The organism is Thiospirillum jenense (assembly GCF_014145225.1).
Lineage (GTDB): Bacteria > Pseudomonadota > Gammaproteobacteria > Chromatiales > Chromatiaceae > Thiospirillum > Thiospirillum jenense.
Genome location: NZ_JABVCQ010000004.1, coordinates 1 through 57,671, shown reverse-complemented (window position 1 = coordinate 57,671; position 57,671 = coordinate 1). Strand labels below are relative to the sequence as shown.

The window sequence follows — 57,671 nt, the reverse complement described above, 5'->3', positions numbered from 1 at the left end:
TGTGTCATCCGCTAGAGAAGTAAACGCATAGGCAAAATTGACAACGAAAAAAATTACAATTACAGCAATCAGTTTTAATAAAGTGTTTGTTATCATTTTTTAATCTTTGATTGTCTAACAAAAATCGTAGAAAATTTAGTTGATCTGTAAAACTGATGTCAAGGTACGGATGATCGCTCACATATCAGAAGTTATTCAGGGTTTAGACGCCATTTCGCAAGCAATACAAAAGCCCAACTCATTAAATCAAGTGCATAATGAGTTGCACACCGCCCCGATTCAAATTAAACAACGCCTAAATAGTGAAAACCCGCGCCAGGTAATTCCCAAACGCGGGTTCAATTTCATTCAATACTCAACCAGTCAACTGCATCGCATCATTTAGCCATCGGCTTGGCTGCTGCACCAACCAATACGATCTGCAATTGATCGGGATGAATGCGTTTTTGAAATGCCGTTTTAATATCCTGCGCCGTCACTGCCCGAATACGATCTGTGAAGCGATCCAGATAATCCAATGGCAAGTCATAAAACCCAATCACGGCGAGATATTGCACAATATGTTTATTACTTGCAATACGCAACGGAAAACCGCCGGTCAAGTTTTTAATTGCCGCATCCAATTGGGCCGGCGTCGGGCCATCATTAATAAAACGGCGCAGCGTGTCTAATAAAACCGTCTGCGCTTCATCGGCTTGTGCATTCTGGGTCTGCAATCCTAATAAAAATGGCCCCGGCTGCGCCAGCGGTAATAAATGACTATAGACACTATAAGACAAACCGCGCTGTTCCCGCACCGCATCGGTTAATAAAGAAACCAATCCACCGCCGCCCAAAATATGATTACCAACATACAGCGTGAAATAATCCGGATCACCGCGTTTCATTCCCACTTGACCCGCAAATAAATGCGTTTGACTGGATGGAAAGTTTATTCGGTTCATTGATCCGGCGGTCGCCTGCGGCACCGCTGGCAATGGCGCCGCCGCCTCGCCACGCGGCAAATGCGCGGTCATTTGCGTCGCCAATTGCTCGGCTTGCGCCCGATCCAGCGCCCCGACAATCGCCACGACTGCATTTTCTGCAACATAATAACGGCGATAAAACGCCTGCACATCCGCCTGCTGCACCGCCGTCAAGGTCGCCGCCGTGCCATCAGGATCGTGCGCGTAGGGATGCTCGCCAAAAATTGCCTTAAAAATCAACTTGCTACCAACGGTCGCGGGATCCTGCTCGGCTTGCCGCAACGCCACCAACCGATTGTGGCGCACCCGTTCCAAATCGGCGGCAGCAAAATGCGGCGCGCCCAACACCTGTGCTACTGTATCAGTCACGGTCGCCAGCGCCGCCGTTTCAATTAAACTGCGCACATTCACCCACGCCATATCCCGATCAATCCCGCTATTCAATTCACCGCCCACCATTTCTATTCGTTCGGCAATTACATCGGCATTCCACGGCCCCGCGCCTTCGGCTAATAAACCTGACGTTAATGCCGCTAATCCGAATTGCGCACCATCCCGCGCACTGCCGGCGGCGAATACAACGCGAATATCCACCATTGGCAAATTCGGCGCTGCAACAAATAAAACTTTGGCACCATTAGCGGTCTGCCAAGTTTGAATAGATGGCGTTGCATGAGCAGATAAAGTGGGCGTCAAGGTTAAAGCAGCGGCGGTAGCGAGCGTCATGCAAATCCTCTGAATTGAATTAAAAAACCGATGGCGGTGAACCATCATCACTGAATAGATTGACCAATGATTAACGCACATAACCATGCCCTCTAGCAGCGGCCGGCGCGGCGTGATCGCTATCATCATCATTATTTAATGGCAATGGATGTAGAATAGCAACGGTGCGCTGGTCGGGAATGAGATATTTTTTAGCAACCGCTTGAATTTGCGCCGGTGTAATGGCGGTTAATTGCGCTAAATACTGGTCAGCTAATTGCCAACCCAAGCCAACTGTTTCTAATTGCCCCAATTGCATTGCTTGATAAAACACCGAGTCTTGTTCATAGACTTTGGCCGCAATCAATTGATTCCGCGCTCGGGTTAGTTCTTCAGGCGTAACCGCTTGACGCTGCACCCGTTCAATTTGTTTAATCATGGCCGCTTCCAGCGTCGTTAAATCATGCCCCTGCGCCGGCATTCCTTCAAATAAAAATAAATCCGGCAGACGGGAAAAGGCGCTATAACTTGCGGATGCCGCCGCTGCTAATTGCTGACCACGAATCAATTCCCGACTAAAGCGCGCACTTTCACCGCCATCAAGAATAGCCGCCAGCATTTCCAATGCGTAAGGTTCCCACGCGGCGTCCTGATTTGCATTTAATAACACCGGCGTTTTATAACCGAATAATAGATACGGTTCATTCGCCGGCGCCTTCACCACAATGCGTTTTTCACCGAATTGCGGCGGTTCAGTACGCGACTTCGGCGGCGTGATTTGCTCTGCTTGCAATCCACCAAAATACTGCTCGGCTAATGAAAAAACCTGCGGCGGCGTAACATCGCCCACCACAATTAATGTCGCATTATTCGGTGCATACCAACGCCGATACCAATTGCGCAAATCATCAACCGCAATGGTGTCTAAATCACTTGCCCAGCCAATAATGGGAATACGATAGGGCGCAGCGACAAAAGCTGTTGCATTAAAATGTTCATACGCTAATGACTCGGGATCATCGTCCGTCCGCAGGCGGCGCTCTTCTTTTACCACCTCTAATTCTTTCAAAAACTCGGCCTCGGGTAATGCTAATTGTCGCATTCGATCCGCTTCTAATTCAAACGCAATTGCTAAACGATCCGTTGCAATGGTTTGAAAATAAGCGGTGTAATCGCGGGAGGTGAACGCATTTTCATCGCCACCATTCTCTGCAATAATGCGTGAAAATTCACCTGGACCAACCTTCTCTGTTCCTTTAAACATCATGTGTTCTAATAAATGAGAAATGCCGGTCACGCCATCATGTTCATAACTCGACCCGACGCGATACCACACTTGCATGGTGGCAATCGGAGCGCGGTGATCTTGTTTCACCAGCACGCGCAGGCCATTTTTCAAAACCTTTTCAGTCACTTGCGACACGGCGGCCGGTTGCGTGGCGGTCAGCGGCGGTGGCACACCGGGCGCGGGCGGGGCGGTTGCGGCGATGGTATTCATACCCAACGCGACGGTGGATGATAGCAACAGCGCGGCGGCGCTGGGATGCGATGTGGTGGTCATAATAGTCTCTGCGAATAAATAAAGCGGGTTAAAAGTGTACTAAAGAATGTCATGGCGCAATGCGCATTTTTCAATAGCTAGACGACGTTAAAAGGTTAAAAATTTGAAGTTCATAAAATTCATGATCTCCTCCACTTCGCGGGAAACGTCTTCCATAATTGCCGCTGTTTCACCACTAAATAACTTGCCCATGACCATGCCGTTATTCATCGCAATCAATACCTCACCCCGACTATTTTCATACACCGCAATGCCTTTGGGCATCATCGCCGCTAATGATTTGCGGGCGTCATCTTTTAACATCGCCGACGCATAGTGACCGCTGCAATACTTAATAATTGCCATCCGCCCAATTGGTTGGCCACCGTGTGCAATGGCTTCAGCATTCTGGTCATAGACTTCAACCACATGCCAACGTGGGCTGGCGGCAATGCGTTCTTGAATTATTCGTACCGTCTTATCAAAATCATACGGGCTGTGTACTTCTTTAATTAACAATTGTGGCACTGCCAGATTAATTGTAATACCGGTGAATAAAATACCCAGCAAAAAACCACCGACTAACAATAACGCTTTTTTGGGTGCGTTCATCTTCTAACCTTCCTGTACGCAAATGGTGCGCCGCCGCACCTGTTGGAGTGTTTCAACAAAAACTAGACTAATAACTGTAATGGTGATGCTCAATAATCCAATAGAAACGACCGCGTAAAATGGCTCGCGGGTGATTTGATAGGCGACCAAAGAGGCAATGGTGATGGCATCAAGTGGAAAAGTAAATGCCCACCATGACACAAAAAATTTCAACCGCCAAAAACTGTTGACCATAAATAACAATAGAATGGTGAAAAAATACCCAATGAATAATAAAAAGTGCGCCATCAAATCAAAATTATGCGCAATGCGCAGGTAAGAAATAAACCCAACGGCGGGCGGTGCGATAAAAATAAACAGCGTTGGAATAAACTTATCAGCCAGTTGGTGATGAAAAACAATGCGATATAATACGATAGTCAGCAGAATGATCCAAAAGAAAATGCCAACGACAAAGAAAAAGGTGGCAATGGTGCTGCCAACTAAATCAACGCCCACAATGGGAATAATCACATTCCCAACAATGGGAATAAACCAGGCGGGATTGGCGTGTTGGATTTCAAAGTTGCGTTTAATCCAATAGCTGAAAATATAAAAGGTGAACAGAGCATGGAGCGTTGCACCAATAAACCACAACGGGATGGCTAACATCGGCAAATAACTATAATAGCCAATGCTCAGTAGTAGTAGTGAAATTGATACGGTGGGAAAAAAGTGCATTCGGATTGGATGAAAAAAGTCAGAGACGACCACATCAGGATGATGCCACCATTTCAACCCGTATAAAACCGTTAAAGTGATAAATAACAGTGTGGTTGCTACTAAAAGGCTTTGAAAAAATAGCGGTGATCCACCAAACAAATGGTAAACCTTTTCTAATGCAATTGCTAAACCAGTTAAACCCATGACCATTGCAAATAATGTAATTGGAAAGTGCGGCAGACGCATTGATGCAACATCTTCAGTCAGCATTGTTTGAGCTGGCTGCCGATCATGAGTTTCTATAGTCGTGGACATGTCAGGATACCTAAAAGTTAACACATGTTTTGCAATAGCATAGGGCGCTTTTATCATTCGCGCATTGATAAATCGCTATTTGGCCAGCGGTGCAAGCTGACCCATTGTTGTTACTTGTCATTAAAATGCCGCACTGTGAATGCGCTATTAATGATAATTTCTCACAGCGCTTACAAGGAGAATACGAGAATAAAAACGCGCTCAATTTATTTGAACCACACGCTGCACCTTTAATAACCCATCATAATCACCATTCACCGCCACTTGATAACCGCGCACCGTGTGACGCATCACCGCGACCTGATCTTCATACCACAATGGAATCACGGGTAAGTCAGTTAATAATTGTTTTTGCAACGCACGGTAGTGCGCTGCCTGCGCGGTTTCATTCAATTCCAATTGCCCTTTTTCAATTAAAGCATCGGCGGTGTTATTATGGTAATGACCACGATTAGCGCCCGCCGGTGGCACGGCGGCGCTGTGAAACGCATACCGAAAAATGTCTGGAGTTCGGACTCCCACCCACGTTAATCCATATAATTGAAACCGCCCCGCTTTAATATCCCCAAAGAACGTTCCCCAATCATAACTTTGAATCGTTAATTCAACATTGACTGCCGCTAATTGCGCTTGAATCACTGTCGCCATGCGCAATCGCTGTGGATCACTTGACGTTTTATAACTCAATTTTAATGGATGTGTCGCATCATACCCGGCGGTTGTTAATAATGCCCGCGCCCGCGCTGGATCGTATTGATAACCAATTAACTCCGGCGCGCCCGCCCAATGAGTCGGCGTTAATAATGCCTGCGCTAATTGCGCGTGACCATGCAATAAAAATTGCACCAAAGCAGTGCGATCAACGGCATAAGCGAGTGCTTGGCGTACTTCAAGTGATTTGAGGTGCGGATCGGCTAAGTTCATGCCCAGGTAGGAAAAATTTGCGCCGTGCTCGGTGTGGACGGTCACACCCGGCTGGCGCTTCAGCCATGCCAGCAATTCGGGCGGCAAGTCGTTTTGTAGCAAATCAACCTCACCGCGCAGTAGCTTCATCACCCGCACGTTTGGGTCTTTAACTGTAATAAATTCAAATACTTGCCCATCGCTGCGCCGCTGCAATATTAACCGCCCAGCCGTCGGCCATGCACCAAATTGGAGCGGACCACTGCCAATCGGTTGGTGCGCGAAATCGTGATTTGTCGCCAATTGCACAGCCGGCAAAATCCCAATGCCAAGCAGCGCAGGGAATAGGCGGTCGGGGCGGTGCAAATGGAATATAATTTGCTTATCGTTCAAAACGGCAATGGCGGCAATGTTCGCCAGCGCCGCCCGCTGCGGTGACACGGTCGCCGGATCAAGCACCGAGCGATAAGTTGCAGCGACATCATGCGCGGTCAGGCGCTCACCGTTGCTGAATTGATGCGCGTGCTGCCCGAGGTCAAAACGGTATTGCGTCGGCGTTAATTGCGCCCAAGTGGCGATGCCCGGGACGGGTTGCGAGGCGGCATCGAACTCAATTAATCGTTGATAAATCAAGCGGTTAAGGCGTTCAGAGATGGCGTCGGTGGCGAAGCGCGGATCGAGCAGACGCGGTGTGTCGGCAATACCAAAACGAATAGTGGTGTTATTGACTTGGCTATTGCAACCGAATAAACATCCGCTAATAACGAGCCAATAAACCAGAATAAAACGGCGCCTGCTGGGTGCTTTACCAGTGGTGATACGGATGACGCGCCAAATTAACGTTGTAATAGCGCGAATCATGCGAGACCTCGTTGCCCAGCCAGGGCGGTAAATCAACCACTTGATCGGCAGTTTCTAATTCAATTTCCGCCATTATTAATCCCGCATTTGCACCGCTGAATACGTCAAGGTCCCATAAATCACTGCGATAACGCACCTGATAACGGGTTTTTTCAATCGGTGGTGACACGGTTAAATCACGCAATAATACCTCAGCGTCGGCCACTGGAATGGGGTATTCAAACTCGGCTCGGCTAATGCCGTGCGTAGCGCCTTTAATAGTCAAAAACGCCTGTTGTCCTTTAATACGCACTCGCACCGTTGCATTTTGATGATTGGCTAAATAACCCTGCACCAAGCGCACTTGGGATTCAATCCCACTGCGCCACTCGTCGGTTTCAACTAAGAATTTACGCTCAATTTCAATTGCCATTGTGGTCACATCTTTATGATAAATCCCGCGTGGGATGGTGGATTAAACCAATTGAGTCACGCCCGGCGGGACGGCAGGATTTATTGGTACTGCTGTCCAGCTTATTCGCCAAACAGTTCATCTGACAATGAGAATTAACACAAATACCAAACCAACCACCGCTGCAATCGGTAATAATACCGCTTGCCAATCACCCGCTTGGGCTTTCGGCCCGTGTTGTTGCCAATTTTTCGCTGCCGGCCATAACATAAAGACAAACATTGCCATGACAATCGCCGCAATAATGTTTAATGCTTCACTCATTCCAATGACTCCTAACCATTCTCAACATGAAAAAAAGCGTTATCATCCTATACTACTAAAACGATAAATACCATGCCAACCCGACCATCACCACCGGAGACGTTCATGCGCTCACAATTCGCGTCAACTCAATTGCCAATTTTGTCATTCACTGAGGCAGACCATGCGCAATTTGAACAATTACTTACCGCTCCAGTGCCACAGGCAATCATTCAATTGCGCACGATGATAACGCATTCGACGCAACAATTATCTACCGCATTCGATCAGGGCGTCGCTATTGATGAATTGGTACGGACGCGCAGTCAATTGATTGACGCAATATTAACCGTTGTTTGGCAACGCTTTATTCCACATTTTCCACCTGCTGCGTTAATTGCCGTTGGTGGGTATGGGCGCGCTGAGTTATTACCCTCGGCTGATATTGATTTACTCATTCTCATCGCCCCTGACAGCCTTGATAGTTTAGCTGATCCAATTAGTTCGTTGCTGACATTTTTATGGGACACCAAATTAGATATAGGTCATGCTGTGCGCACACCGGCTGAATGTCAAGTTCATGCCCGCGATGATGTCACCATTATGACTAATTTAATTGAAGCACGGTTAATTATCGGTCATCAAGCGTTACTTGACCAAATGCGCACCGCTATTGATCCAACGCAATTATGGCCGAGTGATGTATTCTTCGCCGCTAAATGTCGAGAGCAATTAAATCGCTGGCATAAATATGGCGATACGGCGTATAACCTTGAACCAAATATTAAAGAAAATCCGGGCGGACTGCGTGATATTCAAATGATTGGTTGGGTAACTAAACGCCATTTTAATGCAGCGGGCTTGGCTGATTTGGTACAATTGGGTTTTCTCACCACGGCTGAATATCACACATTAAGCGATGGTCAAGCGTTATTATGGCGTATTCGTTTTGCATTACATCGCCTCGCCGGGCGCCGTGAAGATCGTTTATTATTTGATTATCAACGGACATTGGCAACGCAATTTGGGTTTGCGGATGGACCAAATAATCTTGCCGTCGAACAATTCATGCAGCAGTATTACCGCACCGTGATTGAACTGAATCGCCTCAATGAAATGCTGCTACAATTCTTTCAAGAAGCCATTTTGCTCCACGCCGATATTGGTGCCCCGCAACCCATTAACAAACGCTTTCAAATTTGCAGTGGTTATTTGGAAGTCAGTCACGAACGAGTCTTTGCACAATTCCCCTTTGCTTTATTGGAGTTATTTCATTTATTACAATTGCATCCTGAGTTAATTGGTGTGCGTGCCAGCACCATTCGGTTAATTCGGGAAAATTGCCACCGTATTGATGATGAGTTCCGTGAAGATATTCGCGCCCGCAGTTTGTTTATGGAAATTTTACGCTCGCCCAATGGGTTAACCCGAGTATTAACGCGCATGAATCGCTATGGAGTGCTTGCCAAGTATATTCCCGCATTTGCCAATATTGTTGGGCGAATGCAATACGATTTATTTCATGTCTATACGGTGGATGAACATACGCTGCGCGTGGTGCGCAATTTACGGCGCTTTAGCGTTCCCGATTGTGACCATGAATTCCCATTATGCAGCGCCATTACGCGGCGCATTCCCAAACGGGAATTACTCTATCTATCTGGTTTATTTCATGACATTGCCAAAGGCCGCGGTGGCGATCATTCGCAATTAGGCGCCCGAGATGCGTGGGAGTTTTGTCAATTGCATCATTTAAGTGAATATGATAGCCACCTGGTCATGTGGTTAATTGAAAGTCATTTAATCATGTCATTAACGGCCCAGCACAAAGATATTCGTGATCCTGAAGTGATTCAACAATTCGCTGCGCTGGTGGGAGATGTCAATCGTTTAGATTATTTATATTTGCTCACGGTAGCCGATGCCCGCGCCACCAATCCCAAACGCTGGAATTCGTGGAATGATGCACTCTTGCGTGAATTATATTTGAATACCCGCCAAGCCTTAGAGCGTGGCTTAGATAATCCGCAAGCGCAAGATGAATTGATTGAAGAAAAACAAGCAGAAGCTATGCGGATTTTGGGGCGTCAGGGGATTGAAGCTGAACAATGCCGGTCGCTGTGGCGGCAATTAAATATTGAATTCTTTGCATCCAGTTCACCCGAAGATATTGCCTGGCAAACGCAACAAGTTTTATACGGACAACAGCATGGTTTACCATTGGTCGCTATTCGTCCCTTGCCCGAACGGAGTTGTAGCGAAATCTTTACTTATGCTGCCAGTGATCGCAATTTATTTGCATGTACAACCGCACTATTAGATCGGCGCCATTTTAATATCATGGATGCGCGGATTATTACCACCGCCGATCAGATGGCAATTAACAGTTTTCAGATTTTGACAATGGATGGCGAACCACTGGCAGTTGGTCAAGAGAGTGATAACCTAAGCGCATCTTTATACCGCGAATTATGTGATTTGAATGACGGTTGCATTGAAGTTGCACGCCGTCTGCCGCGAGAACATCGCCATTTTTCCATTGCAACACGCATGAGTTTTACAGCCGATCCAATTAAAAACCGTACCATTATGCGGTTAGTGACGCTCGACCGCCCCGGTCTATTAGCACAATTGGGAATGATCTTTGCCCACTGTGATATTCGCTTGCAAGGTGCTAAAATTGCCACCATTGGCGCTGAAGTAGATGATGTCTTTTTTATCACGACGCCCACTGCCGCGCCAATTGAATCCGATCAGATTTTAACGTGTTTGCAACAAGAAATTTATCGTCAGTTAGAGCAATCTGCGCATTAACAATCATTAGGTTGAAAGCATTATGCGTATTGTCAACGTATTGAAATTAAATAGACTCCAGTGGTGTATTCATATCAATTGGCTGGTGTTCATGTTGGTTATGAGCAACGCCGTCGCTTCTGAACAACAGTCGGTCACTATTCCCGCCGCCCTGCCGCCGCCGGCAGCGCCTGTACCTTCCCCCCCACCGAGCAATGCACCGCTGGAATTCCCCGATCACTGGCTAGATGAGGTGCGTATCCAACGTGATGCGTTAGCGCAACAGCGGCAAGCATTGCACGATGAGCGGCGAAGACGGCGTGAACAGTGGAATCAGGCGCAGGCACAGCGGTTGCAATCGGCGCATGCGCAGCGCCGGCAGCAATTGCACGAGCGACTTGATGAGGATTATTTGCTTAGAAACCACCCGTTGTATGGCGGCTACATACCCTGGTTACGCGAGACTCCATCGGGGTTGAGCGCTCCGCTATCTGAGGCTACGGCACCCTTTGATGGTAAAAATACAACACTGTCGCCTGCTGCTGACAGTGCCTTGACAGCGCCAGTTCCTTACCCACCGGCGCCGCCTGGCTGGGACAAGGGTTGGTATTATCGCGGCTGGTAGTGCCACTACTTTGTCAAAATAACTCTATGAATCAATATCTTAAACAACTGCAACCCTATCCGTTCGCTAAACTCGCCGCGCTCCAGCAGGGCGTAACGCCACCGCCAAACTTAACACCAATTGTACTATCCATCGGTGAACCGACGCAGCCAACGCCTGCTGTGGTAACAGAAACACTCTGTGCGAATTTACAACACTTGTCCACTTATCCCAACACACGCGGTTTGTTGGCGTTGCGCGAGGCAATTGCGGCGTGGCTGTGCTGGCGGTTTGCATTACCGACCAGCGTATTAAATCCTAATCAACATATTTTGCCAGTGAATGGCACTCGTGAAGCATTATTTGCTATTGCACAAACAATTATTAACCCGCAGCATTCTCATCGCCCACCGCGTGTCATAATGCCCAATCCGTTTTATCAAATTTATGAGGGTGCGGCATTACTAGCTGGTGCGCAACCGTATTATTTGAATTGCACAGCGCAATCGGGTTTTATTCCAGATTTCGCTGCTGTGCCAGAAGAAGTTTGGCGGGATTGTCAATTATTATATCTATGTTCACCGGGCAATCCCACCGGTGCCGTATTCAGTTTAGATCAGTTAAAAATGCTCATTACATTAGCCCAGCAATACGATTTTGTTATTGCAGCTGATGAGTGTTATTCTGAGTTATATCCACATGAAGATCAACCGCCATCGGGGTTATTACAAGCGGCAATGGCATTGGGATTAGATGACTTCCGCCGTTGTTTAGTATTTCACAGTTTATCTAAACGCTCGAATGCCCCGGGATTGCGGTCAGGGTTTGTCGCGGGTGATGCTCAATTAATTGCGCAGTTTTTTAATTATCGCACCTATCACGGCTGTGCTATGCCATTGCATCATCAATACGCCAGCATGGCGGCATGGCGAGATGAAACGCATGTCATTGCTAATCGTGCAGAGTATCGCGCCAAGTTCACTGCCGTATTATCTGAACTAAACGGCGTATTAAATTGTGCGCAGCCAGACGGTGGGTTTTATTTGTGGGTTGCCACGCCAATGAATGATACGATATTTGCGCGTGAATTATTTGCCACGCAACATGTCACGGTATTACCGGGGCAGTTTTTATCCCGCCCGAATGAAGCGAGTATTAATCCCGGCAATGGTTATGTGCGCATTGCTTTAGTTGCACCACTTGCTGACTGTATTGAAGCGGCAAAGCGTTTGCGGCAATATCTCGCCGCATTGTGAAGCGCATTCATTAATAGACTGCGTCACTCAATTGTGCAAAACATCATTAGATAAACGCTCTCTGAAAACCATCTGCACCCTGCATTTTATTCAACTTTAATAGCGGTTTTTAGCATTTCATCGTCAGGCATAGTGGGTGTTTAATCATCCCAACTACGCGCCAGGGCGACAGCGTTCAATTATTTGCATTAATAGTGCCTGTACTGCGTTAATTGATTTAGTCTGTGCTGAATAATGATTTCACCGCCGGGGCTTTATTCAATAAATTTGCAATCTCAGCCTGTTTGATTTGCCACTCTGCGCGTAATGGTGCTAATCCCATTGACTCAATCAATCGCATGATTGACGCCGTATCCGTGTAATGGGCAACCAATTGTGTTTGCTTCATTTAATAGACGGCACAAATCAACGAAATACAGGTGGGTAGCTATTCAGTTTTTTAATCTAATCAATGCCATTTAATTACCAGTTCAGCGGGAGTTCTGATGCTGGCGATCACATACAACCGTGATTCAAGCGGCGCGGTTGGATTGGATTAGCAACCCAACCAAACGAAGTCGAGTTGCTATCCAGTATTCAATCAAATTTATTGATTATTTGATTCAGGAGTGATGGTGGGTTCATGGTCTATAACAATTGACGATTCGGTGTCAGCAGAAATAGGAGGCCCATCATAGCTGAGGCGGCGTAATTGCTGCGAATCGGCATGAACTAATTGGCCGTTGACTTCAGCGCCCATTGCCATTTCTAATAAGCGGTAATACACGGTGCCGGTAATGCGGGCGCCGGGGGCTAATTCAAGACGTTCGCCGGCATATACATCACCATGAATCCGTCCGTTAATAATTAAATTATCTACGCGAATCTCACCGACTATTTCGCCCTGATCGCTTAAAGTAAGCGTTGCCAGCGTATCGGCAATACCATTAATATTGCCGTGGACCACGCCATCAACATGTAAGCCAGCGGCAAATAAAATATCCCCTTTAATCAGTGTACCAGGGCCAATAACCGTCACAATTTTTGGTGGTTTGAATTTGCGGGTGCTTGCCATGCCTATACACTCTTATTGTTCGTCTGTAGGGAGTTCATCAGACCATACCCATTTGAATAACTGTTGGGTGCCACCAATACGCCGGTCATGCGGTATTGCCATGACTAATATTTCATCTGGAATAAATCCTACCGGTAAGGTTAGTCGCCCTTCAACTAATTGAAACCGTCGAAAACGAATACGGTGTGCCGTACGTTCACCTTGCGTTAATTCAGCTAAACTGAGGTAACGTTCTTGACCATCTAAGCGCCCGCGTACCTGCAACACCAATTCACCTTCTAATGGCTCTTCATCGATGCGCGGTTGTGTTAAAGAAATTTGCATTTGATAATTGACACTATTATTTGCGCGGCGAATTAACACAGGTGGGGTAATGGTTATAGGGCCAGCAATGGGGTCTAATAAGCGGCGTAATTCATCAATTTGCCGCCGTAAATTAGCGGTTTCATTCTGCAATGCCGTGACTTGCGTCTGTGCCTGATACGCCGCTTGGCGATGTTTTTCAGCCCGCGCTTTCAGCGGTTCAATGGCCGCTTGCACCTGATCACGTTCAGCAGTTAATTCCAGGTTCACTTCGTTTAACTGGGTAATTTTTAGCGCCGCTGCATCAGCATGAAATATTACACTGGCGCGCCCACGTTCATAAATAAACCACGTCCAAACAGTTAATGCTATAATCGTCACTGTAATGACTACCGGCCGCAAATTGCGCCGGTCTTTTACAATCAGTGGCGATACAACACGTCGTACTTTGATTTCTCTCATATCGCTGCTTTTGAATAGCACAAGTTTTAATCAGAAGGGTGTTGCCGACTAGACTAATTGATTTTAGCCAAGTTGTCATTATCACACGCGGGTTAAGTGTGCCACTACCCGATAGGTATCTTCCTCTAACCATTTGATAAACAAAGTAAATTTAAGCATCATGTCCAGCGACTGGCTAATCATGCTAAATTTCACCTGTACTTTGGCCAACTCCCTGCCGGCATGTATTCAAATTGCCACACCAAATCAGGAAAGAGTTTTAACTCAACCCGCGTCGGGGTCACTCGATCAGTGTCAATTGGCGGGGGGCAAGCCGCGTTGTGCGCATTCGTATTGTGCAGACTAATACCCGTTGAACTTGAAAAGATTGTTAATCCATGTCACTCAATTCTATTACCGAGATCATTGCTGAACTCCGTGCCGGACGCATGGTCATTATCATGGATGATGAAGACCGCGAAAACGAAGGCGATTTATTACTCGCCGCCGATTGCGTCACGCCAGAAGCGATTAACTTTATGGCCAAATACGGGCGCGGGTTAATTTGTTTAACTTTGAGTAAAACCCGTTGTGAACGCCTGCGTTTACCGTTAATGGTGAATGATAATCACGCCCCGCATTCCACCGCCTTCACCGTGTCAATTGAAGCGGCACAGGGCGTCACCACTGGCATCTCCGCCGCCGACCGCGCCCACACCGTGCGCACCGCTGTTGCAGAAAACGCAAAACCCGCCGATCTGGTGCAACCCGGCCACATTTTCCCGCTCATGGCACAACCTGGCGGCGTGTTGGTGCGTGCCGGCCACACCGAAGCCGGCTGCGACTTGGCACGGCTGGCCGGCTTTGAACCGGCGGCCGTGATTGTCGAAATTCTCAACGAAGACGGTAGCATGGCGCGCCGCCCCGATTTGGAGCGCTTCGCCGCCACGCACGGGTTGAAAATCGGCACCATCGCCGACCTGATCCAATACCGCGTCGCCAACGAAAAGGCGATTTTCCGCGAAGAACGCTGCCAATTACCCACCAGTTTCGGCACTTTCCAAGTCACCGCCTACCGCGACACCATTGACCGCGACATCCATTTGGCTTTGACACTCGGCGACATCCGCCCCGAGCGCCCAACATTGGTGCGCGTCCATTTGCAAAATACCCTCTGTGACTTATTTGCCACACAACACGCCAACTGCGGCTGGCCGCTGCGCTCGGTGATGGAACAAATCGCCCGCGTCGGCGAGGGCGTGATCGTCGTGTTGCGCAACCGCGACAGTGGCGCAGACATCCTCGCCCGCTTGCGTCAATTGGAAAGCTGCGAGCGCGAGCGCAATAATCAACCACCGGCCCTGCGCACTGACCGCAACGAATTGCGTACTTACGGCTTGGGCGCGCAGATTCTTGCCGACTTGGGCGTCCGCAAAATGCGCGTAATGAGCGCCCCCCGCGCCATGCACGGCATTTCTGGATTTGATTTAGAAGTAGTGGAATACGTCACCAGCGTTTAATCATTTTTCATTATTATCACGGACATTACAGCTATGATTCACACCCTCGAAGGCGCGCTCGTTGTTAATTCGGTTCAATTCGCGTTGGTGATTAGCCGCTGGAATAGTTTTATTGTAGATAGTTTAGAAAAGGGCGCATTAGATGCACTGCGACGGCATGGCGTCAATGACGATCAATTAACGATTGTGCGCGTCCCGGGCGCTTTTGAAATGCCCGTCACCGCCGCCCGCTTGGCTGCCACTCAACGCTATTCCGCCATTATTGCATTAGGCGCCGTCATTCGCGGTGGCACCCCGCATTTTGAATACGTTGCCAATGAATGCGTTAAAGGATTAGCGCAGGTCAGTTTAACCCACGCATTGCCCGTCACCTTTGGTGTATTAACAGTAGATAACATTGAACAGGCAATTGAACGGGCGGGAACTAAAGCCGGTAATAAGGGCGCGGAAGCGGCGTTGTCAGCATTAGAAATGGTTGATTTATTTCGCCAACTTGAGTCTGTTCAATAATGGCTAAACCCCGCACTCAAGCGCGCCGCTATGCCGTGCTGGCGCTGTATCAATGGCATTTAATGGGTGAAACGCCCGTTCAAATTGCCCAGCAGTTTTATGATGATCCGCAATGGATCGCGGCATTAGAAGAAGAATTGCGTGATGCGCCCGCCGATCATTCAGAGTGTTCAAATGACAAGGGCGGCAGCGCACATCCAGAATACGCGGTGCAATTATTCGACAGTCTATTGCGCGGCGTCCCGGAGCAAATCGAAGCGATTGATAACGCATTGCAACCGGCACTAGATCGGTCATTAAAAAGCATTGATCCGGTCGAGCGCGTTATTCTCAGCATCGGCGTATATGAATTATTATTTAGCCCGGAATTACCCGCCGCTGTCGTGATTAATGAAGCAGTAGATTTGGCAAAGCTGTTTGGCGCAGAACAGGGGCATCGTTATATTAACGGCGTATTAGATCGCGTCGCCAGGCAAATGCGCAAGGCATGAATTTGAATGAAAAATTGAATAACGAACAATGACCATGCAATCCGAATTTGACCTAATTCGTGCTTATTTCACTGGATTGGGGGCGACACGCGCTGATGTGGCGCTCGACATCGGCGACGACTGCGCCCTACTGCGCCCGCCGGCGGGACACGAATTAGCCGTCAGCATCGACACATTGGTCGCAGATGTGCATTTTTTTGCCGATTGCGACCCGCTGGCGCTCGGTTATAAGGCGTTAGCGGTCAATTTGAGCGATTTAGCCGCCTGCGGGGCAACGCCGGCGTGGGTGACATTGGCGCTGACCGTGCCGCAGTTTGACGCTGACTGGTTGCGCAATTTTGCTAGAGGATTCAATGACTTAGCTGTCGAACACGGCGTTCGATTAATCGGCGGTGACACCACTCGCGGCCCGCTGACCATCACCGTTCAAGCGCACGGTTTCGTGCCAATTGGGCAGGGTTTGCGCCGTTCTGGGGCAAAACCGGGCGATTTAATCGTCGTCAGCGGCAGTTTGGGCGGCGCGGGATTGGCGTTACGGCAATTAAAACTCAAGCGCGCTGACCCGAGCGCCCCGTCACCATTGCCCGCTTTATTAAACCGATTAGAACGTCCAATACCGCGCCTCGCACTCGGTCAATTATTACGCGGTCAAGCCAGCGCGGCAATTGATTTGTCGGATGGATTAGCCGCTGATGTGGGACATTTATTAACGGCAAGTCATTGCGGGGCGATGATTGAACTCGCGCAATTACCATTAGATCAACCGGTTGCTGCGGTCATTGCGGCGACGAATGAATGGGAATTGGCCGTGGCGAGTGGAGATGATTATGAACTGTGTTTTACTTTACCGCTAGAGCGATTAAATCAATTAACGCAATATGCAAACATGGCGGCGTGTCCATTAACCGTCATTGGTTATGTCGAGCGTCAGCCGGGGATTCGCTGGCACCAGCCGAATGGACAGAGTTGGCAACCGGAACGGTCGGGCTACGATCATTTCGGCAATGAAGCGTGATTTAATCAATTGGTTTATCGGTTTGCCGCAATTCATTTATCCACGCCGTAAAGATTTGTGACTCACGCGGCAGCATCGCGTAATCACACGCCGCCATAAAAGCACCATCGCTGCAACTATCACCAATTCCAATAGTCAATAGCTCGCCCCAGTCGCGGGTGAATTGTTCAATTAAATAACGCACCGCATGAACCTTATCTAATGCTCGCGGCAATACGGCGAGGTTATTATCATTACGATGCACCTGATAAGTATTAGAGCGCTCGGCTACCCAGGGAATAAAGATCGCCTGTTCTAATAAATCTAAATGCTGCATCTGCTCTTCAACATGTTTCGCAACCACAAATAGCGGTATATCGAAATCTTGAATATAACGCAGGCGCAGTGACAAGTTATTAGCCGTGATCCATTGCTGCGCCAGCGTGATCAATTGCCGTAAATCCGCTTCAGTCGCTTGTGCAATGGAATGCGTTCGTGCTAACCAATTTTCATCAGGCTGCCCATTTTCATTTAAAACAACGGCGCCAAAATCAATGATTTGATAATGATGAAAGGGTAATAACACACAGCGCAGGGCAGTTAAATCCCGCGCCGTGGTGGGGATGAGCAGTGTTTGTTCGTTATTAAAACAATGCCACAACATTCGCTGTTTCGCCGTCATCCACGCTTGAATACGCCCGTCAATATGAATCGCTGCCGGGTGCAGCTGTTCATTGACGGGACATTTGCGTTGACTTTGAAACAGCGTGTCATCCAGATCAATAAAAACCGCGATGCGCACGGTATTATATTGAATTGCGGTTAGTTCAATTCAAACTCGGCGGGATTTAGATTCAATTCCATTGCAATTTTGCGCGCCACACGCTTTTCGGTATCATCAAAATTCCCATCCGCCCCGGCAATTGCAATAATCAAGCGCACAATTAAACGCGCTGCGTCATCATTGCCCTTCATTTTTCTAATCGCATCATAGGCCTTAGCCTCACCTAAATCCTTGTCAAATTCAATTTGCGACATCGCGTTTTGGAAGGCTTCAATCAATTCTTTACTGGTGAACACCGAAAGCGCTTCATAGTTTTCAATAAAGTGCATCATCTTCTGTTTTTCATCAGAAGAGACCAGCCTATCCGCCATTGAAATCAGCACCGAACCGCTAATGGCTGCATTCAAAAAATCTTTATTTTTGAACTTGAGTGCTTCGGTTTTTAATTCGCCAGCCTTTTGTTTCAAATTATTGAGAAAGTCTTGAAAACTCATGGTTAATTGACCTCGGTAGTTGATGGGTTAAGTATTGCAGCAAACCCAACTATAGCATAGTACGGTTGGTGGTGTAAAAGATGTTCAATAGCATTATGCGCGCACCATTTATTTTGAACCGCGTGTCCATTGCAACTGCCAATGATACGCCTGATCCACTTCACGATGACCGCGAAAGTATTCAACCAATTTGGTAATTTTAATTTCACCGCGTTGGTTTTCTAACATGGCAATGGCACACATCGGTTGATCGTTACGCGCCGAATCTAAACGAATTTCTATTTCAGGTTGACGCGGCGTTTTAATCGTAATACGCGCATTTGCCTCAGCCCAATTTGGCGTCCCTTCATAGATAAACGCATACACGAGAATACGTTGAATCCGCTCCCAGTATTGCCCGTTAATCCGCAGATTTTCACCTTCACTGCGCGCACCAGTGCGATCATCCGCATCCAGTGCAATATAGGGCGGCGCATGATAATTGCCAAAGGTATTACCCAGAGCTTGTACCGCGCTGCGTTCACCGCTGGTTAATTCAAATAAACAGCCCAAATCCAAATCAATATGATTGGCGCGTGATCCGCCAAAAAAACTTGTTTTAGCCGGCGCACCATTACGCATTGTCCAATTCAAATTAACCACTAATTCGCCGTGATCCGCTTGATTTTGTTTAGCGAGTGAAACGCTATTGCCGCGTTTTTCTAATGTGATCTTATTGAGATTCACTGGAGAAGGCGGCGGGGGCGCTGCAGGTTTTGGTGGCGTTGATTCAGCCGCCACACTACCGCCAAAATGTTTCACTAATGCTTCTAAACCGCCATTAAAACCCTGCCCTAAAGCACAGGTGCGCCATACACCATCTTTGCGGTAAATTTCTAATAACATTAACGCACGTTCTTGGGCAAAATCATTGCCTTTGAATGCAAAACACGCCGTTTCGCGGCCGCCATCTAATAGCCGAACTTGACCGGTGTTAATTTGCGACATAGCGCCATTACTTTCCAATGCCGCCGTGATGGTGAGGCGTTCAATTGTCGCGGGCAACCGGCTTAAATCAATTGCAAAACCCGCCATATCACCCGCCGGCGTTTCTAATCGCACTCCACCACAGGGCGTGGTCGGTTGATTAAAAAAGGTCATGTAACGTTCATCTGCCAATTTGCCATTGGCATCTAAACCAAAACATGCAAAGTCAATCACCAAATGCGGTGCGTTAATTGAGATACCCAGCGTTAATTTTTGACCATTGGGAATTAAATCGGCAATTTTGGCTCGTTGACCACGCGACAATTGCATAATGGCTAATCCCAGTTAGATAACTCGTTTTAATTAGTTGACATTCACGCCGTGTTGTAATGCGAGGGCGCGTAGACCACCGGCATACCCTTGTCCAACTGCTTTGAATTTCCAATCATTATTATAGCGGTAGATTTCACCAAAGATCATAGCGGTCTCGGTTGAATAATCTTCGGATAAATCAAAACGGACGACTTCCTGTTGATTATCTCGATTCACAATGCGCACATACGCATTACTCACTTGACCAAAGTTTTGTCGGCGAATTTCGGCATCATGAATGGTTACGACTATGACCAATTTTTGGATTTCAGTCGGGACTTTTGATAGGGTGACATGCACGGTTTCATCATCGCCTTCACCTGCGCCAGTTTGATTATCTCCGGTATGTTCAATTGCACCTTCGGGTGAATTTTTTTGATTATAAAAAATAAAATACGCATCGTTCGGCACCCGCCCATCCGCCCGAACCATAAATAAACTGGCATCTAAATCAAATGGTTGGCCATCGGTTGCGCGGGCATCCCAACCCAACCCCACTAATACGTTAATTAAATTAGGCGCCTCTTTACTCAGGTTGACATTTCCACCTTTATTTAAACTCAGTGCCATGTTTGATTCTCCTCGTTGAGATTAAATGTCATTAGATCAAGCGTCGTGATGGATTGAAAAATTCACATGATGTTTGAGCAATTGCTGCTCGAATGTAACGGATGATTGACACAGTTTCATTGCCGCGCCTCGGCTTGAATATCACCAATTCGCCGCACCCAATGCCCCTGACTTAATACGGCTAATGGCAAACGACTGGCAGCGGTGGCGGCCGCGGTGCGATCAGGAAAACTGCCAACAATCGCAATAAACCGATTGCGCGTTGGAATGATGCGAACGTCTTTCAATTGATGTTGGGCAATGTAATCTTTTACAATTTGTATTTCCATTGCGGTTAATAATTGAATAGCAAAGGCTGCTGAATCTTGTTGTGCCAACCATGCCACATCCGGCTGAGTAATTTGTGCCTCTGTTGCCACAGGTGGGGGATTTGTTGCAATTGGGGTGGCAGCAGGCGAGGTTGGTCGGTCATTTTCTAAATTTTGTGGCGATTTTGAATCGCGTTGTAATTGTGCTAAAGCGGTTGCAATCTGTTGTTTTAAATCCTGATCCTGCACCTGGCCTTGTGCGTCGGTCAACACCTGCGCCAACGCGTCGGTTGCCGAGCCTTGCGGTGCCGATTGAGCAATCGTGTAGTTCGGCGTGGTCATGGCGATGGTAAAGCCCGTTTGTGGCGATTTCCCCAATTGTTGCCCTAATAATACTAATACTGCCGCCATGCCCAGTCCTGTTAAAACTGGAACAAACCAACGTTGTCGCCAAAAAGCGACGCCTCGGGCCGGCGTCTCTTTTTCATCAAGGCCATCAGGCGCAGTGGGTGATCGCGCCGCAGTGGTGCGACTGTCAGCGGCGGTGACCTCATCAGCGGTCAGTAATTCTGCCGGGGTGACGCCCGCCGCCGCTTTTTCTAAATTGCGGCATAGGCGAATTAACCATTCAGTGGCAAGCGTGTTAATTGCCGCCGGTAATCCTTCACTGCGTTGGAATAATTGCGCAACCTCCATTGGTTTTAACCAGGCGTCAGGTGTATCACAGCCGGACATGCGCAATCGGTGAATGAGATAGCTGCGGGTTTGTTCTAAATTAAACGAGCGAATTTGAATACGTTTGAAGTTATTGACATCATCCGGTTCTAATGCGTTGGTGTATTGGTGGGCGGACGCGGATGTTCCCACTAATAATAAACTTGGAGCAGTTTTAACCGCAGTAATGATGTCACTGCGCAGCCGTAAGAGTTGGCGAATGATGTCGGCGCCTAATAAATGCGCGTCATCGATGGCAATTAAACGGTTGACTGGCGGTTGATTGGGATTGCCCAAGAGTTCACGCAATGATGATTCGGGGGCGTCGATGCCTAATGTTAATAAGTGATTGCGAATGGTTAATTCCACTGCTGCAAAAGTGGTATTGCGCCGACCACGAAATGCAATTAAATCAAAAGAGGTCGGCAGAATGCTCAAGATTTGCATCAATTGCACACTACGGCCAGAACCGGCAGCACCGCTTAATAAAACAATTGAATTCGGTTCCGCCAGTGCATTTAATACCATTTCCCGCAAACTTTCTAACAGGGTATCGGTGTAAATAAACACATCGCCCGCATCAGCAGCAAAGGGGTCCTGTTTTAATTGCAGGCGCGTGAGACAATCTGGAGTAGGTGCCATAACAGCAGCAAGATCATTTAATGGGTTTTAAGAAGAAGTGGGTTTATTGCGTCCAGCCGCGAGCGGTTGCAGGGCTTCAGTTTCATTTGTTTCTGACGGTGCCGCCGTCTGCTCAGGTTCATTCCAATTTTCAAACATGGCTTGTGCCTCAGGGAAGCGTTGGCATAATTCTTCTTTTAAGAGCGCATCGCCATTATTTTGATAATCAAATACTTGTAATTGGGTGGCAAAACTACCCATTGGTCTGAAGGTAATATCTTGCACCGTTGCTTTCGCTTGTACTGTCACAACATCGCCGCCATTGGGTAATACAATTGGGACGCTTAACGCATAGACTGTGTCTTCAAATAATTTGCGCGTTAAATTGACGCGCATGATGCTGGGCGTGACATTTTCAGTCCAGCCCGGTAGAAACGTGCCGTCTTCTAAAGTCAGTTTAATGCGCCGCCGCAATGGAAACGATACAATTCGTTTGATGCTTCTGAAATCACCGCCGCCGGCATTATTTGCCCGGACAATTAAAGGTGAGGCGATATATTCCAGCGTCGCTTGAAAAGCAGCTTCGCCGTCTGCCTCGAAGTCTTCAATAAATAACCCAATGCGAAAATCACCTTCAAGTGAATCAAACACACAATTACAAATGCGGGCGCTGGCGTGAATACCAATTTGACCTTTCGCTTCAACGCTATACACAAAAACGACGATTTTTAATGCGGTACCTAGTGCGTCACCCTGATCGCAATGCAAACTTAATCCGCGATCAGAAATATCATGCGCCCACAATAATTTAGTTTTGCCGTCTGGGTAAATAATTCCTACACGCAATTGACAGGGATACCGTGGTCCTTGACGGCGGTCTGACATTTGTTGAAACACTGAGATGATCTACCTGCTCAAGTAATCGTAAGTTAAAATAGTTTTGGTGAACCAATCTTGAAATTGCTGTTGGGAATTGCGGCGCGGCGGGTATTAACAAAAATGAGTTGCCTCACCACGCGCCGCCCAGATAACAATTGAGTTATCTCCAATACAGAACAGCACCAGTTTTAATTGGGTTTAATGACTCGAAATAATACGCGCCATGGCGGCGCGGACACGATTGCCGGGGACGGAAAATGCAATGCCGACATTACCGCCCGCCGGACCAATTAACGCGGTGTTAATCCCGACCACTTCACCGGCTAAGTTAATTAACGGCCCGCCGGAATTGCCGGGGTTTATTGACGCATCGGTTTGAACCAATTCGCCCATGCTATTGTCGGCAATTCCCGTCCGCCCAACCGCGCTGACAATCCCTGAGGTGACGGTTTGACCCAAGCCGAATGGATTGCCAATGGCAATAACAAAATCGCCCACTTCTAATTCATCTGAATTGGCGAAGCGCAATTTGGGCGCTTGCACGGGTGGAATGCGTAAAACGGCGATGTCGGCGCGGGCGTCGCTGCCAATGAGATAGGCTTTGAAACTGCGGCGATCTTTGAGCGTGACGACAATATCATCTGAATTTTCAACGACATGCGCGTTGGTTAATACATAGCCGCGCCGCGCATCAACAATCAGTCCCGAGGCGATGCTTTGGCGGCGTTGTAAGCCGGATTCTTCTTCTTCCAAACTGGGCAGCGGTAAATCGAATTTTTCTAAAAAGCGGCGGAATTCGGGATCGCGCAAGATCGGGTGATCTTCCGTCACCACTTCCGAAAACACTGACACGTTGACCACCGCCGGCGTGATCCGCGCCAGCAGCGGTGCCAGCGATGGATACCCGCCTTTGCGTTTGCGGTAGGGCAGTTCTTCGGGAAAGGGGAGCGGCGCGGTGGCGGCTGGTTCTGTCAATGCGACTTCATCAACTGGAATCGCCGCCGAGGAAGCGCAGCCACTGGTGAAACTGGTGCTGATAATGGTCAGAAAAATGGCGATCCCGGTCAATAAACCGACGCGCTGTGCTGACATGGCGGCATGAATCCCGGCGAAGTGATTGACTGATGAGCATAACATGAGTGCGCAGTTTACGGTGATTCCAGTGGCGTGATGTCTAGGTATTCCGCCACTGCGCCCGCATTCGGGGCGGTCAAATGCGGAATCACGCCGAGGCACGGCCGCGGCAGTAACTCGGTCAACAGCGCGCAGGTCTCGTCAGCCGCGACCATGTCCGGATCAACGCTGCTGCCGATCCAGCCGATCAGCGGGACGCGGTCGGCAATTAACCGCTCGGCGGTCAACAGCGCGTGATTGACACAACCCAGCCGCAGCCCGACGGTCAAGATCACCGGTATTTCCAACCAATTGGGCAGATCACTCACGGCAAAGTCGGCGGTCAACGGCACCCGCCAGCCGCCGATCCCCTCGACAATCACCCAGTCGGCTTGGTTGCGCAGTTGGGCATACGCGGTGCGGATCAGATCAGGTTGAATAATTCGCCCGGCGTGCGCGGCGGCCAGCGGTGGCGCCAGCGGCAGCGCGAACGCAAACGGGTTGATGGTGGAATAGGCGACCGGGCGACTGCTCTGCGCCTGCAATGCGCGGGCATCGGCGTTAATTAACCCGCCCTGCGCGTCGCGGTCACAGCCGCTCGCCACCGGTTTCATGCCCAACACGGTGTACCCGCGCTGCTGCAATGCGGCCATGATGCCTAAACTAATCAAGGTTTTACCGCAGCCGGTATCGGTACCGGTGATGAACACGCCGCGGCCGGTCACGATTGCACCGCCGTTGCGTCAGGTGGTTGACACTGCTGGCGCGGGGTGAGCGGTAACGCCACTGCGACGCTCGGGCGGGATTGCGCAACTGTCGCCTGCCACGCCAAGCCGTAAGTCACCTCCCACGTTGCCGGCCACCGCCCGTCGGGATGGCGCCACGGTTGATACGCCCGCTCCAGTGCCGCAAACCGTGCGCGACTGGTCAGACCGCGAGCGCGCTGGTGTAACGGATTGTGCGCACCGATGCCTTTGAGGTCGCGCATCAAATCACGCAAGTTGGCATAAGTCATCACGATCCGTTCCGCATCCATCACCGGCTCGGCAAATCCCACCCGCAGCAGCGCGTCGCCGATGTCGTGCAGATCAAAAAATTCGCTGACGTGCGGGTGGCTGTCCACCGCCGCCCAGGCGCTGCGCAACTCGTGCAAGGTGTCCACGCCGAAGGTGTTAAACAGGAATGCACCGCCGGGGCGTAACACCTGCGCCAGCGTTGCCAGCGTCGCCTCCAGCGCATTTGACCATTGCAGCGTGGCATTGCTGAAAATCAGGTCAACGCTGCGCGGCGCCAGCGGTAGCGCGTCCACGTCCGCGCATAAAAATTGCACGGGCGACGGCGCAGTTGTTGGCGCAACTGATTGATTGGTCAACAGTTGTTGCCGAGCGCAGGTCAACATGGCCGGGGCAAAATCGAGCGCGATCACCTCGGCAGTTGGGTAGCGGCGGCACAGGTCGGGTAACGCGGTGCCGGTGCCGCAACCTAGATCGAGAATGCGTTGCGGTTGAATGCGCAGCAGATCGAGCCGTTCGAGCAGGCGGCAGTTGAGTTCCTGTTGCAGGATGGCGTATTGATCGTAGTGCGGCGCAGCGCGGTCAAATGCGCGGCGGGCGGCGGATTTGTCAATCGGTGGAGCGGGGGGCGGCGGTGGCGCCATCATGCGCTAACTCTCTGTCATTGCTTGTAAAAAATCGTTCGTCACGGCGGCGGTCTCATCAGGATGTGACAGCCAGGGCGCGTGACCACTGCCGGCGATCACACGCTGGTGACTGGCGGGCATCCAGTGCGCCAAATCGGCGGCGACGCGAGCGGGTACCAGTGTATCGCGTTCGCCCAATAACCACAGCGTCGGTTGGCGTAGCTGGCGCAGGTGCGGACGTAAGTCACTGTTGCGCAACAGATTTAACCCGGTGGCGAGCGCGGCCGCTGCTGGCGCGGGGCTGTCGGCTAACGCGCTGCGCAGGTGGCGTAACGTGTCACGCGCCGCATTGCTGTTGAGAACTTGTAACGCGAGAAATTGGTCGAGCGTGACGGCTGGATCAGCGACGAGCGCGGCGTGAAATCGTTCCAAAATGTGAACGGGAATGGCGGCCGGCCAGTCGGGTTGTTGCACAAAACACGCGCTGCTGGTGACGAGGATCAGCGCCGCGACGCGCTCGGGGGCTTGCACTGCCGCTTGCTGCGCCACCAGTCCGCCGAGTGACCAGCCCAGCCAAATCGCCCGCTCGGGGGCGCGGCTGAGGCAGTCAATTGCCCAATCGGCGAGGGTGGCGGGGACGGGTTGCGCGGCGGCGTGACCGTGGCCGGGGAGGTCGAGCGGGTGGCGTGGGTGATGCGCTGCGATGGTGGGCGGCAAGGTGCGCCACACGGCGGCACTCATGCCCCAGCCGGGTAATAAAACGAGTGGTGTCACGCGAAATGATCTGCGGTATTTTTAATCTAATGATAATGGATAATGCCGCAATTCGACGGGTGGTGTAAAGGCCGCCCATAATTCGGCGTAACTGCGGTTTAATGCGGGGTGTAGTGCGGTGGGGGCAATGGCGGCGAGCGGTGCTAATACGAAAGCGTAGCGCACGATTTCATCACGCGGTAATTGATAACCGTCAATAACACCGACCGCGTCGCCGTAAGTTAATAAATCCAAATCTAAAGTACGCGGGGCGAATTTTGCGCCGCCGCGTATTCGCCCGCCGGCATCTTCAATTGCGCGTAATTGGGTAATCATCGCGTGAACGGGTAATGCAGTTTGAATCCCGGCCACGAGATTCAAAAACGGTTCACCAATAAACCCTTCCGCCGCTGTTTCATAAATCGGTGAGCAATGCACCGCGCCGAATTGATTGCGCAGGGCGTGAATTGCGCCGCGAATGGAGTATTCACGATTGACATTGCTGCCAATGCTAATCCACGCTGGCACGGGCGCGGCATTTGTTGAAGCGGGATGATTATTCATAGTGAAGAATTCACCGGCGAATTGTGGGTTGACAAAATGGTTTGACCGCTATTAAAAACTCACCTGCAATCAATAGTCATCAAGCGCGGCTTCGGCGGTCAATCAACTCTACCCTGAAGTGGGCATTATTCAAGTCTTGCCGCGTCCAGTCCCTGTGCAAATCGCAAACATATACCAATACGCAGTCACACCTGGGCAACGTTAATGACATACACTGTTGCTGCCAGTGCCATTCGCCCGGCGCCATTCTTGCGTATTCAGCGACGCTTGCCCTACAGTAGAGTTTTCACAGCCGCCGCCGTTCTCATCAGCGCTCGACTGTCCTTATGAATTCTGTCAACCATTTGGCGCCGCAGTTGCGATCCGACCTGCGCCGAAGCGGTGTGATGCCAAGTTTTGCCACGAGTGTTCACCATGATTAAACGTGTTGCAATTGCAGACCTGCGCGTTGGCATGTTCATCCACGATCTTGACTGCGGTTGGCTCGATCACCCGTTTGTCAGCAACCAACTGTATGTCAAAGATGAGCGCGCCATCCGCAAATTGATCAGCACCGGCTTGGATCATGTCTATATTGATACCGAACGCGGGCATGATGTGGAAACGGCGGTTGAGGCCAGCGTGGTGGATGCCGCGTTGCAGTTGGAACTGGAAACGGTCGCCGAGGCCAACCAAGCCACCGTCAGCCCGGTGACCTCCGAAAATGAACGCCTGCGTGCCAAAACCTTGTTATATGACGCGACCTTACAGATGCGGCGCATCATGGAGGCGGTGCGCAGCGGCCGCCCACTGGAATTGCACAGCCTCGAACCGCTAATCGAGCGCATGATCCAATCGGCATTCAGCAATCCACACGCCATCACCAGCATCGCCCGCCTCAAGTTGCGTGATGAATACACCTTCATGCACTCGGTCAGCGTCGCCGCGCTGTTGGTGACTTTTGCGCGGGAATTGGATTTACCCTATTCCGAAATTCAAGGACTAGTGCTCGGCGGCTTATTACACGACATCGGCAAAGCATTAGTCCCGCTCACGGTATTAAATAAACCAGCGGCCTTAACTGACCTCGAATTCGCCCAAATGAAACAGCACGTTGATTTGGGCAGCGGTTTATTATGTCAATTGCCCGGACTGGACCCGGTGGCGATTAAAGTGATGCAATTACACCATGAACGGGTGGACGGCTCCGGGTATCCATTGGGATTAAAACAGGACCAAATTGATCGCATTGGTCGAATGGCGGCGATTGTTGATGTGTATGATGCGCTGACCTCAGTGCGCGTGTATAAAGAAGCCTGGCTGCCGAATAAAGCGACCAAAAAACTGCTCGAATGGAGTGATAGTCATTTCGACCGCGCTCTGGTGTTACATTTCGCCCGCTGTATTGGCGTTTACCCCGTCGGCTCCGTCGTGGCATTAGAATCCGGCATGTTGGCAATCGTCGTAGATCAGGGCAATGATTTATTACGTCCACTGGTGCGCGTGGTTTATAATCGCAAACAACGACATTTTGACCGTATGAGGGATATTGCCCTCGAAGATAGCCCCACAGAACGCATTGTCGGCGCAGTTGATCCAGCGGTATATGGCATTGATATTGAACGTTTTTTATAGATAACCCTTCACTAAATCCACCAAAACTAAGCCCTTGAAATTGAGAGTAATCACCGTATGAGTAGTCGTGTTTTTAAAGATAAGATTTTTCCTAAACACATTTCGGATTTAATGACCTTAATGCACATGATGGTCTTTGATGGCACCGATGGGGAAGAACAATGGGAAACCTTTTTAACGCTGGAAGAAAAGGAATGCGTAGCATTAGGATTAGCCCAGTATTATCAATGCGAACATTGCATTGAACATCACACCAAAGCACTTAATCGAATGCGCAAGGTGCCAGAAGAAACACTCTCCAGAAATATGAATTCGCTGGTGTTATTTTTGCGCACCGACGTGTCGCGGGTGTATGAAAGTGAACGGCAACGCTGGATTCAAGCCTGGAATGAATTTGCACTCAAAGTTGCATTAAACCGCAGTGATCGCGCTATGCCGCACCTAATTGGTTTGGCGATTGGCATGGCCCGCGATGATGCGTTTTTAATTGATTTATGCGGGCGGGAAGTGCGCGTTATCTATGAAGAACAAAACATTGATTCGCGCCTGGTGATTGGTGAATTAGAGGCGCTGATGATCTTTATGAAAGCCGCCGCGTCAAAAAATCGCCTCGTGCCAAAAATGGAACATTTATTTGAAGAATCATTAGCGGTTGACACGCATTAGTTTTAATTGCGCGTCAATTGCCCCAGCGCCGCCGTCAACCGCTGCCACTCAGCCGCCGTGTTGGGCAAGCCAAAGCGCACCGCCGCCGGGGTGGTAAATAACCGCGTCAAGATGCCCGCCCGTGCCAAATGCGAATGCAGCGCGGCCGCGGCGGGCGTCACCACCCACTGAAATAATGCACACCCGCCCTGCGGGGTCAAACCCTGTTCCGTCAACACCTGCGCCAGCCGCTCGCCCGCCAGCGGGAGCCACGCCCGCGTGGTGATTTGCCAATCCCGATCCGCCAACGCCCGCGTCGCCACCCAGCGCGCCGGACTTGCCACTGTCCACGGCCCTAAATGCTCACCCACCGCCTGCCGCGTGGCGTCGTCGGCAAACACAAATCCCACCCGCGCCCCGGCTAATCCAAAAAATTTGCCGAGCGAGCGCAACACAATCAATCCCGTGCGCGGCAAGTCAGTCACCAAACTCTGCTCCGGCGTCACGTCCATAAACGCCTCGTCCACCACCAACCACCCGCCGCGCCGTGCCAGTGACTCGTGCCAATTCAGCAACTGCGCCCGCTCGAACCGCGCTCCGCTCGGGTTGTTGGGATGAATTAACAGCAACACGTCCAGATCAGCCGCCGCGACGGCCGCGTCCAATTCGCCAACCGTCAGCGCCAGCACTTGATGACCGGCCAGCGCCCAGGCGTGCTGATGTTCCGCGTAACTGGGCGTGAGAATGCCCACGCGGCACGGCGGGCGCAGGTGCGGCAGTGCTTGAATCGCGGCTTGACTACCGGCGACGGGCAGCAGTTGATCGCTGCCGTAATACTGCGCCGCGGCCGTTTCCAACCCGTCATCGGCTTCCGGCAGCCGTGACCAGTAACTCGTCACAGCGGCAGGCACTGGCCACGGCCGCGGGTTGATGCCGGTGGATAAATCCAGCCAGTCGGTCAGTGGAATACCGTACTCGGTCGCGGCGCGGCGTAACTGCCCACCGTGTGGCAAGGTGCGGGTGAGGTGAAGTTGAGTCATGGCAAAAATAGCCGCACGGCGGCGTCAGGATTGGACGGAAAATACAGGTGCAAATAGGACGCAGTCAGCCGTTGAATGCGCCACACCGACTCGGGTGATGCGCCCGGCCGCTGCGGCGTTGACTGCGCCAGCGGGGCAAGCGCCACCGTCGAGCGCGAGTGGTGGAACGTGTGACCGCGTAACGTGCCTTCGGGTAACGTCACCTCGTGCAACCCCAAGTTGACCAGCCGCGGCTGCATTTGTGCGTGACCGGGCAATAGGTTGAGTAATTCAATCGGTTCATTGTGGACGGCGGCCAGAGACGTGAGCGTGTACAGCAGCCCGCCGCATTCGGCCAATAGCGGCTTGTTGGCGGCATGATGGGCGCGTAACGCGGCAATTAACGCCTGATTCGCTGCCAGTTCGCGCAAGTACAGTTCTGGATAGCCGCCAGGTAAATACACCGCATCGCACGGCGGGAGCGTCTGATCGGTTAACGGTGAAAAATTGACCAACTCCGCACCCGCTGCGCGCAACACGTCCAAGTTGGCCGGGTAAATAAATGCAAAAGCGCGGTCGTGGGCAATGGCGATGCGGACGCCGCGCAGCGCACTCGTCACCTCGGTTTGCAGCGCGGGCGGCGGCGGGTGAAATGTCACCGTCGGCGGTAAATCCACCAGCGCGGTGTTCGCCAATACTGCCGCGATCCGATCCAATCGGGCGTCTAAATCGGTGATTTCTTCCGCCTGCCACAAACCAAGATGGCGGTGCGGCAATTCCAGCGCGGCATCACGGCGGATGGCGGCGAGTAACCGCACCGACTCGGGCAGCGCGTCGGTCAGCAGCGCGACGTGATTGGCACTGCCGACGCGGTTGGCCAACACGCCCGCGACCGTCAAGCCCGGCTGAAAATTGACCAACCCCCACGCAATCGCCGCAAACGTCTGCGCCATCGCATGCGCGTCAATCACGCACATCACCGGCAACGCAAATTGGGCGGCCAATTCCGCGCCAGAGGGATGGCCGTCATACAACCCCATCGCACCTTCGACCACGATCACATCTGCCGTCAGCGCCGCTTGATATAACAGCGCCTGACAATGCGCCGCGCCGCCCATCCACAGATCGAGGTTGTACACGGTCGCCCCGCTGGCGCGTTCCAAAATCAACGGGTCGAGAAAATCGGGCCCGGTTTTGAAAACCTGTACCTGCAACCCATGTTGACGATACAGCCGCGCCAATCCCGCCGTCAGCGTGGTTTTGCCCTGACCGGATGCTGGCGCGGCAATAAACACTGCCGGACAAATGGTCGCAATTGTGTTTAATACCATAAAGAGAATGGGAATATGATTGTCATATCTTGGTGCTATACTCAATTGTGAAATGACAAGGGTATTTTAACTCAACTGAATATAATTAAACGCTGCTTGACTGGGGGCGCGCACCTGATTAAACCCCGCAATTAACCTGCTTAACCTCGTCACTCACCACTTCATTCACCACGCCCAACCCATCACTGTTTTTATTAAAAAACTGCTTACGAGACCGGCCGCACGTCAGGAGGAATTATGCAAACGCTTGTTAGTTATCGTGATAACCATGCCGCATTGCGTCAAATCATCGAGAACCTAAACGCAATTCTGACCATTGAACAATTAAGCATCCGCCCCAATGCCAAAATTGCTTATCAATTATTATGCGAATTAGGGCGGCGGGTGCTTGACCACTTGGCCGAAGAAGATCAGCAATTATACCCCAACCTATTAAGCCACACCGATCCCAAAGTCAAATCCATTGCGTGGGGATTTATTAGCACAGAAAAACCGCTGCGCCGCACCTTTGAAGAATATCATCACAGGTGGTTAAAAGACTGCAACTTTAATTTCTGTGAAGAATTCCTCGAAGAGAGCCGCGAAATACTAGACATGTTGAGCTACCGCGTTGATCGAGAAGAGCAGGTATTATTTCCCAAGTTAGTTGAAATTGGGTTATTTACCGAACAGCGCATTTAATTACAAATATCAGATTAACTCTACCAATCCTTCTAATACCAACGCCGGAACATGGCGCACCTGACCGGCGTTATTTAATTGGTTGAATACTGGTAAAAGCCGCTCCGCATCGCCACCAGTTAATAACAATTGCGGCGCGGCGTCGTATTGCTGTAATTGCTGACATAATTGCGCAGCAATCGCCATCGCTGCATGTAAACAACCGCTGGCAATGGCACTGCCGGTATCCGTTGCCCAATTGATACTGCTGTCTACCCGCAATTCTGGCGGCAGTTGTGTATTATGAAATAAGCTCTGCCGCATCAATTCAATCCCCGGCAAAATCAAGCCGCCCAAATGCTGACCATTCGCTAATAACCCATCAAATGTCATTGCCGTGCCGGCATCAATGATTAACACCGTGCCGGGATAATGCCGCTGCGCCGCTAATAAAACCAGCCACCGATCTATGCCTAATTGGTGCGGATCAGTATAAGCAGTTTTTAATGCCGGCGCCGCCTGCATCACCCGCGCCGCGCTAATTCGTTCTGGCACTAATTGCCAATAGGTATAGCACAGATTATCAATTGCTATCAATACGGTTTCGGCCGCCACGCTGGCAATCATAATATGATCGGGGCGCGGCAATTGTTCCCACGCAGCATAAATATCCAATGGTAACGCGCCAAAATGACGGGCGCTGTTCATTGGCGTTAATTCACCATCGCGGTGCGCTGCCCATTTAATGGTGGTATTGCCGATGTCAATTATTAAACGCATCATTATTATTTCAGTCATTGTGATTAAACGGGAGTGGTCAAGGTGCGCAAATACGCGCCGGCATTGACTGTTTGATCGAATCGCTGCGCCGCCGTCATTAACACGGCGGGCGGCGGCGGGTGCGCTAAGGTCGCGGCCATTGCCCGCGCTAATGCAGAAACATCACCCACCGGCACGAGCGTACCGTATTCGCCATTGCCAAGAATATCACGCGGCCCGCTACGGCAATCAGTGGCAATACAGGGCGTGCCGCAGACTAATGCTTCAATTAACGCATTGGGCGAGCCTTCAAAGCGCGATGATAATACAAATAGCTGCGCGTGGCGTAATGCACAATAGGGGTTGTCAATAAATCCAGGTAATGAAACAGCGTCGGTTAATTGCAGTTGGCGAATTAACTTTTCTAATGCCGGGCGCTGCCGCCCTTCACCGTAAATAATTAACCGCGCTGGCGAGTTGAATTGATGACGCAAATGCGCCATTGCCCGAATTAACGTGGCAAAGTCTTTTGCCGCCACTAAGCGCCCGACACTTATAATAATTGGCGGTGCTGGCGTTTCTTTTAACCAATCATGCGGCGGCGGCAATGCAGCCAGCGTCTGAATGCGGGCGCGGTTAATTGGATTGGGAATAGTGACTAACGGCGGCGGTTTATGATTCCCCAATAATGCGTTTAATGCGTCCGCCACACCATTGGAATTGGCAATTAACCCATCGGCTGCGCGGTAGTTGTGGCACAGGGTAGCGCGGTATTGCCAGCGCCTAAGCCATGATTTTGCTCGAATTTTTTCGCGCATGTCGCTGCCAACCCGTAGCCACACTGGCGGGCGTTGACCGCGCACCGTCGCCATTGCCAATAGCGCATGAGTGCGGTCGCGGTTGCTTAATAACGCCGTCGGTTGGCGGTGCGCGAGGTAATTGCGCAATTGTTGAATGGCGACCTGTGAATTGGCATCTTCTAATGTGATGCAGGTAATAGCCGCGCCAATTTCTGCTAATAACGGCGGCAATTCTGGCAATTGACCCGGCGGCAGTAATAAATCAATTTCAGCACCGGCGGCGGCTAATCCAGCAATTAAATCGCGCATCACCCGTGCGATGCCGCCGGCGCCGGCGCGAAAGCCAAGTATTGCAATGCGCGGCGGGGTGATGATTAAATCAGCGGGGGATTGGCGTTGGGTATTCATCAAATACTTAATCAAATGTCAGTTGCTTTTTAACGGCGGACAGTTTAGGCTATTAAAGCGGTCAATAGAATACCGCAATCACGAGCGGGCGGTGATGATGATTACCACTCCCGATCATCACTCAACCTTTATTTAATTATTCATCAATTATCGCGTGATTCAATTCGACCGAGTCACTAAACGCTATCCCGAACGCGGCGAAGCCTTGCGTGAAGTGAGCTTCACATTAGCGAACGGCGACATGGCATTTTTAACTGGCCATTCCGGCGCTGGTAAAAGCACGTTGCTCCGTTTAATTGGGTTATTTGAACGCCCCACCCGCGGCCAAGTATTAATTAACGGTGTGAACATCAATACATTGCCGATCAATAAAATCCCATTATATCGCCGCTATGTCGGCATGGTTTTTCAAGACCATCGCCTATTACCCGAGCGCAGCGTGTTTGATAATGTGGCATTACCGTTAATTGCCGCTGGATTAACGCGCCGGGAAATAGAAAAGCGGGTGCGGGCGGCGCTCGATCAGGTCGGGTTATTACAACTTGAATGCGCCGCGCCCATTACCTTGTCATGCGGTGAACAGCAGCGCGTTGGTATTGCCCGCGCTGTCGTGGCACGCCCACCAATTATTTTAGCGGATGAACCGACGGGTAATCTTGATCCAGAATTATCGCGGGAGATATTTGCGTTATTTGAACGCTTTCATGGGGTGGGCGTGACGCTGCTCATTGCCACGCATAATCTCGACATTATTCACACCCTGCCGTATCGTACATTGCGGTTGCAGCAGGGGGTATTAGCGGATGATTAGAGGTTTTTAATAGTTATTTCAATAAAAAAACGATGCGATTGCCATGACAAGCAATTAACAAGCTGTCATTCTGCAATCAATTGATCTTAGATTGACCATAGCACGGCGCGTAACATCGGGTAACTTATTCGCAGATGCTGACAATGACTTCTGCGATAATTAGAGCGCCATTAAAGCGAGTTGTATCTTCATCCAACAAATAACGGTCTTTACCCCATTGATTGTCAGTTATTTCTCTCACCCGTTTAGTTGGGCAATAAATGCGATACTTGTAATCTTTTACCCGATTAGTATTCAGGTCGGCCACTTGAAATGATGTGATAAATAGCCCGAGTGGTTCATTGGGTGGGTGATAAGAACGAACGTCTCTTAAATCGTAGTGCGGCTGAGAATAGGCACAGCAACTCATCGTCAATAGCATTATCCCAATTAAATTAGCCTTCCTTTTCATTCAGGTTTGTGGTTGCGCTGTTTTAATGTGAGTCATTAGCAATTGATTGTTCCCACGCTGGTACATGGGAACGATCATTAAAACGCTAATCCTCAAGATGCAGGCAATGTTCACCGACGCGCATGATTTTCATTAGATTAGTTTGACCCTCAACCCCCGAGCGGTCGCCTTTCGTAATAATCACCAAATCACCGAGATTAACTACGCCATCGCGTAATAACTCTTCAATCACCGCATGATTGACTTCATGCACATCCGTCGTCGCAACATCAAAAGCGATTGGATAGACACCGCGAAATAACGTGACCTTATGGCGCGTCATCCGGTGACGAGTCAACGCATAAATTGGAATACCCGAACTAATACGCGACATCCATTTCACTGTCGAGCCAGTTTCAGTTAATGCCGCAATGGCTTTCACGCCCAAATGATTCGCCGTGTACATTGCCGCCATTGCAATCGCTTCATCCACTCGCCCGAATACGGAATCAATTCGATGCGCCGAGCGCCGCGCTTGTTTTTCCGCTTCTTCACAAATCCGATGTAATGCTTCAACCACCAATGGCGGGTTTTTTCCAATAGAGGATTCCGCCGATAACATCACCGCATCCGTGCCATCTAATACCGCATTGGCAACATCAAATACCTCAGCCCGCGTTGGAATTGGGCTTTCAATCATCGATTGCATCATTTGCGTCGCGGTAATGACCACGCAATTGCGCGCCCGCGCCAAATGAATTAACTGCTTTTGCACCGCCGGCAATTTAGCATCACCAATTTCCACGCCTAAATCACCGCGTGCCACCATAATCGCATCAGACGCATCAATGATATTATCTAAATCATTTAATGCTTCAGCGCGTTCAATTTTCGCTACAATCCCGCCGTGTCCACCCGCCTGTTCAAATAATTGCCGGGCTAAATGCACATCATCAGCACAGCGCACAAATGACACGGCAACATAATCAGCATCTAAGGTCGCTGCAAATAAAATATCCTGCCGATCTTTATCCGTTAATGCCGGTGCTGATAAGCCGCCGCCCTTTTTGTTAATTCCCTTATTATTAGACAGCACCCCGCCAGTCGTGACAGTGCAATTCACTCGCCGGCCATGAACGGAAATGACAGTTAATTCAATTGCACCATCATCTAATAATAACGTGTCGCCAGCGGACACATCCGCCGCTAAAGTCAAAAAGGTCGTGCCAACGCAGTCAGCCGTGCCGCCGTCCAGCGGGCAATCGCCGTCAATTGCAAACATGTCGCCTTCGTGCAACATAACCCGCCCGCCGACAAATTGCCCAATGCGGATTTTTGGTCCTTGTAAATCAATGAGTAAGCCAATCTCCCGCCCGAGTGCTGCCGCTCGAGCGCGCACCTGTGCCGCCCGTTCGCGGTGACGGTCGTGGCGGTCATGCGACAGATTGATGCGCACCACATCGAGTCCGGCGACGATCAACTCGTCCAGCACCTGCGGATCGTCGGTTGCTGGGCCGAGTGTCGCAACAATTTTGGTTCGTCTTGGCATAAATTTCAACGACTTGCACGCGCTTCGAGCATCGCCACCGCGGGCAAAGTTTTACCTTCGAGATATTCTAAAAACGCGCCGCCGGCGGTGGAAATATAAGACACTTGATTATAAATGTCGTATTTTTGAATAGCGGCAATGGTGTCACCACCGCCCGCTAAACTAAAGCCATTTGCATTAGCAATGGCGAATGAAACGGTTTTTGTTCCTTCACCGAATTGATCGAATTCAAATACGCCAACGGGACCATTCCAAACAATGGTGCCGGCTTTGGCAATGATGTCGGCTAATACTTGCGCGGACTGCGGGCCAATATCAAAGATCATGTCATCATCAACAACATCGGCTGCGTTTTTAATCACCGCTGGCTCGTTTTCATCGAACTTTTTACCGCACACGACATCCGTAGCAATTGGAATAATTGCATTGCGCGCTGCCATTTTTTCCATTAACATCTTTGCCATCGGGATTAAATCATGTTCACATAATGATTTGCCAACGGGAAAACCGGCGGCCGCCAAAAAGGTATTAGCAATGCCGCCGCCAACCACCAATTGGTCAACCTTTTCTGATAAGGCTTCTAATACCGTTAATTTGGTTGACACCTTTGAACCGCCAACAATCGCCACCATTGGGCGCGCAGGATTGGCTAATGCTTTTTGCAGCGCATCTAATTCCTCGGCTAATAATAAACCGGCGCAGGCAACGGGGGCGAATTGCCCCGCGCCATGTGTTGATGCTTGCGCCCGATGTGCCGTGCCAAACGCATCCATGACAAATACATCGCATAATGCCGCGTATTGTTTAGCTAATGCTTCGTTGTCTTTACCTTCACCTTTATTAAAGCGCACATTGTCTAATAAAACTAATTCACCATTCGCAACCTGCGGCACATTGGTGAGATAATCTTGAATTAAACGAATCTCCCGCCCCATTTTCGCACCAAGTGTCTCTGCCACTGGTTTGAGTGAATCTTCTTCAGAAAACACGCCTTCTTGCGGGCGACCTAAATGTGACATCACCATCACTTTGGCGCCGGCTTTAATACAATGCTCAAAGGTTGGCATTGAGGCGGTAATGCGCGCATCTGATGTCACCTTGCCATTTTTAATTGGCACATTCAGATCAGAACGAATAAGAACGCGCTTGCCGGCTAAATCAAGATCAGTGAGTTTAATAAAGGCCATCGTCAAATTCCTCGTGGTGTCAAACAGTGTCGTACAATAAAAAAGTGCCAACAATTATCTGGGACAATTAAGAACGGACGGGGGAGTTGTTGATAGATAACAGAGGACGGTAACCGATTAAATCATCACTTGTACGGGAAATTGCGGCGCCAATAATGAATAATCCAATTGTCCTTGCGCATGATAAAAAGACATAACGCCATCTCGACATACCCAAACTTCATGCGCCCCACAAGCAAAATACAATGCCCGTTTTTCCTGCATTTCATCATCAGTATTGCTGTCAGAATAGACCTCAATGCAAATCTCGGGTGCAATAGAACACGCCGCTTCATGTCGAATAGTCATTAAACGTGATTGCGAAACCCACGCGACATCAGCGACACGAATACCTTGCGCTGTTTTAATTGCGCACTCAGGCAAGGTTTTGCCGGTTGGTAATAATAATCGTAGTAAATGTTCAATTTCACCCTGATACAGGGCATGGGCAACTTTGACCGCATTCATCACAATTTGCCCATTTGCATTCGTTTCAATCTTGAATGGCAAATCCTGCAAACTTGGATGCGCACAGATGTCTTCCCAGTGCATGGTTTTCGCGTACTAAGTTGAAATACAAAAGAGTACGCGAACACAACGGCGTACTCTCATAAGTAAAAGACTAGTCATATTATTAATGTGCAAAATTTAACACTAACATTTATTGATGCGCACCGGGACATTTATTGATGTCAAGGAAAATTGCTTCGTACCAGGGAATATCTATATTGCAATTGTAATGAAAATTAATCGAATGTGACCGCCCATTAAAAAATACTACACCCAAGCCAACAACCATTACCACGAGAAAAAGAATTAACAGCTCTTTCATTGTGTAACTCCCGAATGCTAATCAAATTCACAGCAAAAAACGCAATCACCAAAATTATTGTAATGATGATTGCGTCACCCTCTATCATTCAATTATTTTGCGACATGTTCAACCATACGCAACATGTTGCAGGTATAACCGTATTCATTGTCATACCACGCCACCACTTTGACAAAAGTTGGGTCGAGTGCAATACCGGCTTCGGAATCAAAAATAGATGGCGTTGATTTACCGCGAAAATCAGTTGAAACGACCTTTTCATCGGTATAAGCCAATACGCCAGCCAAATCGCCGGATTGTGATGCCGCTTTCATTGCCGCACAAATCTCGTCATATTTGGCTTCTTTATTCAATTCAACCGTCAAATCCACCACTGATACATCCGAGGTTGGCACCCGGAAAGCCATGCCGGTTAATTTGCCATTTAATTCGGGTAATACCTTGCCGGCTGCTTTAGCTGCGCCAGTGGAAGATGGAATGATGTTTTCCAAAATACCGCGTCCGCCGCGCCAATCTTTCATTGACGGTCCATCAACGGTCTTTTGCGTGGCAGTCGCAGCATGAACGGTAGTCATTAAACCGCGTTTAATGCCCCAATTATCATGCAGCACCTTGGCCACTGGCGCTAAACAATTGGTGGTGCAGGATGCGGCTGAAATAATTGCTTGACCGGCATAGGTTTTATGATTCACACCATAAACAAACATCGGCGTTGAATCTTTAGACGGCGCGCTCTGCACCACCTTTTTTGCGCCCGCTTGAATATGTTTTTGACAGGAGGGTTCATCGAGGAAAAAGCCGGTGCATTCAATCACTAATTCGGCACCAATCTCACCCCATTTCAAATTGGCTGGATCACGTTCGGCGGTCAAACGAATACGCTTGCCATTCACAATCATGGTGTGACCATCAATGGCGATGTCACCATTAAAATTGCCATGCACGGAGTCATATTTCAACATGTAAGCTAAATAATCGGGGTCAAGCAAATCATTAATTCCGACCACTTCAATCCCGGGGAAATCTTTGGCAATTGCGCGAAACGCCATACGACCAATCCGACCAAACCCATTGATACCAACTTTCAGTGTCATGCGTTAAACTCCTCGTTGAGAATAAAAAAATGGCAGTGCTAATGACTACGTTTCAGAAACTCTAATGTGACCAATGCGGCATGAAGCGGTATTCGTTTATTAATACCGCCCCGTCACGATTCATCTATTATGATAAGATGTTTTTCGTGATTGCAACGACATTGTCAACCGTAAATCCAAACTCTTTGAATAATGCACCGGCGGGCGCTGATTCACCGAAACGATCAATGCCTAATACCGCGCCTTGACTGCCGACATATTTCCACCAGCCATCAGTCACCGCCGCTTCAATTGCCACGCGGGCGGTCACGGCTTTGGGTAAAACTGATTCCTTATAAGCGGCATCTTGCGCATCAAACGCATTGGTGCATGGCATTGAAACGACGCGCACCGCTTTATCCGTCATTGCCTCGGAGGCTTTGATTGCTAATTCAACTTCTGACCCGGTAGCAATTAAAATGACATCAGGTGTCCCGGCACAATCGCGCAATACATAACCGCCCCGTGCAATATCAGTTAATTGCGCGGCGGTGCGCGGCATGTGCGGTAAATTTTGCCGCGAGAAAATTAAACAACTCGGGCCGGTGCGGCGTTCAATTGCTAATTTCCACGCCACCGCTGATTCCACCGCATCACATGGCCGCCACACGCGCATATTTGGAATCATGCGCAGCGTTGGAATTTGCTCAACGGGTTGATGCGTCGGGCCATCTTCACCCAAACCAATTGAATCATGCGTATACACAAAAATGCCGGGGATTTTCATTAACGCAGCCATGCGTAACGCATTGCGGGCGTATTCAGAAAACATCAAGAAAGTTGCGCCGTAGGGAATAAAACCGCCGTGCAACGCAATGCCATTCATAATGGCCGACATGCCAAATTCGCGCACGCCGTAATACAGATAATTGCCCGGTTCATTGCTCTTGCCAATACCCTTGCAACCTTTCCACAGCGTCAAATTAGACCCAGCTAAATCGGCTGAACCGCCGAGCAATTCGGGTAATAATGGACCAAATCCATTCAACGCATTTTGTGATGCTTTACGCGAGGCAATGGTTTCGCCCTTTTCAACCACTGACGCAACAAAGGCATCAGCCTGCTGCGCCCAATCGGCAGGTAATTCACCTGCCATACGCCGTTTTAATTCGGCCGCTTCCGTCGGATAGGATTTAGCATAGGCGGTAAATTGCGCATTCCAGTCATTTTCTAATTGCTTACCGCGTTCTTTTGCATCCCACCCTTGATAAATGACATCAGGAATGACAAAGGGCGGATATGGCCAACCTAAATACTCGCGTGACCGCGCCACTTCATCATCACCTAAAGCGGCGCCGTGGCATTCTTCTTTACCCTGTTTATTCGGCGAGCCATAGCCAATAATAGTTTGACAGCAAATTAAACTGGGTTTGTCAGTGACGCTGCGCGCTTGTTCAATTGCCGCTTTCACCGCTTCAGGATCGTGGCCATCTACTTTAGGAATGACATGCCAACCATAGGCTTCAAAGCGTTTGGGCGTATTATCTAAAAACCAGCCCGGGGTATTACCATGACCGCGTACTTCGCCGTCAATAGAAATGTTGTTATCATCATACATGGCAATTAACTTGCCCAACCCCAATGCGCCAGCGAGTGAACAGGCCTCGTGTGAGATGCCTTCCATCATGCAGCCATCGCCTAAAAATACATAGGTATGATGATCGACAATGGTATGCCCGGGTTTATTAAACTGCGCGGCTAATGCTTTTTCAGCAATCGCCATTCCGACGCCGTTGGTAATGCCCTGACCTAATGGCCCGGTCGTGGTTTCAATGCCGGGTGCATAGCCGTATTCGGGATGCCCGGGCGTTTTGGAATGCAATTGACGGAATTGTTTTAAGTCATCAATTGTCAGTGCATAGCCGGTCAAATGCAATAACGCATAAATTAACGTTGAGCCATGACCATTAGACAGAACAAAGCGATCCCGATTGACCCATTGCGGATTAGTCGGGTTATGATTCATAAAATCATTCCACAACACTTCGGCAATATCCGCCATTCCCATTGGTGCGCCGGGGTGGCCGGAATTGGCCTTTTGCACCGCATCCATTGAAAGTACCCGAATCGCATTGGCAAGTTCTTTGCGTGAGGACATCAAGCCCCTCCTTAAATCACACTGGTTGACCGAAATTCTGTCCGCTGGTGATGGTAAATGCCACACCGCCGCGCTGGATCGTCACGTCATAAACCCGACGGCGTGGTGGTAAAGCCCACAGGTTTGCGCCCGTTCACCAATTGCAGGCGCAAAAGATTCAGCATTTTGCCGCAAGTTGCCTAGTGGCGACAAGGACACTGCGCTTGTGACATGACAAGGGCAGTTTATCGCTGATTGATTACGCCGTGCGCCATTTGATTGAACAGCCGACGCTGGGGATTTGTTCGGCGGGGCCGCGGCCGGTGAGCGCCACTTGCCGCATCGCTTCAAACAGGTCACGCCGCACGTCGGCGGGCGCGGTTTCTTTGCGGCTGGCGTCTAACCGCCCGCGATATTGTAACCCGAGGTCGGCGTTGTAACCGAAAAAGTCCGGGGTGCAAACTGCGCCGTAGGCTTGGGCAACTGCTTGATTTTCGTCGAATAAATACGGGAACGGGTAGCCAAATTGCTCGGCGACGCGGCGCATGTTGTCGAAACTGTCTTCGGGGTAATCGGTCGCGTCGTTGGACATGATCGCCACGCAGCCGATGCCCAGCGCGATTAATTCTTGCGTGTCGCGCACCAATCGCTCGCGCACCGCCTGCACATACGGGCAGTGGTTACAAATGAACATCACCAGTAACCCCTTGTCGCCCTTGCAATTATCCCGCCGCCATAACTTACCGTCCACGCCGGGCAGCGCAAAGTCCGGGGCCGCTTGGCCAAAATCACACACCGGTGTTTCTAACGAAACCATCGCAATCGCACCTCGCTCTCAACTTTGGTTAAACCCTATCAACACCCGCGCATGGTAGCGGAGTATTGGTATTTAATCAACGTCTAATCAAAGAGTTAGTGACCCGCCCCGCCTGACCTATCAGCGCCGTCACACGCCCGCGCCGCCGCACCGCTTGCAACGGACCCTTGACATTGCCGTTTTCGTCACTATGATTAGCACTCGCTAGACATGAGTGCTAACACCTCAGCGCACCCGTGCAAGGGTAGCACCATCGCGTGAATTGAATCCGAAATTAAACAGGAGAGTGAATCAATGAAAATCCGCCCCTTACACGACCGCGTCGTCATTCGCCGTATGGAAGAAGAGCGCACCTCCGCAGGTGGCATTGTTATTCCAGATAGTGCGGCCGAAAAGCCGATTCGCGGCGAAGTCATTGCGGTTGGTAATGGCAAAGTTTTAGAAAGTGGCACAGCCCGGCCATTAGATGTCAAGGTCGGTGACACGGTGTTATTTGGCAAATATTCCGGCACCGAAGTGAAAATTGACGGACAAGAATTCTTGGTAATGCGTGAAGAAGACATCATGGGCGTGATTGAAAAATAATTCACTGCGTGGCAGGTACTAGCATTAAACGTATTGCGTCAAATCGCGTCGTTTAGCACCCCGCCACAATTGATGTGCATTGCGCAATCATCCCAGTTTTTAATTAATAACGCCCGATCATGGGCACCAGTTTATGTCGCTGACAGGAGCCACTGTAATGAGTGCAAAAGAAGTCAAGTTTGGTATTGATGCGCGGGCGCGCATGATGGACGGTGTGAATATCCTTGCCAATGCAGTCAAGGTCACATTAGGCCCCAAAGGGCGCAATGTCGTATTAGAAAAGTCATTCGGTTCACCCACCGTGACGAAAGATGGCGTGTCAGTCGCTAAAGAAATCGAATTATCTGACAAGTTTGAAAACATGGGCGCGCAAATGGTTAAGGAAGTTGCGTCCCAAACATCTGATGTCGCTGGTGATGGCACCACCACCGCCACCGTATTAGCGCAAGCAATGGTGCGCGAAGGATTAAAAGCGGTTGCGGCTGGCATGAATCCAATGGATTTGAAACGCGGTATGGATAAGGCTGTGGAAGCCGCCGTTGGTCAATTGCGCACCCTGTCCCGCCCCTGTTCTGATAATAAAGAAATTGCCCAAGTCGGTACTATTTCTGCCAATTCCGATGATTCGATTGGACAGATCATTGCCGAAGCAATGGAAAAGGTCGGTAAAGAAGGCGTGATTACGGTTGAAGAAGGCAAGTCACTGCAAAATGAACTCGACGTGGTCGAAGGAATGCAGTTTGATCGTGGTTATTTGTCGCCCTATTTTATTAACAGCCAGCAGAGCCAAACATCTGAATTAGAAGCGCCGTTCATTCTGCTGCATGACAAGAAAATTTCCAACATTCGGGATTTATTGCCGGTATTAGAAGGCGTGGCCAAATCGGGTAAGCCGCTGTTAATTATTGCCGAAGATGTTGAAGGCGAAGCATTAGCGACGTTGGTGGTCAACTCTATTCGCGGCATTATTAAAGTCTGCGCAGTCAAGGCGCCCGGTTTTGGTGATCGCCGTAAAGCCATGTTGCAAGACATCGCTATTCTGACTGGCGCGACGGTTATTTCGGAAGAAGTCGGCTTGTCATTAGAAAAAGCCACGCTGAATGATTTGGGTCAAGCGAAAAAGGTGCAGATCAGCAAAGAAGAAACCACCATTATTGATGGCGCTGGTTCTGAAGTGGATATTAAAAGTCGCTGCGAACAGATTCGCGCCCAAATGGAAGAAACCACGTCTGATTATGACCGTGAGAAATTGCAAGAGCGGTTGGCTAAATTGGCCGGTGGCGTGGCGGTGATTAAAGTTGGCGCGGCCACTGAAGTGGAAATGAAAGAGAAAAAAGCGCGGGTGGAAGATGCGTTACATGCCACGCGGGCGGCGGTTGAAGAAGGAGTTGTGCCCGGCGGTGGCGTGGCATTAGTGCGTGCATTAAATAAAGTGCGTGGATTAACTGGTAGTAATCACGATCAAGATGTCGGCATTACAATTGCGCTGCGGGCAATGGAAGAGCCATTGCGTCAAATCGTGGCTAATGCCGGTGCCGAGGCGTCAGTGGTATTACACAAGGTGGCGCAGGGTGAAGGTAACTTTGGTTATAACGCCGCCAATGGTGAATACGGTGATTTAGTGGAAATGGGCATTTTAGACCCAACCAAAGTGACGCGCACCGCATTACAAAATGCGTGTTCAATTGCCGGTTTAATGATTACCACTGAAGCAATGGTTGCCGAATTACCGAAGAAAGATGCGCCAAGCGCTGGTGCGGGCGGCATGGGTGGCATGGGCGATATGGATATGATGTAAGTGAATTGCCCGCGCTGTATTAGCGCGTAGCAAAAAAACCTCCCTGGCTTAAATGACAGGGAGGTTTTTTTATTGCCTTCATAACAGTGTTTGACACGGTTAGGCGATCATAGTTATTGTAGTAATCAATGACTGCAATCACGATCCATTGTTATGAGCAAAGTTGCCGAATTATTTCCACAATTTCAATTCGAGAACCTAGATCAACCGACGTTTAAAGAAGACAGCGTTCGGGAAGTTCTTATTTTGCCGTTGTTGTATGCACTTGGCTATGAGCAGGCGCACATTGTACGCAGTAAAGCATTAAAACACCCGGTTTTAACAGTGGGGAGTAAAAAGCGGCCGGTGACATTAATTCCTGATTATCTATTAAAGGTGCAGGATAATTATGCGTGGGTACTTGATGCGAAGTCGCCAAATCAAAATATTCAAACTGGGGCTAATGTCGAACAGGTTTATTCCTATAGTATTCACCCAGAAATTCGCACCAAATTCTTTGCATTGTGTAATGGACGAGCGTTCGCGTTATTTCGGCAGGATGAGCAATTACCCATTTTGTATTTTGAATTAGCCGAACTTGATGCGTATTGGGATGAATTGAGCGCGTACTTATCGCCTAGTTCGTTCCAAAGCGGTAAAACGCTGACCTATGTATTGAAAACACCAGTGCGCAAGGTGGAATTTGATTACGCAACCCGCCCATTATTAGAAGAAATTCGCGTAAAAAAACAGGCGGCAAAACGACATTTTGGGGTGACTGCTTATTTTACTAGACAAAGCTGGAATGTTGTTCGGGAGTACATTAAAAATTTTTCGCAAAAGGATGACTTAGTTTTAGACCCGTTTGGAGGAAGTGGTATAACGGCAATTGAAGCAATGATGGTTGGCCGTCGTGCTATTCACCTCGACATCAATCCATTGTCTGTTTTTATAGTGGATAGTTTGTCCGCACCTGTGGATATAGAACATTTGCAGCGTTCTTTTGATAAAATTAAAGCAACTTATGTAAAAAATGAACCAAAAACAACTCATAAAATAAATCAATATTTGAAAAATTATTCGTACCCAAAAGGATACGTCTTGCCTAAAAATTCAGATGTCCCTAAAGTGGAAAAGTTATTCTCTAAAGCGCAACTGGCGCAACTCGCTTTTTTACGATACCTGATTTTACAAGAGCCAAATGAATCCATTAAAAAATCGTTATTGCTTGCATTTTACAATACCGTATCTTTATGTAATCTAACCTTCCATGCCACACCACATGGTGGCGGCAATCATTTCGGTTATTATTATCGTTACAGAATGGCTAAAATCCCTACAATATTGGATGTCATGCAAGTTTTTGAAAGAAAATTTGAACGGGTTTTAGCTGCAAAAAAAGAGATATTCCCAAACATTAACGAAAACACCATACACAATTTAAAGGCTGTAAAACAAAGTGCTACAGACCTGTCTTTTTTGAATAACGAAAGCATAGATTACATTTACACCGACCCACCCTATGGTAAAAAGATTGCCTATTTAGACTTGTCTATTATATGGAATGCGTGGCTTGATCTACCCGTCACCCCGGCAGACTACCAATTAGAAGCTATTGAAGGCGGCGAATTGGGTAAAAGTAAAGCTGAATACAACGATTTAATTGCTAAAAGTATTGCCGAAATGTACCGCGTATTGAAGTTTGACCGCTGGATGAGTTTTGTGTTTGCACACAAGGATCCAGAATTTTGGCATCTGATTATTGAAACAGCCGAACGGTGCGGATTTGAATACGCCGGCGCGGTGGCGCAGAAAAACGGTCAAACCAGTTTCAAAAAACGCCAAAATCCATTCACCGTATTATCCGGCCAACTAATTATTAACTTTAGAAAAGTACGCCGCCCGCGCTATATCATAAAAGCCGCCCTCGGGGCGCGGATTGGTGACATTATTTTACAAACCATTGAAGGTGTGATTGCAAAAAATAACGGCGCCTCATTAGAGCAGCTGAACGATGAATTGATTATCAAAGGGTTAGAGTTGGGCTTTTTGGATTTGATGAAAAAAGAATACAGCGACCTCACGCCCATTTTGTTAGACCTATTTGATTATGACGACCAAACAGAATTATTTACTTTGAAAACAGGTCGGCAATTCAAAACCAACATTGATCTTCATTTAAGAGTGCGTTATTACCTGATGTCTTATTTGCGGCGCATGGACATAGAACACACGCCGGCACGGTTTGATGAGATCGTTTTATACATCATGCCATTACTGAAAAACGGCACCACGCCCGAAAATCAAACCATTCTTACTGTTTTAGAAGACATTGCAATTCGTATAGATGCCGACAGTTGGAAACTCAAAACCCCAGGACAGCAACAGTTTTTTGACTAATGCCTCATGTGTCATTTAGGTGATTTCGTTTTGATCCCCAACGCAATGCCACCACTCACTACAATTTGATTGAATTCATCCAACTGGCGCCATGACCAGTCAATTGTCACATCCCCTGTCGCAATTGAGTGCCGCGTCGCTAATACTTATGCGACAATAACCGTTCAAACAGTGTGTAAACCAACTGCAACCGGCGTCATACATAATGAGCAAGTTATCTTTACAAGGTTTTGTAGACGAGTGCGAACGTGAGCAATTGCATCACGCGCAAGCCATTCAACCATTTGGCGTATTACTCGGTGGTTACGCCGGCGATCCGTGCATCCGTTATGTCAGCGCCAATGTCACCGACTGGTTGCAGGTCGCGCCGGACGCCGTTCTTGGGCAGCCGCTCACCGCGTTAATTCCCGATTTCCCGCCCGAACATCCCGATGTCAGCCCCAACCGCGCTGACGTGTGGATGAACACCGCGCCGGACAAAACGCTCTACCCGTATCTGTTAAACAGCGTCACGCACGGCGGTCTTGACGGGTTACTGTCCTGCACCGACACCCACTGGCTGCTGGAACTGGAACAATCGCTGCCGTTCAACCAGCGCCATGACGCCTATCGCCCCATCCCGCACCGCTTTTACCGAATGCCCTACAGCGAGGACGAATGGCAACGCCATTGTCAGTTATTAACCGATGAGTTGCGCACCATCAGCGGCTTTGATCGCGTGATGCTCTACCGGTTTCGCGGTGACGACTGCGGCGAAGTGATTAACGAAAGCAGCATTCCCGAGGCGCTGTCCTACTCGGGGCTCCGCTTTCCCGCCTCCGACATCCCGCGCATTGCCCGCAGCCTGTATTTGAAAAATCGCCACCGCCAAATCAGCGACGTGAACGCCGTCCCTGTACCGATTCTCGGGCAAAATGGCGGCATTACTGATTTAACCCTGTCAGATTTACGCGCCGTCTCACCCGTCCACCTGCAATATTTACGCAACATGGAAGTCACCGCCTCCGCCTCCTTTCCACTGGTGCTGTCAGGCCGCCTGTGGGGATTATTAGCCTGTCACCACAACAGCCCGCGTCTGCTGCCCTTACCCGTGCGCGAACGCTGCGCCGATTTGGCACAGGTATTCACGCTGGCGATTGCCGGGTATCAAAACAGTCGGCGGTTGTTTGAAGTCAGCGGCAGCGATCACGAAATCGCGCAACTGCTTGATTTGCTGCACGGTGCGGAATCCGATCACGGCGGCGCCATGCGCACGTTGTTGAGCAAATCACTGCTGGCGCTGGTCAATGCCGACGGCGCGGCGCTGGTGGACAACGGCAGCATCACGACCTTTGGTTTAACACCTGACGTGGCGGCCATTCAAGCGCAACTGGATTGGTTAACCGCCGAGATCACAGACCCGGTGTTTGTCACCGATTCCCTGCCGCAGGTCTTCCCGCCCGCCGCGGCCTACGCCGAACGCGCCAGCGGCCTGTTGGCAATTCGCGCCAATTATTTCATTGGCAAACAGCGGTGCGAACGGGTGTTTCTTTGGTGGCGACCGGAACAGCCGCAAGTGGTTTACTGGGCGGGCGATCCGCGCAAAAGCACGATTTTAGAATCGCAGAGCCAGACGTTATCGCCCCGCTCGTCCTTCGCCAGTTGGGTGGAAACGACCGCCGGGCATTGCGAACCGTGGCGCGATTCGGATTTATTGCGGGCAAAAAAGTTCCGCAATCTGGTGCTGCGGGCGATCAATGCCGATCTACTGCATGAATCGCGGCGCTGGGATCCTTAACGGCGGGGGGTGGCTATGCGCCAGAGTGTGGCCGGGCGCCCTCGTGCCGAAAATAGGCATCCAACAGCGAATTGCCTAACCCAGTCCAGGTGAACACGCTCCAATCGGGTTCTTTCGCCCAGCAATCCCCCGGCGGCACTGGTGGCAACAAGCGCTGATGTGCCACACCACCGATCACGCGATACTGCTGGCGCGGCGGCTCACCGGTGGCGTCAACTGCAATGCGCGGGCGCAATTCGAGCGTACGATCCACCAACACCTGCGCGTAAAACCCGTCTAGTCCTGGATGATGAAACACCGGCGCCGCCGCCCATTCTTCCAGCACCGCCGCGATGTCGTGACCACTGGCGCTCCCGTGACCGCGCACCAACGCCTCCCGAATCGCTGAACGGTAGCAGCGCATCGCCGCTTCTTCTAATGAACGTGGCACAAAACACCACCGCTCTGGTACGGGTAAACGCCAGACCGGCAAATAAGTGCGCAACGCATCGCAATAGGAGAGTGCTGAGAGAAAATGCGCAAATCCATGCGCGTACCAGCGAGCGATGTCGAGCGCTGTTACTGTGTGCGGAACGAGTACCGGGATCGGGCAATCTTCCGCAAACCAAGCCGCTTCAATTGACAAGGCACGTCATTCTATTCGTTTTGATGAAAATCCGTGACGGCGCACCGACTGAACACCATCACTGTCATGGGTTAGGAATCCTGCACACCCACAGCGCGCATTGCCGTCACCGCGCCACTGATGCGTTCTTGCAACAGTTTTAAGCGCGTCGTCGCCAATGCCTGCTGGTCGCGTTCCTGCATCATTTCATAAATCACATTCAATGCCGCCATCACGGCAATTCGATCACTGCCCAGGGCGCGGCCGGTTTGACGCACCTCGCGCATCCGTTGATCGAGCAGCCGCGCTGATTCTAATAACCCGCGTCGCTCTTCGGGTGAACAATTAATCCGATATTCCTTATCCATGATGTGAACGGACACCGGCGCCGTATCATGGCTCATAATTGATCCTCCATTGCTTTCAAGCGAGCCACCATGGCCTCAATACGGTTACGCGCCAGCTCGGTTTTTTCGATCAACTCAGCCCGTTCGGCAATCAGATGCTCCTGATTCGCCCGCAACGCCGCATTGTCTTCACGCAAGCGGTCACAGGCGCGAATCAGCTCATCGACTTGGGTTTCCAGCATGTCGAGGTCGAAATCGGTCATTGCGCGATTTAACATTCGTCTCTATAAAAAATAACTGATGCAATATTATTGAGTGGACTGCGATGTGGTCAATTGGTGCATATTTTGCCTAATCGTAGCAGCACTCACATCACAAGATCACTACAGTGCCACAAGGTTCAATCGGATAAAAGATGTCTCAACAACGCCCGCCCACCGCTGACAATTGCGCAACTACGGTGTCTAACGACACCAATGATAGCAGCATTAACGACCTTGACGTTGTGGAACTTGCAGACTGGTTAGCCAGCAGCCCACTGGCGTTGACCCTCGCCGAAGCACAGGGAATGTATTGCGGTTTGCGCGGCGGCGGCGCGGCTGATGCACCACAGCGCTGGTTAGCGGAGATCGCACCAACATCGGCGCACATCACCGCTATTTTGCAGCAACTTGCCGAATATACCGATCAGCAACTGGCGGATGCGACGTGTCGGTTTAACCTACTACTCCCGCCACCGACCGCCGCACTGGTTGAGCAGGCCGCCGCGCTGGTGGATTGGGTACGCGGTTTTTTATACGGCAGTGGGTTGGCGGCGATTCAATTGAATCAATTAAGCGCCCCCGCGCAGGAAATTTACACCGATTTAATTGCCATCACGCAATTGGATTTATCCACCATTGCCGATCATAATGCCGCTCCAACTGAAGTGGATGAAGATGAAACAGCCTTGACTGACATGATTGAATTCGTGCGCGTGGCAGTGATGTTATTGGATGTTGAACGACTGGATCATTAAAGCAAATGCCGCCATGTTTTATTCTCGGGTACGGGCGTTTGCAAACCACATCAAATAGCAGCAGAATATCATTTGCTGCCTACGCCCATCCCGCGTCATTCAAACAGCGGCAGTGAATCTAATCCACCAATTCCCCCTCCACCACTGCCGTAAAGCCAAACTGCCCATCACTACTCACGCTCACCTCAATCGTATCACCAGCAGTAAAGCGCCCAGCTAATAACGCCTGCGCCAATGGATTTTCTAATTGCGCACGAATCGCTCGTTTTAATGGTCGAGCGCCGTACACCGGATCAAATCCCAATTGCCCTAATTGATCGAGCGCGGCGGCACTAATCTCCAATTGCAACTCCCGCGCCGCCAATCGCTGCCGCAATGAATTGATTTGAATCTGCGCAATTGCTCGAATCTGATCTTGCCCCAGCGAATGAAACACCACGATGTCATCTAATCGGTTAATAAACTCCGGGCGGAACGCTTGCCGCACCACCTCCATCACGGCAATTTTCATTGCCGCATAATGCGTTTCATTGGAATGCGATTGAATTAAATCCGAGCCAAGATTTGAGGTCATCACAATCACCGCATTGCGAAAATCCACCGTGCGCCCCTGACCATCGGTTAAGCGTCCGTCATCTAACACTTGCAATAAGATGTTATAGACATCAGGATGCGCCTTTTCAATTTCATCTAATAAAATTAAGCTATAGGGCCGGCGGCGAATCGCCTCAGTTAAATACCCGCCTTCTTCATACCCGACATAGCCCGGCGGCGCCCCAATTAAACGCGCTACCGAGTGTTTTTCCATAAACTCGGACATGTCAATGCGCACCATAGACTCTTCGGTATCAAATAAAAACTCAGCGAGTGCTTTGCATAATTCAGTTTTACCCACACCCGTCGGGCCAAGAAATAAAAACGAGCCAATTGGGCGCTGCGGGTCTGATAAACCCGCCCGCGCCCGGCGAATTGCATCCGCCACCGTGCGCACCGCTTCTTGTTGACCCACCACGCGCTGCGCTAATTCATTTTCCATGCGCAATAATTTATCGCGTTCACCTTCGAGCATTTTTGATACGGGAATCCCCGTCCATTTAGAAACGATGTCAGCAATTTCTTCCGTCGTGACCCGATTGCGCAATAACCGATGTTCACCATTATTCACCTGATTTGCTGTGGTTAATTGCTTTTCTAATTCAGGAATTCGCCCGTATTGCAATTCAGACATGCGCGTTAAATCACTCGCCCGCCGTGCCGTTTCCAATTCAATTCGCGCACGATCTAACGCCTCCTTGATATGCGCAGTCCCTTGCACCGCCGCCTTTTCTGCTTTCCACACGGTATCTAATTCGTTAAATTCGCGCTCCAATTTACTAATCTGTTCTTGCAAATCCGTCAAGCGTTTTTTCGAGGCATCATCACTTTCTTTTTTCAACACCTCGCGCTCGATTTTTAATTGAATCAACCGCCGATCTAGGCGATCCATTTCCTCCGGCATGGAATCAATTTCCATCCGAATTTGCGCGGCCGCTTCATCAATTAAATCAATCGCTTTATCGGGCAATTGCCGATCACTAATATAGCGGTGCGAGAGCGTTGCTGCCGCCACGATAGCCGGATCGGTAATATCCACCGCGTGATGCACTTCATAGCGTTCTTTTAAGCCGCGCAAAATGGCAATGGTATCTTCCACTGTCGGTTCATTTACCAGTACCTTTTGAAAACGCCGCTCTAATGCCGCATCCTTTTCAACATATTTGCGGTATTCATTCAACGTAGTTGCACCAATGCAATGCAATTCACCGCGTGCCAATGCGGGTTTAAGCATATTCCCTGCATCCATTGATCCCTCGGCTTTACCCGCGCCAACCATCGTGTGCAATTCATCAATAAATAAAATGATCTTGCCCTCTTGGCGAGCAATATCATTCAACACCGCTTTTAACCGCTCTTCAAATTCACCGCGAAACTTGGCGCCGGCAATGAGCGCCGCCATATCTAATGCTAATAAGCGTTTAGTTTTTAAGCTCTCCGGCACTTCACCGTTAATAATCCGCTGTGCCAAGCCTTCAATAATCGCGGTTTTACCGACGCCGGGTAGACCAATTAACACCGGATTATTTTTTGTACGGCGGGCTAGGACTTGAATGGTGCGGCGGATTTCATTATCGCGCCCAATCACCGGATCCAATTTACCCTGCTCGGCACGAGCGGTTAAATCAATCGAATATTTATCCAATGCTTGCCGCTGTTCTTCGGCATTTGGGTCATTCACACGTTGTCCGCCGCGTAATTTTTCAATCGCCTGTTCTAATGCCGCTTGCGTCAATCCGGCCGCTTTTAATAGGTTGCCTAATTCGCCACGTTCATCTAATGCTACGACGACAAACCATTCGGAACTGACGTATTGATCTTGACGCTGTTGTGCCAGTTTTTCAGTTTGATTTAAGAGCCGGTTTAATGCGTTGGAAACCACAAGATCACCACCCGCACCGGTGACAGTTGGCAGGCGGGCTAATGCGTCATTGAGTGCTGTTTGCAGACGATTGGTATTGACATCTGCAACGGTTAATAAATGCTTAACACTGCCGCCTTGTTGTTCCAATAATGCCAACATTAAATGCAATGGTTCAATGAATTGATGGTCATATCTAATTGCTAAACTTTGCGCATCGGCCAGCGCCGTTTGAAAACTCGAAGTGAGCTTATCCATTCGCATAATAATTACTCTGGTTGCCTAAAGTATTGTTTAAGGTTATTCAACATTTGTGGCATAATGGCGTCGAATTCAAGCAATGCGTTATGCTAACTATCGCGCTACCAGTGCTATAGTTTTATTATCACAGGGTGGCGCAAAATTACAACAACCGTACTTGATCTCACTGCGGTTGTATTGTCATTATATGTCGTAATTATGCAACAAAAAAGCAACCTTCACCTGTCAGGTCTGACTATGCCAAACGAAAATAGACGCTTACTTCTCGAAATTGATGCAGCAATGCGGGAAATTAATCGCAAAACCATTAACCCGATGGTGCGTGATTTGGCGTTTGCTGATCTGCGCATCATTATTGAAATGGTCGCTAAAGCGCGGGCGGATTATTTGCACACCTTTTTTGAATTAGCGATGCGTTTGCAAGGGCAGGTGCCGAGTGTCGCAGAAATTGATACTTTGGCCAGTATGCGACGGCGCTATGAGGAGTTGATGCTGGCGACCCAGGCGCTGGAGACGGCGATTGATCGTGAATATGTTGACGTAAGGCATTGATAGTTGACGTGAAATCACGGTGCGGCGCAGGTCAATTCTGTCGCACTGGGTCATGTTTTCATAATGTCGCACCACCGCCACATGTTGCATCCGCATCCGCAAAACACGCCCCCACCAACGATGGCCGTGTGCGCAATGCTGCATTGTGCGTCAAATCGGCGCTGGCAAGTCGATTTTACGCTGATTGACGCACTAGATCGGGTCTATTTGCCACCTGCCACATCATCTCAGTCAACCGATGGGCTGTGGCAGTCCACCTGTTTTGAAATTTTTATTGGTTTACCAAACACTTGCGCCTATATTGAGCTGAACGCTTCACCGTCTGGGCAGTGGGCGAGTTACCAATTCACCAGTTACCGCGCTCGTGATGTGGCACAAGATCATCAGTTGCGTCCATACATCAAGCAACGGCGCGGCACGGCACGGCACTTTGCGTTGCAAGTGGTTTTTACGCTACCAGCGCGTTTATGTGGCTCAGATGCGACAAATGCCGACAGCTATGCCGTTGGCTTGGCGGCCGTGATCGCAGCGCGTGATGGGTCACTCTCCTACTGGGCGCTGCATCACGCGAGCGCCCGCCCTGATTTTCACCACGCCGCCAGCCGTGTGCTGCCCATCGCCACCGTTGGTTGATCTGACTAACCTATTATTAATGCTGAATTTTTCTTGATCGGTCATGCCCTACAGCGTCAAAGAACGGTTTTATAGTCTGCAAGGCGAAGGGTTGCACAGCGGGCGAGCGGCGGTATTTTGTCGCTTCGCGGGTTGTAATCTGTGGTCAGGACGCGACAGTGACCGCGCCCGCGCTCTGTGTCAATTATGCGACACTGATTTTCGCGGGATCAATGGTGCCGGCGGCGGGCGATTTCGTGATCCGATTGAATTAGCCGATCACTTATGCCAATGCTGGTTTATTCATCAGCGCACTGGGATTCATCCGTTTATTATTTGCACTGGCGGTGAGCCGTTATTGCAATTAGACGCTAGGTTAATTGACGCACTGCATCAACGCGGCTGTGAAGTGGCCGTTGAAACCAATGGTACTCGGCGCGCTCCGCGTGGTATTGATTGGTTGACAGTTAGCCCGAAAGCTGGGCAGCAGTTATTATTAACGGGCGGCGATGAATTGAAATTAGTTTATCCGCAAATTGGAATTGATCCGGCTGACTATGCTGCATTAGCCTTTCGCTATTTTTTTCTCCAACCGTGCAATAATGCGCAATTAACTGAGAATACAAATGCGGCTCTGACTTATTGTCAAGCGCATCCGCAGTGGCGTTTAAGTGTGCAATTGCAACGGTGGTTGAATATCCCTTAAACTTCATTTAATTAACCGTTCCCACCCGATACGCCCCCATTGCCGCCGTTTTTATCTCCTCCGCCACCAATGGAAAGGTGGATAAAACGTGCGCGAATTCTAATTCAGTTAAGCCATACAAGTGCGCAATTAACCCGTCTAATTCAGCGCGCAGCGTTGCCCGTTTAATTGAATCAGTCACGCCGTCACGATGCGAGTGCAAACCCACCGCCTCCGCTAATGAATCAAACGCCGGCGTGGTGCAAATCAATTGCGCGGCGCGAGTGACAATCGGATTAAACGCGGGATCGGCGGCGGTGAGGCGGGGAATTGGCACTTGATAAACATAAAACATATTCAGATTGGCCGTGACCATTTGCCGAATATAAAAATCCACAGTAAAACTATTCAATAGCGCAACAAAAAATACCTTTTCTGCATCAGCCATAACATCAGCGGTTACATAGCTCAGTGATTCAGCAATAAAAAAATGAGCCGGAATCACTGTTGCGACAAATGTACGTTGATTTGTACTGCTTGCAATACGTCTAAATGCCGCCCGATAAGTTTGGTAATCAAGTAATTGTCCTTGATCTTTTTGTTTTCCAAGCAGTGCCTGCCGCCCCTCGTATTCATTAATCCAATAACGAAAATTAGCAAAATCAGTTTCAAATTGCCACATCATTTTGCCTTCAAATAATGGCAATCGCCCCGTACCCGCTGCCGTTTTGAATAAATGATGATCCGTTGTCATATTGAATCCGTGCCTTAAATTTAAATTCCATTTGCCATCAATTGCTTCACCTAATAACGGGAATTGCAGCAGTTTTTCGGCAATTTGCACACCCAATGCGCTTTTGAATTCCATCACCGACTGCGAATCGGGCGACAAGCGGCGGATCAATTCCACCGATAATAATAAATCGGTGGATGACGGAAACGCCGCCAGTTCATTCACCTGATGACGCATAAAGGCCGCGGGGAATTGCCGCGTTGATTGCCCTTTTTCAAACGTCAATACCACAAACTTAAATCGGCTATCCACATTTTCAAAAATCTCTTTACGGTTTTCAAAACAAAACAACCCCGTCACGTCGCACTGATCGAATAATAAATCCCGCAAGCCTTTCGCGCCCAAATCCGTATAAATCCCCGACGGAATCACAATCCCGCACTCACCACCCGCCCGCAATAAATTAAAACACTGCTCGACAAATAACAAATACAAATTGATTTTGCCCGATGTTTGATTAACGTATTGCGGCGCTGACTTAAACCATTTAGATACGAATGGAAATTGACTGGCATAAGTCAACCACGCCGCCCGCGTTTTTTCATCCGCCATAAAACCAGAAAATTGTTTTTTCCAATCCTCTAGCCGCAGTTTATTCTTTTGAATTGCCGCGTCGAATTCTTGAAAAAACTCCTTTTCATCCGTTTGGAATAC

The 57,671-nt window shown here is 49.6% G+C and carries 58 protein-coding genes (1 of these 58 running past the window's edge); 20 read left to right on the top strand and 38 right to left on the bottom strand.

Annotation, left to right across the window (positions count from 1 at the left end):
- The 8 genes from HUK38_RS02545 to HUK38_RS02510 all read right to left on the bottom strand — a co-directional run.
- Positions 1 to 96 carry the 5' portion of a guanyl-specific ribonuclease gene (locus HUK38_RS02545; RefSeq protein WP_182582221.1) on the bottom strand. It extends 552 nt beyond the left edge of the window, so the window shows 96 of its 648 coding nt (coding positions 1-96); its start codon is at positions 94 to 96; its stop codon lies beyond the left edge, outside the window.
- A 281-nt stretch (positions 97 to 377) separates the two neighbouring features.
- Positions 378 to 1,691 carry a M16 family metallopeptidase gene (locus HUK38_RS02540; protein WP_182582219.1) on the bottom strand — a complete coding sequence of 438 codons (1,314 nt, stop codon included), beginning with the start codon at positions 1,689 to 1,691 and terminating at the stop codon, positions 378 to 380.
- Positions 1,692 to 1,761: 70 nt separating this feature from the next.
- Positions 1,762 to 3,168, bottom strand: a complete 1,407-nt coding sequence (locus HUK38_RS02535; protein ID WP_182582345.1) for a M16 family metallopeptidase — start codon at positions 3,166 to 3,168, stop codon at positions 1,762 to 1,764.
- Positions 3,169 to 3,318: 150 nt separating this feature from the next.
- Positions 3,319 to 3,822 (bottom strand): DUF302 domain-containing protein, encoded by a 504-nt coding sequence (locus HUK38_RS02530; protein ID WP_182582218.1) that lies wholly within the window; start codon positions 3,820 to 3,822, stop codon positions 3,319 to 3,321.
- A 3-nt stretch (positions 3,823 to 3,825) separates the two neighbouring features.
- Entirely contained in the window at positions 3,826 to 4,839 is a 1,014-nt protein-coding gene (locus HUK38_RS02525; protein WP_182582217.1) for an SLAC1 anion channel family protein, read from the bottom strand.
- A gap of 201 nt (positions 4,840 to 5,040) precedes the next feature.
- Entirely contained in the window at positions 5,041 to 6,603 is a 1,563-nt protein-coding gene (locus HUK38_RS02520; protein WP_182582216.1) for an ABC transporter substrate-binding protein, read from the bottom strand.
- The gene (locus tag HUK38_RS02515) at positions 6,548 to 7,015 is read right to left on the bottom strand and encodes a CYTH domain-containing protein (protein WP_182582215.1); all 468 of its coding nucleotides are present in this window, start codon (positions 7,013 to 7,015) and stop codon (positions 6,548 to 6,550) included. Before HUK38_RS02515 ends, HUK38_RS02520 begins: the two co-directional genes overlap by 56 nt.
- Before the next feature lie 117 nt (positions 7,016 to 7,132).
- Positions 7,133 to 7,318, bottom strand: a complete 186-nt coding sequence (locus tag HUK38_RS02510; protein WP_182582214.1) for a hypothetical protein — start codon at positions 7,316 to 7,318, stop codon at positions 7,133 to 7,135.
- Positions 7,319 to 7,543: 225 nt separating this feature from the next.
- Here HUK38_RS02510 and glnD point away from each other — a divergent pair, with 225 nt between their 5' ends.
- Genes glnD through dapC form a run of 3 tightly spaced genes read left to right on the top strand, consistent with a single transcriptional unit; the run spans position 7,544 to position 11,950 of the window.
- Complete coding sequence (gene glnD / locus HUK38_RS02505) at positions 7,544 to 10,111, top strand: [protein-PII] uridylyltransferase (RefSeq protein WP_182582344.1); 2,568 nt, start codon at positions 7,544 to 7,546, stop codon at positions 10,109 to 10,111.
- Between the two features lie 22 nt (positions 10,112 to 10,133).
- On the top strand, positions 10,134 to 10,715 hold the full coding sequence (locus HUK38_RS02500; protein WP_182582213.1) for a hypothetical protein: 582 nt from the start codon (positions 10,134 to 10,136) through the stop codon (positions 10,713 to 10,715).
- Positions 10,716 to 10,741: 26 nt separating this feature from the next.
- On the top strand, positions 10,742 to 11,950 hold the full coding sequence (gene dapC / locus HUK38_RS02495) for a succinyldiaminopimelate transaminase (protein ID WP_182582212.1): 1,209 nt from the start codon (positions 10,742 to 10,744) through the stop codon (positions 11,948 to 11,950).
- Positions 11,951 to 12,167: 217 nt separating this feature from the next.
- Here the strand turns inward: dapC and HUK38_RS02490 are convergent, their stop codons facing one another.
- From HUK38_RS02490 to HUK38_RS02480, 3 genes are all read right to left on the bottom strand, one after another.
- Positions 12,168 to 12,338: a hypothetical protein gene (locus HUK38_RS02490; protein ID WP_182582211.1), complete on the bottom strand. Its 171-nt coding sequence runs from the start codon at positions 12,336 to 12,338 to the stop codon at positions 12,168 to 12,170.
- Positions 12,339 to 12,536: 198 nt separating this feature from the next.
- Positions 12,537 to 13,004 (bottom strand): bactofilin family protein, encoded by a 468-nt coding sequence (locus tag HUK38_RS02485; RefSeq protein ID WP_182582210.1) that lies wholly within the window; start codon positions 13,002 to 13,004, stop codon positions 12,537 to 12,539.
- Between the two features lie 12 nt (positions 13,005 to 13,016).
- Complete coding sequence (locus HUK38_RS02480; RefSeq protein WP_182582209.1) at positions 13,017 to 13,790, bottom strand: DUF6776 family protein; 774 nt, start codon at positions 13,788 to 13,790, stop codon at positions 13,017 to 13,019.
- A 356-nt stretch (positions 13,791 to 14,146) separates the two neighbouring features.
- Between HUK38_RS02480 and ribBA the strand changes: the two genes are divergently transcribed.
- The 4 genes from ribBA to thiL are packed head-to-tail and all read left to right on the top strand — an operon-like array spanning position 14,147 to position 17,284.
- On the top strand, positions 14,147 to 15,268 hold the full coding sequence (gene ribBA, locus HUK38_RS02475) for a bifunctional 3,4-dihydroxy-2-butanone-4-phosphate synthase/GTP cyclohydrolase II (RefSeq protein WP_182582207.1): 1,122 nt from the start codon (positions 14,147 to 14,149) through the stop codon (positions 15,266 to 15,268).
- A gap of 33 nt (positions 15,269 to 15,301) precedes the next feature.
- Positions 15,302 to 15,778, top strand: coding sequence for a 6,7-dimethyl-8-ribityllumazine synthase (ribH, locus tag HUK38_RS02470; protein WP_182582205.1), 477 nt, complete (start codon positions 15,302 to 15,304; stop codon positions 15,776 to 15,778).
- Positions 15,778 to 16,269, top strand: coding sequence for a transcription antitermination factor NusB (gene nusB, locus HUK38_RS02465; RefSeq protein ID WP_182582203.1), 492 nt, complete (start codon positions 15,778 to 15,780; stop codon positions 16,267 to 16,269). Before ribH ends, nusB begins: the two co-directional genes overlap by 1 nt.
- 28 nt (positions 16,270 to 16,297) lie before the next feature.
- Entirely contained in the window at positions 16,298 to 17,284 is a 987-nt protein-coding gene (thiL, locus tag HUK38_RS02460; RefSeq protein ID WP_182582201.1) for a thiamine-phosphate kinase, read from the top strand.
- A 1-nt stretch (position 17,285) separates the two neighbouring features.
- Here thiL and HUK38_RS02455 read toward each other — a convergent pair whose 3' ends face one another.
- The 11 genes from HUK38_RS02455 to folK form a co-directional block, all read right to left on the bottom strand.
- The gene (locus HUK38_RS02455; protein WP_182582200.1) at positions 17,286 to 18,065 is read right to left on the bottom strand and encodes an HAD family hydrolase; all 780 of its coding nucleotides are present in this window, start codon (positions 18,063 to 18,065) and stop codon (positions 17,286 to 17,288) included.
- A gap of 20 nt (positions 18,066 to 18,085) precedes the next feature.
- Positions 18,086 to 18,541: a tellurite resistance TerB family protein gene (locus tag HUK38_RS02450; RefSeq protein WP_182582199.1), complete on the bottom strand. Its 456-nt coding sequence runs from the start codon at positions 18,539 to 18,541 to the stop codon at positions 18,086 to 18,088.
- A 108-nt stretch (positions 18,542 to 18,649) separates the two neighbouring features.
- Entirely contained in the window at positions 18,650 to 19,837 is a 1,188-nt protein-coding gene (locus HUK38_RS02445) for a TerD family protein (protein WP_182582198.1), read from the bottom strand.
- Positions 19,838 to 19,870: 33 nt separating this feature from the next.
- Complete coding sequence (locus HUK38_RS02440; protein WP_182582197.1) at positions 19,871 to 20,449, bottom strand: TerD family protein; 579 nt, start codon at positions 20,447 to 20,449, stop codon at positions 19,871 to 19,873.
- Between the two features lie 116 nt (positions 20,450 to 20,565).
- Positions 20,566 to 22,113 (bottom strand): hypothetical protein, encoded by a 1,548-nt coding sequence (locus HUK38_RS02435; RefSeq protein WP_182582196.1) that lies wholly within the window; start codon positions 22,111 to 22,113, stop codon positions 20,566 to 20,568.
- A 27-nt stretch (positions 22,114 to 22,140) separates the two neighbouring features.
- Entirely contained in the window at positions 22,141 to 22,977 is an 837-nt protein-coding gene (locus tag HUK38_RS02430) for a PilZ domain-containing protein (protein ID WP_182582195.1), read from the bottom strand.
- 192 nt (positions 22,978 to 23,169) lie between these two features.
- Positions 23,170 to 24,108 (bottom strand): trypsin-like peptidase domain-containing protein, encoded by a 939-nt coding sequence (locus HUK38_RS02425; RefSeq protein WP_238787383.1) that lies wholly within the window; start codon positions 24,106 to 24,108, stop codon positions 23,170 to 23,172.
- An 11-nt stretch (positions 24,109 to 24,119) separates the two neighbouring features.
- Entirely contained in the window at positions 24,120 to 24,809 is a 690-nt protein-coding gene (gene bioD / locus HUK38_RS02420; protein ID WP_182582194.1) for a dethiobiotin synthase, read from the bottom strand.
- Positions 24,806 to 25,744, bottom strand: a complete 939-nt coding sequence (bioC, locus tag HUK38_RS02415) for a malonyl-ACP O-methyltransferase BioC (RefSeq protein WP_238787381.1) — start codon at positions 25,742 to 25,744, stop codon at positions 24,806 to 24,808. Before bioC ends, bioD begins: the two co-directional genes overlap by 4 nt.
- A 3-nt stretch (positions 25,745 to 25,747) precedes the next feature.
- Positions 25,748 to 26,497: a pimeloyl-ACP methyl ester esterase BioH gene (gene bioH, locus HUK38_RS02410; protein WP_338065343.1), complete on the bottom strand. Its 750-nt coding sequence runs from the start codon at positions 26,495 to 26,497 to the stop codon at positions 25,748 to 25,750.
- 21 nt (positions 26,498 to 26,518) lie between these two features.
- Positions 26,519 to 27,040 (bottom strand): 2-amino-4-hydroxy-6-hydroxymethyldihydropteridine diphosphokinase, encoded by a 522-nt coding sequence (gene folK, locus HUK38_RS02405; protein WP_182582193.1) that lies wholly within the window; start codon positions 27,038 to 27,040, stop codon positions 26,519 to 26,521.
- 204 nt (positions 27,041 to 27,244) lie between these two features.
- On the opposite strand from folK, the gene HUK38_RS15320 reads away from it, so the two are divergent.
- From HUK38_RS15320 to HUK38_RS02395, 3 genes are all read left to right on the top strand, one after another.
- Positions 27,245 to 27,370, top strand: coding sequence for a hypothetical protein (locus HUK38_RS15320; protein WP_275284994.1), 126 nt, complete (start codon positions 27,245 to 27,247; stop codon positions 27,368 to 27,370).
- Positions 27,371 to 27,454: 84 nt separating this feature from the next.
- Entirely contained in the window at positions 27,455 to 28,654 is a 1,200-nt protein-coding gene (locus tag HUK38_RS02400; RefSeq protein ID WP_182582192.1) for an HD-GYP domain-containing protein, read from the top strand.
- Positions 28,655 to 28,711: 57 nt separating this feature from the next.
- On the top strand, positions 28,712 to 29,320 hold the full coding sequence (locus HUK38_RS02395; protein ID WP_238787379.1) for a carboxymuconolactone decarboxylase family protein: 609 nt from the start codon (positions 28,712 to 28,714) through the stop codon (positions 29,318 to 29,320).
- 2 nt (positions 29,321 to 29,322) lie between these two features.
- On the opposite strand, the gene cobD is transcribed toward HUK38_RS02395, so the two are convergent.
- Together cobD and HUK38_RS02385 are read right to left on the bottom strand one after the other, a co-directional pair.
- Entirely contained in the window at positions 29,323 to 30,339 is a 1,017-nt protein-coding gene (cobD, locus tag HUK38_RS02390) for a threonine-phosphate decarboxylase CobD (RefSeq protein ID WP_182582191.1), read from the bottom strand.
- Entirely contained in the window at positions 30,336 to 31,634 is a 1,299-nt protein-coding gene (locus tag HUK38_RS02385) for a cobyrinic acid a,c-diamide synthase CobB (protein WP_338065349.1), read from the bottom strand. The genes cobD and HUK38_RS02385 overlap by 4 nt, the downstream gene beginning before the upstream one ends.
- Positions 31,635 to 31,886: 252 nt before the next feature.
- On the opposite strand from HUK38_RS02385, the gene HUK38_RS02380 reads away from it, so the two are divergent.
- Positions 31,887 to 32,330, top strand: coding sequence for a hemerythrin domain-containing protein (locus HUK38_RS02380; protein ID WP_182582190.1), 444 nt, complete (start codon positions 31,887 to 31,889; stop codon positions 32,328 to 32,330).
- A 9-nt stretch (positions 32,331 to 32,339) separates the two neighbouring features.
- Here HUK38_RS02380 and HUK38_RS02375 read toward each other — a convergent pair whose 3' ends face one another.
- The gene (locus tag HUK38_RS02375; protein ID WP_182582189.1) at positions 32,340 to 33,092 is read right to left on the bottom strand and encodes a type III pantothenate kinase; all 753 of its coding nucleotides are present in this window, start codon (positions 33,090 to 33,092) and stop codon (positions 32,340 to 32,342) included.
- Between the two features lie 20 nt (positions 33,093 to 33,112).
- Positions 33,113 to 34,276: a glycosyltransferase gene (locus HUK38_RS02370; RefSeq protein ID WP_182582188.1), complete on the bottom strand. Its 1,164-nt coding sequence runs from the start codon at positions 34,274 to 34,276 to the stop codon at positions 33,113 to 33,115.
- A gap of 154 nt (positions 34,277 to 34,430) precedes the next feature.
- On the opposite strand from HUK38_RS02370, the gene ftsE reads away from it, so the two are divergent.
- Positions 34,431 to 35,087, top strand: a complete 657-nt coding sequence (ftsE, locus tag HUK38_RS02365; protein ID WP_182582186.1) for a cell division ATP-binding protein FtsE — start codon at positions 34,431 to 34,433, stop codon at positions 35,085 to 35,087.
- A 124-nt stretch (positions 35,088 to 35,211) separates the two neighbouring features.
- Here the strand turns inward: ftsE and HUK38_RS02360 are convergent, their stop codons facing one another.
- From HUK38_RS02360 to HUK38_RS02325, 7 genes are all read right to left on the bottom strand, one after another.
- Entirely contained in the window at positions 35,212 to 35,502 is a 291-nt protein-coding gene (locus tag HUK38_RS02360) for a hypothetical protein (protein WP_238787378.1), read from the bottom strand.
- A 121-nt stretch (positions 35,503 to 35,623) separates the two neighbouring features.
- Positions 35,624 to 37,066 (bottom strand): pyruvate kinase, encoded by a 1,443-nt coding sequence (pyk, locus tag HUK38_RS02355; protein WP_182582182.1) that lies wholly within the window; start codon positions 37,064 to 37,066, stop codon positions 35,624 to 35,626.
- 5 nt (positions 37,067 to 37,071) lie between these two features.
- Positions 37,072 to 38,253 (bottom strand): phosphoglycerate kinase, encoded by a 1,182-nt coding sequence (locus tag HUK38_RS02350; protein WP_182582181.1) that lies wholly within the window; start codon positions 38,251 to 38,253, stop codon positions 37,072 to 37,074.
- Positions 38,254 to 38,370: 117 nt separating this feature from the next.
- On the bottom strand, positions 38,371 to 38,844 hold the full coding sequence (locus HUK38_RS02345; protein ID WP_182582180.1) for a Uma2 family endonuclease: 474 nt from the start codon (positions 38,842 to 38,844) through the stop codon (positions 38,371 to 38,373).
- A gap of 372 nt (positions 38,845 to 39,216) precedes the next feature.
- A complete protein-coding gene (gene gap / locus HUK38_RS02335; protein WP_182582178.1) occupies positions 39,217 to 40,218 on the bottom strand; it encodes a type I glyceraldehyde-3-phosphate dehydrogenase in 1,002 nt (333 codons plus the stop codon).
- Between the two features lie 127 nt (positions 40,219 to 40,345).
- Positions 40,346 to 42,391 (bottom strand): transketolase, encoded by a 2,046-nt coding sequence (gene tkt, locus HUK38_RS02330; RefSeq protein ID WP_338065348.1) that lies wholly within the window; start codon positions 42,389 to 42,391, stop codon positions 40,346 to 40,348.
- Positions 42,392 to 42,593: 202 nt separating this feature from the next.
- A complete protein-coding gene (locus HUK38_RS02325; protein WP_182582176.1) occupies positions 42,594 to 43,151 on the bottom strand; it encodes a thioredoxin family protein in 558 nt (185 codons plus the stop codon).
- Between the two features lie 294 nt (positions 43,152 to 43,445).
- On the opposite strand from HUK38_RS02325, the gene groES reads away from it, so the two are divergent.
- The 4 genes from groES (at position 43,446) to HUK38_RS02305 (ending at position 49,690) form a co-directional block, all read left to right on the top strand.
- Positions 43,446 to 43,736, top strand: a complete 291-nt coding sequence (groES, locus tag HUK38_RS02320) for a co-chaperone GroES (RefSeq protein WP_182582175.1) — start codon at positions 43,446 to 43,448, stop codon at positions 43,734 to 43,736.
- Positions 43,737 to 43,893: 157 nt separating this feature from the next.
- Positions 43,894 to 45,534: a chaperonin GroEL gene (gene groL, locus HUK38_RS02315; protein WP_182582174.1), complete on the top strand. Its 1,641-nt coding sequence runs from the start codon at positions 43,894 to 43,896 to the stop codon at positions 45,532 to 45,534.
- A 153-nt stretch (positions 45,535 to 45,687) separates the two neighbouring features.
- On the top strand, positions 45,688 to 47,913 hold the full coding sequence (locus HUK38_RS02310) for a DNA methyltransferase (protein WP_182582173.1): 2,226 nt from the start codon (positions 45,688 to 45,690) through the stop codon (positions 47,911 to 47,913).
- Positions 47,914 to 48,118: 205 nt separating this feature from the next.
- Entirely contained in the window at positions 48,119 to 49,690 is a 1,572-nt protein-coding gene (locus HUK38_RS02305) for a GAF domain-containing protein (protein ID WP_182582172.1), read from the top strand.
- A gap of 13 nt (positions 49,691 to 49,703) precedes the next feature.
- On the opposite strand, the gene HUK38_RS02300 is transcribed toward HUK38_RS02305, so the two are convergent.
- The 3 genes from HUK38_RS02300 to HUK38_RS02290 form a co-directional block, all read right to left on the bottom strand.
- Positions 49,704 to 50,315: a hypothetical protein gene (locus HUK38_RS02300; protein ID WP_182582171.1), complete on the bottom strand. Its 612-nt coding sequence runs from the start codon at positions 50,313 to 50,315 to the stop codon at positions 49,704 to 49,706.
- Between the two features lie 71 nt (positions 50,316 to 50,386).
- Positions 50,387 to 50,698, bottom strand: a complete 312-nt coding sequence (locus HUK38_RS02295) for a cell division protein ZapA (protein WP_182582170.1) — start codon at positions 50,696 to 50,698, stop codon at positions 50,387 to 50,389.
- Positions 50,695 to 50,904, bottom strand: a complete 210-nt coding sequence (locus HUK38_RS02290; RefSeq protein WP_182582169.1) for a TIGR02449 family protein — start codon at positions 50,902 to 50,904, stop codon at positions 50,695 to 50,697. The genes HUK38_RS02295 and HUK38_RS02290 overlap by 4 nt, the downstream gene beginning before the upstream one ends.
- 152 nt (positions 50,905 to 51,056) lie before the next feature.
- Here HUK38_RS02290 and HUK38_RS02285 point away from each other — a divergent pair, with 152 nt between their 5' ends.
- The gene (locus HUK38_RS02285; protein WP_182582168.1) at positions 51,057 to 51,659 is read left to right on the top strand and encodes a UPF0149 family protein; all 603 of its coding nucleotides are present in this window, start codon (positions 51,057 to 51,059) and stop codon (positions 51,657 to 51,659) included.
- Between the two features lie 118 nt (positions 51,660 to 51,777).
- On the opposite strand, the gene clpB is transcribed toward HUK38_RS02285, so the two are convergent.
- Positions 51,778 to 54,378: an ATP-dependent chaperone ClpB gene (gene clpB / locus HUK38_RS02280; RefSeq protein WP_182582167.1), complete on the bottom strand. Its 2,601-nt coding sequence runs from the start codon at positions 54,376 to 54,378 to the stop codon at positions 51,778 to 51,780.
- Positions 54,379 to 54,612: 234 nt separating this feature from the next.
- Here clpB and HUK38_RS02275 point away from each other — a divergent pair, with 234 nt between their 5' ends.
- The 3 genes from HUK38_RS02275 (at position 54,613) to queE (ending at position 56,245) form a co-directional block, all read left to right on the top strand.
- Positions 54,613 to 54,927: a hypothetical protein gene (locus HUK38_RS02275; protein ID WP_182582166.1), complete on the top strand. Its 315-nt coding sequence runs from the start codon at positions 54,613 to 54,615 to the stop codon at positions 54,925 to 54,927.
- 63 nt (positions 54,928 to 54,990) lie between these two features.
- The gene (locus HUK38_RS02270; protein WP_182582165.1) at positions 54,991 to 55,560 is read left to right on the top strand and encodes a DOMON-like domain-containing protein; all 570 of its coding nucleotides are present in this window, start codon (positions 54,991 to 54,993) and stop codon (positions 55,558 to 55,560) included.
- Positions 55,561 to 55,603: 43 nt separating this feature from the next.
- A complete protein-coding gene (queE, locus tag HUK38_RS02265; RefSeq protein WP_182582164.1) occupies positions 55,604 to 56,245 on the top strand; it encodes a 7-carboxy-7-deazaguanine synthase in 642 nt (213 codons plus the stop codon).
- 7 nt (positions 56,246 to 56,252) lie between these two features.
- Here the strand turns inward: queE and HUK38_RS02260 are convergent.
- Positions 56,253 to 57,671 (bottom strand): Eco57I restriction-modification methylase domain-containing protein (locus HUK38_RS02260; RefSeq protein ID WP_202985504.1); only part of this gene is annotated, 1,419 nt, incomplete at its 5' end.

Bases quoted from the DNA above. Each gene is read 5' to 3' on its own strand.
- HUK38_RS02540 (WP_182582219.1), bottom strand. From the start codon at position 1,691: ATGACGCTCGCTACCGCCGCTGCTTTAACCTTGACGCCCACTTTATCT.
- HUK38_RS02535 (WP_182582345.1), bottom strand. From the start codon at position 3,168: ATGAATACCATCGCCGCAACCGCCCCGCCCGCGCCCGGTGTGCCACCG.
- HUK38_RS02530 (WP_182582218.1), bottom strand. From the start codon at position 3,822: ATGAACGCACCCAAAAAAGCGTTATTGTTAGTCGGTGGTTTTTTGCTG.
- HUK38_RS02525 (WP_182582217.1), bottom strand. From the start codon at position 4,839: ATGTCCACGACTATAGAAACTCATGATCGGCAGCCAGCTCAAACAATG.
- HUK38_RS02520 (WP_182582216.1), bottom strand. From the start codon at position 6,603: ATGATTCGCGCTATTACAACGTTAATTTGGCGCGTCATCCGTATCACC.
- HUK38_RS02515 (WP_182582215.1), bottom strand. From the start codon at position 7,015: ATGGCAATTGAAATTGAGCGTAAATTCTTAGTTGAAACCGACGAGTGG.
- HUK38_RS02510 (WP_182582214.1), bottom strand. From the start codon at position 7,318: ATGAGTGAAGCATTAAACATTATTGCGGCGATTGTCATGGCAATGTTT.
- glnD (WP_182582344.1), top strand. From the start codon at position 7,544: ATGATAACGCATTCGACGCAACAATTATCTACCGCATTCGATCAGGGC.
- HUK38_RS02500 (WP_182582213.1), top strand. From the start codon at position 10,134: ATGCGTATTGTCAACGTATTGAAATTAAATAGACTCCAGTGGTGTATT.
- dapC (WP_182582212.1), top strand. From the start codon at position 10,742: ATGAATCAATATCTTAAACAACTGCAACCCTATCCGTTCGCTAAACTC.
- HUK38_RS02490 (WP_182582211.1), bottom strand. From the start codon at position 12,338: ATGAAGCAAACACAATTGGTTGCCCATTACACGGATACGGCGTCAATC.
- HUK38_RS02485 (WP_182582210.1), bottom strand. From the start codon at position 13,004: ATGGCAAGCACCCGCAAATTCAAACCACCAAAAATTGTGACGGTTATT.
- ribBA (WP_182582207.1), top strand. From the start codon at position 14,147: ATGTCACTCAATTCTATTACCGAGATCATTGCTGAACTCCGTGCCGGA.
- ribH (WP_182582205.1), top strand. From the start codon at position 15,302: ATGATTCACACCCTCGAAGGCGCGCTCGTTGTTAATTCGGTTCAATTC.
- nusB (WP_182582203.1), top strand. From the start codon at position 15,778: ATGGCTAAACCCCGCACTCAAGCGCGCCGCTATGCCGTGCTGGCGCTG.
- thiL (WP_182582201.1), top strand. From the start codon at position 16,298: ATGACCATGCAATCCGAATTTGACCTAATTCGTGCTTATTTCACTGGA.
- HUK38_RS02450 (WP_182582199.1), bottom strand. From the start codon at position 18,541: ATGAGTTTTCAAGACTTTCTCAATAATTTGAAACAAAAGGCTGGCGAA.
- HUK38_RS02445 (WP_182582198.1), bottom strand. From the start codon at position 19,837: ATGCAATTGTCGCGTGGTCAACGAGCCAAAATTGCCGATTTAATTCCC.
- HUK38_RS02440 (WP_182582197.1), bottom strand. From the start codon at position 20,449: ATGGCACTGAGTTTAAATAAAGGTGGAAATGTCAACCTGAGTAAAGAG.
- HUK38_RS02435 (WP_182582196.1), bottom strand. From the start codon at position 22,113: ATGGCACCTACTCCAGATTGTCTCACGCGCCTGCAATTAAAACAGGAC.
- HUK38_RS02430 (WP_182582195.1), bottom strand. From the start codon at position 22,977: ATGTCAGACCGCCGTCAAGGACCACGGTATCCCTGTCAATTGCGTGTA.
- HUK38_RS02425 (WP_238787383.1), bottom strand. From the start codon at position 24,108: ATGTTATGCTCATCAGTCAATCACTTCGCCGGGATTCATGCCGCCATG.
- bioC (WP_238787381.1), bottom strand. From the start codon at position 25,744: ATGATGGCGCCACCGCCGCCCCCCGCTCCACCGATTGACAAATCCGCC.
- folK (WP_182582193.1), bottom strand. From the start codon at position 27,040: ATGAATAATCATCCCGCTTCAACAAATGCCGCGCCCGTGCCAGCGTGG.
- HUK38_RS15320 (WP_275284994.1), top strand. From the start codon at position 27,245: ATGACATACACTGTTGCTGCCAGTGCCATTCGCCCGGCGCCATTCTTG.
- HUK38_RS02400 (WP_182582192.1), top strand. From the start codon at position 27,455: ATGATTAAACGTGTTGCAATTGCAGACCTGCGCGTTGGCATGTTCATC.
- HUK38_RS02395 (WP_238787379.1), top strand. From the start codon at position 28,712: ATGAGTAGTCGTGTTTTTAAAGATAAGATTTTTCCTAAACACATTTCG.
- cobD (WP_182582191.1), bottom strand. From the start codon at position 30,339: ATGACTCAACTTCACCTCACCCGCACCTTGCCACACGGTGGGCAGTTA.
- HUK38_RS02380 (WP_182582190.1), top strand. From the start codon at position 31,887: ATGCAAACGCTTGTTAGTTATCGTGATAACCATGCCGCATTGCGTCAA.
- HUK38_RS02375 (WP_182582189.1), bottom strand. From the start codon at position 33,092: ATGATGCGTTTAATAATTGACATCGGCAATACCACCATTAAATGGGCA.
- HUK38_RS02370 (WP_182582188.1), bottom strand. From the start codon at position 34,276: ATGAATACCCAACGCCAATCCCCCGCTGATTTAATCATCACCCCGCCG.
- pyk (WP_182582182.1), bottom strand. From the start codon at position 37,066: ATGCCAAGACGAACCAAAATTGTTGCGACACTCGGCCCAGCAACCGAC.
- HUK38_RS02350 (WP_182582181.1), bottom strand. From the start codon at position 38,253: ATGGCCTTTATTAAACTCACTGATCTTGATTTAGCCGGCAAGCGCGTT.
- HUK38_RS02345 (WP_182582180.1), bottom strand. From the start codon at position 38,844: ATGCACTGGGAAGACATCTGTGCGCATCCAAGTTTGCAGGATTTGCCA.
- gap (WP_182582178.1), bottom strand. From the start codon at position 40,218: ATGACACTGAAAGTTGGTATCAATGGGTTTGGTCGGATTGGTCGTATG.
- HUK38_RS02325 (WP_182582176.1), bottom strand. From the start codon at position 43,151: ATGGTTTCGTTAGAAACACCGGTGTGTGATTTTGGCCAAGCGGCCCCG.
- groES (WP_182582175.1), top strand. From the start codon at position 43,446: ATGAAAATCCGCCCCTTACACGACCGCGTCGTCATTCGCCGTATGGAA.
- groL (WP_182582174.1), top strand. From the start codon at position 43,894: ATGAGTGCAAAAGAAGTCAAGTTTGGTATTGATGCGCGGGCGCGCATG.
- HUK38_RS02310 (WP_182582173.1), top strand. From the start codon at position 45,688: ATGAGCAAAGTTGCCGAATTATTTCCACAATTTCAATTCGAGAACCTA.
- HUK38_RS02305 (WP_182582172.1), top strand. From the start codon at position 48,119: ATGAGCAAGTTATCTTTACAAGGTTTTGTAGACGAGTGCGAACGTGAG.
- HUK38_RS02295 (WP_182582170.1), bottom strand. From the start codon at position 50,698: ATGAGCCATGATACGGCGCCGGTGTCCGTTCACATCATGGATAAGGAA.
- HUK38_RS02290 (WP_182582169.1), bottom strand. From the start codon at position 50,904: ATGACCGATTTCGACCTCGACATGCTGGAAACCCAAGTCGATGAGCTG.
- HUK38_RS02285 (WP_182582168.1), top strand. From the start codon at position 51,057: ATGTCTCAACAACGCCCGCCCACCGCTGACAATTGCGCAACTACGGTG.
- clpB (WP_182582167.1), bottom strand. From the start codon at position 54,378: ATGCGAATGGATAAGCTCACTTCGAGTTTTCAAACGGCGCTGGCCGAT.
- HUK38_RS02275 (WP_182582166.1), top strand. From the start codon at position 54,613: ATGCCAAACGAAAATAGACGCTTACTTCTCGAAATTGATGCAGCAATG.
- HUK38_RS02270 (WP_182582165.1), top strand. From the start codon at position 54,991: ATGTCGCACCACCGCCACATGTTGCATCCGCATCCGCAAAACACGCCC.
- queE (WP_182582164.1), top strand. From the start codon at position 55,604: ATGCCCTACAGCGTCAAAGAACGGTTTTATAGTCTGCAAGGCGAAGGG.